The organism is Micromonospora arborensis (assembly GCF_003205615.1).
Taxonomy (GTDB): Bacteria; Actinomycetota; Actinomycetes; order Mycobacteriales; family Micromonosporaceae; genus Micromonospora; species Micromonospora arborensis.
In genome coordinates, this window is sequence record NZ_PYBV01000053.1 from 1 (window position 1) to 42,423 (window position 42,423).

A 42,423-nucleotide genomic window follows, 5' to 3' on the forward strand; every position below is an offset into this window, starting at 1 on the left:
GCTACGCCACCAACTGACCCACACCAGCACGACCAGGGTTGACCAACCAGCACCGACCAGACGGCTGACCAGCCCAGCAACGACCGAAGGGCCGGACCCCACCACGGGGCCCGGCCCTTCGGCATGCCTGAGTCAGTGCCCGTTGCCCGCGCGGATCGAATCGACGTCGGGGGCTACCTCAGCCGCCTGACCGCCCGGGGCCACCTGACCGTCGGGGACCACCTGACCGTCGGGGGCCACCTGACCGTCGGGGGCCACCTCGGCCGCCTGCACGCCGTCGGCGGCCTCGACGCGGTGCGCGCGTCGGCGCAGCCACCAGGTGCTGCCAAGGCCGGCGAGCACCGCCAGGATCAGCCCGGCCCAGGAGATGTCCTTGAGCCAGTGCTCGGCCGCCCGGCCCACGGTGAACAGCAGGTACGTCGTGCCGAAGGCCCAGACCAGCCCGCCTGCCGCGTTGGCCAGCAGGAATCGGCGGTAGGGCACGTGCAGTGCTCCGGCGAGCGGCCCGGCGAGGATCCGCAGCAGTGCGACGAACCGGCCGAAGAAGACCGCCCAGACGCCGTACCGGGCGAAGCTCTGCTCGGCACGGGCGAGCTGCGGCGGGCCGAGGTGCTTCGGGAACCGCCTGCCCAGCCGGGCGAGCAGCGGACGACCGCCGCGGCGGCCAACGGCGTACCCGATGGAGTCGCCGACGATGGCGCCGACCGCAGCGGCGGTGGCGACCCACTCCGGTTCCACTACGCCGGTGGCGGCGAGCAGGGCGGAGCTGACCAGGACGATCTCACCGGGCAGGGGGATGCCCATGCTCTCCACGCCGATCACCCCGCCGACGAGCAGGTAGACCGCGATCGGCGGCAGCGACACCAGCCAGTGCTGGACGTCGAACATCGGTTGACCCCTTTCCCGGCGGGCCCCGGCGGGCCTGTGCGGGCCTTGATGGGCCTCGAACCCTACCGGTGGCGGGCCGGACCCCAGGCGCCGCCGGACCCCAGGCGCCGCCGGACCCCAGGCGCCGCCGGTCGCAGGTGCCGCTGGCGTTCAGCGTAGGAGCGCGCACACCGCGCAAGCCGTCCTAGGAGGCTAGGGGTGAGGCGGGGCCGGGAGCCGGCACTCGGGTTGCGCAACTAGCAAGACGGACGTACGGTTTTGTTGAGAGCGGAATCGGCGGTAAGTGTCACCTAACCTCGGCGGCACCCCAACCGGTGCGACAGACTGCTCAGGACTACTCACGGTCGCTGGTATGAAGGAGTACGACGTGGCGAGCCTCGACACCTTCGGTGCGAAGACCCAGCTACGCGTCGGAGACGCGAGCTACGAGATTTTCAAGATCGACAAGGTGGAGGGCTACGCCCGACTGCCGTACAGCCTGAAGATCCTGCTGGAGAACCTGCTGCGGACCGAGGACGGCGCGAACATCACCGCCGACCACATCCGCCAGCTCGGCGGGTGGGACCCCACCGCCGCCCCCAGCGTCGAGATCCAGTTCACCCCGGCGCGGGTGCTCATGCAGGACTTCACCGGTGTGCCCTGCGTGGTCGACCTGGCCACCATGCGCGAGGCCGTGCGCGACCTGGGCGGCGACGCCAGCAAGGTCAACCCCCTGGCCCCGGCCGAGCTGGTCATCGACCACTCGGTGATCGCCGACCTGTTCGGCCGCGAGGACGCGTTCGCCCGCAACGTCGAGCTGGAGTACGAGCGCAACAAGGAGCGCTACCAGTTCCTGCGCTGGGGTCAGACCGCGTTCAACGAGTTCAAGGTCGTCCCGCCGGGCACCGGCATCGTGCACCAGGTCAACATCGAGTACCTGGCTCGCACCATCATGGAGCGCAACGGCCAGGCCTACCCGGACACCGTGGTCGGCACCGACTCGCACACCACGATGGTCAACGGCCTGGGCGTGCTGGGCTGGGGCGTCGGCGGTATCGAGGCCGAGGCCGCGATGCTCGGCCAGCCGGTCAGCATGCTGATCCCCCGGGTGGTGGGCTTCAAGCTCTCCGGCGAGATGCCGGCCGGCACCACCGCCACCGACCTGGTGCTGACCATCACCGAGATGCTGCGCAAGCACGGCGTGGTCGGCAAGTTCGTCGAGTTCTACGGCCCCGGCGTGAGCGCCGTGCCGCTGGCCAACCGGGCCACCATCGGCAACATGTCCCCGGAGTACGGCTCCACCGTGGCGATCTTCCCGATCGACGCGGAGACGGTCCGCTACCTGGAGCTGACCGGCCGCGACGCCGCTCAGGTCGCGCTCGTCGAGGCGTACGCCAAGGAGCAGGGCCTGTGGCACGACCCGGAGGCCGAGCCGGCCTACTCGGAGCGCCTGGAGCTGGATCTGGGCACCATCGAGCCGTCGCTCGCCGGCCCGAAGCGCCCGCAGGACCGGGTGCCGCTGGGCAGCGCCAAGACGCTGTTCCGCTCCGCGTTGACCGACTACGTCGCCGACGACACCGTCGGTGAGCGCGACCTCAAGCCGAGCGTGGCGCGCGAGGAGTTGCCGCGCGGTGCCAACGGGCCGGCCGACGAGGCCAGCGCCGAGTCCTTCCCCGCCAGCGACCCGCCGGCCAACGAGTTCAGCGACCCGGCCGACGAGCCGCGCGACCTGGAGACCGCGGCGGCCGGTGCCGGTGGCCGGGCCAGCAACCCGATCCGGGTCACCGGTTCCGACGGCGTGGAGTACGAGCTGGACCACGGCGCCGTGGTGATCGCCGCGATCACCTCGTGCACCAACACGTCCAACCCGCAGGTGATGATCGGTGCCGCGCTGCTGGCCCGTAACGCGGTCGAGAAGGGCCTGCTCCGCAAGCCGTGGGTGAAGACCACCCTGGCGCCCGGCTCGAAGGTCGTCATGGACTACTACGAGCGGGCCGGTCTCACGCCGTACCTGAACAAGCTCGGCTTCAACCTGGTCGGCTACGGCTGCACCACCTGCATCGGCAACTCGGGCCCGCTGCCCGAGGAGGTGTCCGCTGCGGTCAACGAGCACGACCTGTCAGTGGTCTCGGTGCTTTCGGGCAACCGGAACTTCGAGGGCCGGATCAACCCGGACGTCAAGATGAACTACCTGGCGTCCCCGCCGCTGGTGGTCGCGTACGCCCTCGCCGGCACGATGGACATCGACCTGGCCAACGAGCCGATCGGTGAGGACACCGAGGGCAACCCGGTCTACCTGCGCGAGATCTGGCCGAACAGCGCCGAGATCCAGGACGTCATCGCCCAGGCGATCGGTGCCACCGGGTTCAGCGCGGCGTACGCCGACGTCTTCGCCGGCGACGAGCGGTGGCAGTCGCTGCCCACCCCGACCGGTGACACCTTCGCCTGGGAGAGCGACTCCACCTACGTGCGCAAGCCCCCGTACTTCGAGGGCATGCAGCAGGAGCCGAGCCCGGTCGTGGACATCGCCGACGCCCGGGTGCTGGCCAAGCTGGGTGACTCGGTGACCACCGACCACATCTCGCCGGCCGGCGCGATCAAGGCCGACTCCCCGGCCGGCACGTACCTCGCCGAGCACGGCGTGCCGCGCCACGAGTTCAACTCGTACGGTTCCCGCCGGGGCAACCACGAGGTCATGATCCGGGGCACCTTCGCCAACATCCGGCTGCGTAACCAGCTGGTGCCCGGGGTGGAGGGCGGTTTCACCGTCAACCACCTCACCGGCGAGCAGACCTCGATCTACGACGCCTCCGTTGCCTACCAGGAGGCCGGTATCCCGCTGGTCGTGCTGGCCGGCAAGGAGTACGGCTCCGGTTCGTCGCGGGACTGGGCGGCCAAGGGCACGATGCTGCTGGGCGTCCGGGCGGTCATCGCCGAGTCGTACGAGCGGATCCACCGCTCCAACCTGATCGGCATGGGCGTGCTGCCGCTGCAGTTCCCGGTGGACGTGACCGCCGAGTCGCTCGGCCTCACCGGCACGGAGTCGTTCACCATCACCGGGGTGACCGCGCTCAACGACGGCGAGACCCCGCGCACCGTGCACGTCAGCACCGACACCGGCGTGGAGTTCGACGCCGTGGTGCGGATCGACACTCCCGGTGAGGCGGACTACTACCGGCACGGCGGCATCCTGCAGTACGTGCTGCGCCGCATGATCGCCAACTGACGTACCGACGTCACCAGGCTCCTTCCCGCCCTCGGCGGGAGGGAGCCTGCGTCGTTCCCGGGTCGCTCCCCCTGCCGGACCACGCCACGGGCTAACCTCTTAGCTAAGGAGGTGCCACGGTGGCCGGTGAAGCTGCGGCGCAGTTCAACATCCACGATGCGAAGACGAACCTGTCACGCATCATCGAACGGGTCGAGCACGGCGAGGAGATCGTGATCAGCCGGGCTGGTACCCCGGTCGCCAAGGTCATTCCTCTTCGTCGTACGACACGCACCGGTCGCGGGTCTCTGCGCGGTGCGCTGGACCTCACCGGTGACTGGGATTCCGACGAGGTCAACGACGAGGTTGCTCGCGACTTCGGGTTGTCCGGATGAGGCTCTTGCTCGACACGCATGTGGTGCTCTGGTGGCTGACCGATGACCCGGTCCTCGCCACTGACATCAAGGACCGCATCGACACCGAACCCGACGTGTACCTGAGCCCGGTCACGCTGTGGGAGATCGCGATCAAACAGTCGCTGGGCAAGTTACCCGGCCCGACCGACCTCGCCGAACGGGTCCGTGACGCCGAACTGCGGGAACTCACGATCCGCCACGATCACGCCATCGCGGCTGGTCGGCTGCCGCTGATCCATCGGGATCCCTTCGACCGGATGCTGGTCGCGCAGGCCCTGCACGAAGGGCTGACCCTGGTCACCCGGGACGACCGCATCCAGAAGTACGACGTACCGATCCTGGTGGCGTGACTCATCCGCTCGCGGATGGGGTCAACCCGACGAAGTGAGCGCTCAGCGCAGCCGCAGCGCTACCGCGCGGGCCTCCTCGTCGGTGAGCGGCAGGAACCAGAGGAAACGACGGACGATGGCGATCGGATCGGGCCCGCCCGGCCGGCCGCGCAGGTCGCGGATCGCCCGGCGGGTGATCCGTGAGAACTCGGGGATCAGGGTCGCGCGGCGGGCGGCGTCCGTCGGGGTCGCTCGCGTCGCCGGGCAGGGCCAGTCCCGCCCGCAGGCGTCGCACGTCCACAGCGGGCCGTCGGCGGTGTGCGCGGCCGGCGGGCCGCACCGGGATCGCCAGCGTGCTTCGGGTACGACGTTCGCCGCGCGACCCGGGCCACGGTACGCAGGGTGCGGTGATCCGGTCGGGCCGGCGGTGATCGCCCGGGGCGAGGTCGGCCGGGGCCCCTCTTCGATACTGTCCACACACAGCACCCTGCCGAGGGTTGCCAAACAATTACACCGCGTAGAAGTATGACCTTCCGACGTCTGGAACGTTCTGGAGGGCATGGAGATGAATCGAGCCGTACAGGCGGCGATGGTCGAGAGAGGCTACACAGCGGACACTCTCGCTGCTCAGATTGGCGTCGATCCGAAAACGGCAGCGAAGTGGGCGAGCAGGGGACGAATCCCACAGACGCGTCATCGCGCGCGGGTCGCCGAGCTGCTCGGTCGGAACGTTGACGAGCTGTGGCCGGACGCGTTGAAGCGCAGAGCACCGGCCTGGTTCCGGCCCTGGGCCGAGATCGAGCGCGAGGCGCTGTCGCTGCGGTCATTTCAACTCGCGTGGATACCTGGACTCTTCCAGACGAAGGCGTACGCGCTGGCGACGCTGGTTGGTGAGGCGCTGACACCGGCCGAGGCCGACGATCTCGCCGAGGCACGGCTGAGCCGGCAGGCCGTCCTGCGCCGGGAACGCCCGCCCCTGCTCGTCGCGGTCCTCGACGAGGGCGTCCTCCGACGCACCCTCGACGGCGACCGGGCCATGATGCGCGAGCAGTGCGAACGGCTGGCCGAGCAGGCCGCGCTGCCGAACGTGTCGCTGTTCGTGGTGCCCGCCGACGTCGGCATGTATCCGGGCCTCGGTGGGCCGTTCACCGTGGCGGAGATGCCGGACGGGGCGCGGGTCGCGCACGTCGACAGTCAGGCGCAAGCGCAACTCATCGACAAGGCAGCCGACGTTGCTACCCTGGATCGACGGTGGGAACGCATTCGCGACGGAGCCCTGTCGCGTGCGCAGTCCCTCAATCTGATCAAGGAAGCGGCGGCATCATGGACCTGACCGGCGCTCGGTGGCGCAAGAGCACCAGGAGTGGCAACAACGGCGGCGACTGCGTCGAGGTGGCCGACAACCTCGCGGGTGTCATCGGCGTACGTGACTCCAAGGACCCGGCCGGTCCGGCGCTCGCCTTCGACCCGGCGGCCTGGGCCCGGTTCCTGGTGTTGGCCAAGCGCGGCTGACCCCCACTGTCCTACCGGGCGAGTTCGGCCGCCCGGTCGAGCAACGCGCGACGTTCGGCGGCCGAGCCGACCATCGCCGCAGCTTCCCGGAACAGGGTGGCGGCGCGCAGCCGGTCGCCCTGCCGGGCCACCAGATCGGCCTCCACCGCCACGGCGTGCGGGTTGCCGTCCAGCCCACCCCCGGCACGCGCCGCTTCGAGCAGCCCCAACCCGACGACCGGCCCGTACGCGTGGCCGTGCGCGACCGCACGGTTCAGCGCGATCACCGGCGAGGGCTGGATGCCGATCAGCGCGTCGTAGGCCCGTGCGATCGCCCGCCAGTCGGTGGAGTCGGCGGACGTGGCAGTGGCGTGGCAGGCGGCGATCCGGGCCTGCCACGCGTACGGGCCGTCGTGGCGTACCCGGTCGAGCGCGGCCAGGCCCTCGGCGATGGCGGCGCGGTCCCACCGGAGGCGATCCTGCCGCTGCAGGGTGAGCAGGTTGCCGGCGGCGTCGCGGCGGGCCTCGGCACGGGAGTGCTGGAACAGGAACAGCGCCAGCAGCGCGGCCACCTCGGACTGCTCCGGCATCAGCCGGTCGAGCAGCCGCGCCAGCCGGATCGCCTCGGCCGCGAAGGCCGGCTCGCCGTCGGGCACGTAGCCCCGGGTGAACAGCAGGTACAGCACGGCGAGGACGCCGGGCAGCCGCTCGGGCAGCGCCGGCCCGCTCGGCACCCGGTACGGGATGCCGGCCTGCGCGATGCGGGTCCGGGCACGGGTCAGCCGTCGGGTCATCGTCGACTCGCTGACCAGCAGGAGTCGAGCGATGTCACCGGTCGGCACACCGCACACGGTCCGCAGGGTCAGCGCCACCCGGGCCTCGATCGCCAGCGCCGGGTGGCAGCAGGTGAAGATCAGGCGCAGTCGGTCGTCGACCACGTCCTCCCCCGTCTCGGGCTCGGGCTGCCCGTCGGCCGGCGTGAGGAGCGCCAGGTCGCGCAGCTTGCGGCGCTCCACCGTGGCCCGACGCAGCACGTCGAGCGCCCGGTTACGGGCCACCGTCATGAGCCAGCCACCCGGGTTGGTCGGCACACCGTCGCCGGGCCAGCGTTCCAGGGCGACGGCCAGCGCCTCCTGGGCGCAGTCCTCGGCCAGCGCCCAGTCCCCGGTGACCCGGATCAGGGCCGCGACGATCCGGGGGTACGCCTCGACGCTGGCGGCCGCGACGGCATCCGCCGCGGCCGCGCCGGCCGACGCCTCGGTGTGCGGCGGCCGGCGCTGCGGTGTGGACACCGGTCAGGCGGACAGGTCCGCGAACGGGCGCAGTTCCAGCCGCCCGTGTCGGGCCATCGGGTGCGCCCGCGCCACCTCGATCGCCTCGTCCAGGTCGGCGCAGTCGAGCAGGTCGAAGCCCACGATCACCTCCGTGGTCTCCGCGAACGGCCCCTCGGAGACGAGCAGTTCGCCGCCGCGTACCCGGATCGTGGTGGCCGCGGTGCTCGGCGCCAACTGGTCACCGGTGAGGCGTCGACCGCGGGAGTCGTTCTCGGCCACCCACTTGTCGATGTCGGGTACGTCGGTCGGGTCGGTGTCCGGCTCGCTGTCGGTGCAGACGAACATCATGTACTTCATCTGGTCGCTCCCTGGTTTCTCGGGGTGTCGCCAGCATGACGATCGGCCGGTGCCGTTCCGGACACCCTCCCCCGAAAAACCTCTGTCAGTTTCCGTTGGCGGCGCGGCGGCGGGCTTCACGGGTCTTCATGGCGTGCTCCATCAGCGTGACGAGCACCTCCTTGCTGGACTCCCGCTGCCGGGCGTCGCAGAGCAGCACCGGCACCCCCGGGTCCAGGTTCAGCGCGGCCTGCACCTCGTCGAGCCGGTACTGCCGGGCACCCTCGAAGCAGTTCACCGCGACCACGAAGGGCGTGCCGCGGCCCTCGAAGTAGTCGATCGACGGGAAGCAGTCGGCGAGCCGGCGGGTGTCGGCCAGCACCACCGCGCCGATGGCGCCCAGCGCCAGCTCGTCCCAGACGAACCAGAACCGGTCCTGTCCGGGCGTGCCGAACAGGTACAGCACCAGGTCGTCGCTGATGGTGATCCGGCCGAAGTCCATGGCCACGGTGGTGGTGGTCTTGCTCTCCACCCCGGACAGGTCGTCGATGCCGACCCCGGACTCCGTCAGCACCTCCTCGGTGCGCAACGGCCGGGTCTCGCTGACCGCGCCGACCATGGTCGTCTTGCCCACGCCGAAGCCACCGGCGACCAGAATCTTGATCGCGGTGGGCAGTGGGGTCGCTCCCGCCGGCCGGTCAGAGTGCCCGTAGTCCATTGATTACCGCCTCGAAGATGCTGTTGTCGGGAAGACCGGCCGTGGTCTGCGGCTCGCGAACCTGCACCAGGCTGCGGGCCGCCAAATCACCGAGGAGCACCCGGATGGTGCCCACCGGCAGGTCGAGATGGGCGGCGATCTCGGCGACGGACTGTATGCGCTGGCACAGCCCGACGATCGCCAAATGCTCCGGACCGATGCCGATCTCCGGCGTGACCTCGGCTCGGGTCGCGGTGACCAGGGAGATCAGGTCGAACGTGCCGGTGACCGGGCGGGCCCGACCGCGCGTCACCGCGTACGGGCGCACCACCGGACCCGCATGGTCATCCACCCACTGTTGCTCTGCGGACTCCCCCTGGACCGTCATCGCCGCTACCTCTCGCCGGCCAGTTGGTCGGTACGGGACGGGGATGCGACGTACTTGCCGACGCGGGTGACCAGCATCGCCATCTCGTACGCGATCAGACCGACGTCGGCGTCCTCGGTGGCCAGCACCGCCAGGCAGGCGTTGCGGCCGGCTGCGGTGACGAACAGGAACGACGACTGCATCTCGATGATGGTCTGCTGCACCTGCCCGCCACCGAAACGCTTCCCGGCGCCTCGGGCCAGGCTCTGGATGCCAGCGGCCATCGCCGCGAGGTGCTCGCCGTCGTCCCTGCTCAGCCCCTGGGTAGAGGCCATCAACAGGCCGTCGGTGGAGAGCGCGACCGCATGCTCGGCCTGCTTCACCCGGCCTACCAGGTCATCCAGCAACCACGTCAGGTCGGCGCTCGAAGCCGTCTTCTGGGTCACTTCGTCGTCCTCTTCTCGCCCGGCTGTGCGCCGTGTTCGTCTGGGGCTTGACCGCCGCACCGCACGGAACCCGCGTCATCGGTGCTCGGTCAGGTCGCTTGTGGGTCCTCGTCGGCCGGCTCGGGAGGCGCGGTCGCCGGAGTTCCGGGAGCGCCGCCGAGCAGCCGAGCCGCGTCGGTGCGGCCGCGTCGGGTGCCCGTCTGGTAGGAGCTCATCATCCGGCGCACCTGATCCGGCGCGCGTGCCACATCCTCGTCGTCGGTCTCCGACACCGCCGGGTCGTCGCGCAGTTCGGGGACGATGTTCGCCTGTCGGACCCGGACGGGCAGGCCCGCACCGGTGCGCGCCGCCTCGGCTCGGGCGGGCCTCGGAGCGGCGTCGGCTGCCACGACCGGCGCGCTGTCGTCGTTCGCCGGTCGGTTGCGGTCGACCGCGGGCAGGCCGGTAGGCACCGTCGGGGCTTCCAGGGCCGGCTGGCCCGGACCACGCCGGGCCCGGGTGGGCAGCTCGGGTGCGGCGGTGGCCGGGGTTGCCCGCTGCCGGGTGGGCAGGACGGTCTCGGCCTCGCCGGTCGGTGCCGTCGGGGTGGCGGTGTCGGCCGACATAGGCGTCTCCGTGCTGACCGGTTCGGGTACGTCCCGTGCGGCGGTCGTCGGTGCGGCCAGTGCGAGCGGGGCGAGGACGGCCGGGCGGCCGGTGTCGACGGCGGGCCCCGACGGCAGCGGGATGGCCGAACCGGTCCGCATCGCCCCCGAGTCCTCCGGGCCGGCCGCGTTCTCGGTGACCAACTCCAGCGGGATCAGCACGACCGCGGTGGTGCCGCCGTACGCGGACTCCTTCAGCCGCACCCGCACGCCGTGCCGCTCGGTCAGCCGGCTCACCACGTAGAGGCCGAGGCGGGTGGCGTTGGCGAGGTTCAGCTCGGACTGGTCGACGATCCGGTGGTTCGCGGCGGCCAGGTCCTCCTCGCTCATGCCGAGGCCCCGGTCCTCGATCTCGATGGCGAACCCGTTGGACACCAACTGGCCGCGGACCTCGACGGTGGTGTGCGGCGGGGAGAACGACAGGCCGTTCTCGATCAGCTCGGCGAGCAGGTGGATGATGTCGCCGACCGCGCGGCCGGCGAGCGAGACCGGCCCGAGTGGCAGCACGTTGACCCGGGTGTAGTCCTCGACCTCGGCCACGGCGCCGCGCACCACGTCGACCATCGGGACGTTGCGCCGCCAGGCCCGGCCGGGGGTGGAGCCGGAGAGCACGATCAGGTTCTCCGCGTTGCGCCGCATCCGGGTGGCCAGGTGGTCGACCCGGAACAGGTCCTCCAGCTCCTCCGCGTCGTGTTCGCGGCGCTCCATCGTGTCCAGCAGGGTGAGCTGGCGGTGCACGAGCGCCTGCGTGCGCCGGGCCAGGCTGAGGAAGACCTCGCGGACGTTGCGGCGCAGCTCGGCCTGCTCGACGGCGGTACGGATCGCGGTCTCCTGGACCGCGTTGAAGGCCTTGCCGACCTGGCCGATCTCGTCGGTGCCGAATTCCAAGGGTGGCGCCTCGGCCGCCACGTCGACCTCTTCGCCACGACCGAGCCGCTCGACCACACTGGGCAGCCGCTCGTTGGCCAGGCGGAAGGCCGCGTCGCGCAACCGTTCCAACTGCCGCACCAGGGCGCGGGCGGTGGTGATGGACACGATGATCGAGGCGATGACGGCGAGCAGACCGAGGCCGGTGGCGAGCGCCAGCCGGACGACGACACCGACGGCGACCGGGGTGGACCGGTCGACCACGCCGTCGCCGCCGGCCAGCACGACCGCACTGATCTCGGTCAGCGCCGGGGTGGTGGTGTCGCTCCACTCCGTCGCGGTGACCGCCGGCCGGCCGGCACCGCTGCCCTGCATGACCTGGGTCTCCAGGGCGGTCAGCCGGTTGAAGGTGGTGCCCGCCGACATCGTCTCGTAGCGGCGTTGGTCGGCGGAGGGGAGCCGGACCAGCGCGGAGGCGGCGACGAACTGTCGGGCGCCGACGATCCGGGTGAAGTCCGCCCGTTCGGCCGGGGTGATCCGGCCGGCGGCCAGCACGCCGGCCAGCAGCGCGTCCTCCTGGGACAGCAGTTCGCGGGACCGATTCAGGCTGATCAGCGCGGAGGTGTCCTCGGCGACCTGCTCGTCGTCGAGGTTGCCGAGCGCGTCGTACACCCGAAAAATCGACTCGATGACCCCGGTGAAGGTGGCGCCCGTCTCGGCCCGGTCGATGCGCCGTTCGTCGACCGCCGTACGGATCTTGCTCAGGTCGGTCAGCCCGGTGTCGAGAGCCTTGATCCGCTGGTCGAGGGTGTCGCTGCCCAGCAAGTCCACCTGCCAGCTCTCGGTGGACTTCTGGAACGTCGCCGCCCACCGGTCGGTGCGCTTGCGCGTCTCGGTCAGAGCGGCGCGCTGGGAGTCGTCGGGTCGACCCAGATAGGTCAACGACTCCCGGCGCTCCACCTGCAACTGGATCAGCAGCGGCTCGGTGGGATCGAAGACCTTGGTGTCCAGCGCCTGCACACCGAGTAGGTTGACCCCCTCCCGGACGGTGACCCAGGCGGTGAAGCCCCAGAGCGCGACGAGCGAGACGAGTAGAGCAACGACCTTGGTACGCAGATTCGTACTGCGGGAACCCATTACACCGTCCCTGGCGCGGCCTGTGATTGATCGATCAGTCAAGATGCGTAGTGCACGCATCGACCCGGCGCACGCTAGCAGCGTCCGGGCCTGTGCTCAAGCGCTGCTGATCATGAGACCGCCGTGCGGGACGGGAGCAGGGACCGATCCGGGTTGTTGACCAGGTCGGATCTGGTCATTGCCAACTGCCGGGCGGCGAGAACCGCTGCTCGGACGATCAGCACCGGCGCGTAGAGATCCTTGTCATGCCACAAGGGAGGGTCGACGTGCTGATCGTCCACTTCGGAAAGGTGACGCAACCCACGGCCGATCGCCTCGGGTACGCCCGGCCGCACCGGTCGACGCACTCCCAGCAGCACGTGCAGGGCGTACGCCGTCTCCTCCATGGTGCCCGCCCAGCGCCCCCAGGCCCCGTCCGCCCGCTGGGTGGCGACCAACCAGTCGATGGCGCGGTCGACCGCCGATCCGCCGATCCCGGCCGGGGCGTACCGGTCGAGAGCCGCCACGACGCACGAGGTGGCGTAGTACGCGGACGCGTGCCAGCGGTCGGCCCAGGAGCCGTCGGGCTGCTGCTCGTCGCCCAGCCACCCGGCCAACGCGGCCGCACGGGCGCCGTAGCGGCTCGCGCCCGCCGCCGTGTGCCGGGCATGCCAGCCGAGCGCCTCGAGCACGTGCGCGTTCGTGGTGACCGACCGCCCGTCCTCCCCCTGCCAGGTGCAGAAGTGGGTGCCGAGGTCGAAGTGGAGCAGGCTCGCCGGGTCCACCGGGTGACCGAGGCGGGCGAGAGTGTAGAGGGTGACCGAGGTGGTGTCCGCGTCGGCCGGTAGCCCCGGCCCGGTCGGCACGCCCTGCGGCCCGAGCGCGGCGGACAACTCGGCGATGAGCTTCGGCGCGGGCCGGACCGGCACCCCCGCTCGGGCCAGACCGCTCAGCGCCCAGGCCCGCTCGAACACCGTGATCGGGGTACAGCAGGGCACCGGCCCGTCGAGAAGGCCGACAGCCGCCCGCAGGTAGGCCAGCGCCTCCGGGTCGGCGCCGGGCGTCGCCGGGTCGCCGATCCAGGCGGCGGTGGCCGCTGGCGAGGCTCCGACGGCCCCGGCGACCGGGACCACGCCGCGGTGCCGGCGCGCGACCGGCCCGAGCACCTCGAAGGCGTGCACCAGCTTCTGCGGCACCGGACGTCCGCTGCCCACCAGCGCGTGTACGGCGTCGAGCCGCCGTCGATCCACGCGGGGCAGGGCACGGAGCCCGTCGGCGAACCTCCGATCGCCCTGTGCGGCGAAGAACGCGAGGTGGTCGTCGATCCGCTCCACCAGGGCCGGCACGATGAGGTCGGCCGCCGGTGTGTCCGGGAGCGACGTGCCTCTGCCGAGCCATTCGGCGAGCACACCCAGCCCCCGGCTTGCCGCGGCGCCCAGCCCGGTCGGGGCGGCGGCCGGGGCGCCACGCAGTGTGCCGAGCAACGCCTCCACCGCGCTCACCGTCGGCACCACGGCGTAACCGCCGGCGCCACCCCAACCCCCGTCGGCACGCTGCGTGTCCAGCAGATACCGCAGCCGTCGGTCATGACCGGTGAGCCATGGCGCGTCGGCGACGACCCGGCCGGTCTCGTACACCGACGGGCTGACCCGGCCCGCCGGTTCGAGCATCATGGCGGCGAGCAACTCCCGGGCCGACGCGGCCACCGCCGACCCGTCCCGAGCACCGCCGGCTGGCGCGGGGGTCACGACACGCCCCAGAAATCGGTCGACCCGTAGAAGCCCGTGCTGAAGCCGATCTGCCGGGCGAGGTAGTCGGCCGGCACCGGGCAGGTGGTGCGTAACGGGTCGAGCAGTTCCCGGGCGGACGCCACCAGGTCGGTGATCCGGCGCTCGACGTCGGCCCGCTCCGGCACCAACATCAACGCGTTGAGGTCACCCCACCGCTTGTCACGTTCGTAGCTGGCCAGGTCGTTGACGAGCCGGATGATCCGTTGCACCTGGTCACTGGCCGCCACGAGCGCGTCGAGGTGGGCCAGCGTCGCGGGATCGTCGGAGTGGATCCAGTGCGCGACGTTGACCACCGTGCAGGCGAGGTTCGCCGCGTTGGCCAGATATTCGTCGAGGGTGGGCAGCACGGCGGTGTCGGCGGTCTGCTTCCAGTCCCACTCCCGCGCCATGGCGTCGAACATCGTCCGCAACTCGGTGCGCCACACCACCCCGTGGGTCGCGTACGCCGGCACGGCGGCGAGTTCGTCGCGCAACTCGGCGAGGAAGCGGCCGAGCGGGTCGTCCGCCGCCGGTGAGCCGCCCTCGGCCACCGCGAGGCAGCTCGCCGTCAACCTGTCGATCTCGTCACGGGTACGCGCCTCGTGGTCGACGAGCCAGTCGACCGCGAAGCCCCAGAGCACGGCCCGGTTCGTCACGCGCAACTGGTCGAGGTCGCACCAGGGTGCCCCGAACGCGATCGCCATCGCGACGTTGCCGAACAGCGCCGGGTCGAACGGCCGTGCCGGGAAGAGATCGGGGTACGCCGCAGCACGTTCGGCCAGGTCACGTTGGCCCTTGGCAGCGAGGGCACAGATCCGGCCCTGCTCGGCGGCCAGCGTCATCTGGTCGCCACCGGTTGCCGGCAGCGACGCGAGCCCAGCGGTCATGCCGAGACACTCCGTACCGGTCGCAGGATCACTTCGACACGCTCTTGGGGCCGTAGCGCTGCCGCCACCTTGACTCCGGGCACCGATTGCCGTTGCAGGCTGAACCGGAAGCGGCTCAGCACGGTGGCCACGATCAGCATCGCCTCCAGGTAGAAGAGGTGCATGCCGATGCACTGGTGCGGGCCGCCGCCGAACGGGAAGTGCGCGTACCGGTGCCGGTTGCGGACCTGATCGGGGTCGAAGCGGTCGGGGTCGAAGACCTCGGGCCGGTCCCAGAACGCGGACATCCGGTGGGTGATCAGCGGGCTGACCACGAGGGTGGCACCAGCCTCGATCCGGACGCCACCGATCACGTCGGTTTCCACCGCACTACGCGGGAAGAGCCAGCCGATCGGATAGAGCCGCAGCAGTTCGTCGAGCACCTGCCGGGTGTAGCGCAGCTCGCGTAGGTGCTCGCGTCGGACCGGCGCGTCGCCGACCACTCGGTCGATCTCCTCGTACAGTCGCTCGGCGATCTGCTCGTCCTGAGCGATGTGCGGCCAGAGCCAGGTCAGTACGCTGATCGTGGTTTCGGTGGTGGTGGCGACCATGGAGACGGTGTCGTCCCGGACCTGCCGCTCCTCGATCCGGCCACCTGTCTCCGTGCGGCCCCGCCACAGGGTGGCGATGATGTCGTCCCCATCGGTTTCGGCCGTCTCCCGGGTGGCTCGGATGATCGGGAGCAGGGTGTCGTCAATGAGTTGAACGGCCTTACGGAATGTCCGGTCGCCCGGCATCGGCATGGCCAACGGTGCCCACGGCACCATCAGCCGCGGCATCACCGACGAGGCGATCGCGTCCTGCGCCTTCATGATGCGCATCGCCTGCGGCACCGAGATCTTGTCGGCGAAGAAGACCCGCATGATCGCCGAGCAGACGATCTGGGCCTGCACGGTGCCCATGTCGACGGGTTGGCCGGTGCGGGCCGGCTCGTCCAGGTCGTCGACCGCATCCTCGATCGCCTCGGCCAGCCGGTCCACCAGCGAGTCGACGCGTCGAGCGGTGAACAACGGCTGAAGCACCTGGCGGCTGTTCTTCCAGTGTTCGCCGTCGCCGAGGATGCCGTCACCGAACAACCGCTTCAGCGGACGCCACTGGAGAGCGTCACCGCCGCGGACGTAGTTGTCGGACTTGTCGCGCAGAACCTGCTGTAGGTGCTCCGGCCGGGTGACCAGGTAGAGCCGGGACACACCCAGACTGAGCTTCACCACCTCGCCCTGCGACCGCTCGCCCATGTCGACAAGGGCGCGGGCCGGATCACGGAACAGGTTGGGCACCACGTGGCGCAGCGGGACCGAGCCCGCTCGTCGTGGCTGAACCGGCGCTGTCTGAGGTGCTACCACGGGAGCTGACACTTCCTTGTGGATACTCGGCGTCGCGGAACGACTCTGCGGAGTTAGGACTTTTGTGGGAGCATGCCACCGCCCGGTCGCCTCCCTCTAGACGCATGACGTGAAATTTTCACACGCAAGGATTGCGCCGCCGGAGGATTGGGACGTCGGGAAGCGCGCGTTCCACAGATCCCGCAGCTAGCGACGGCCATGAACGTCAACTGGCATCCGTGATATTCGATAGTGATGAACATCACTCATCAGCCGTCGGTGGGGTCCGCCCAGGGGTTTGCCGCGGCTCGGCCCGGGACCGCGTCGGGCGCCACCTGGGCCACGCGCACCGCCCGGCGGAACGACCGAATCCGGGCGATGCCCGCCCCCCTGTGCCAGGCTCTTGTCATGGACGACAAGACCATCCTGAACCGGATCACCGAACTGGTCGACGAGGAACACAAGCTGCGGGCGGATGCCCAGGCCCACGAGTCGGGCACCGAGGGCGAGGCCAGCGAGCGGCTGCGCGCCCTGGAGGAGTCCCTCGACCAGTGTTGGGACCTCCTGCGCCGCAGGCGGGCCGCCCGGGACACCCACGGCGACCCGGACGCACAGGGCGAGCGCCCCAAGCCCGAGGTGGAGCGCTACCTGCAGTAACCGGCGTGGCGGGTCGGGCGGTCCGGCCGCCCGACCCGCTCCGGTCAGCGGATGCCCGCCTCGCGGAGCAGCTCCCCGGTCAACGTCCCCGGATCGACCTGCTCGGCGGGCAGACCCCGGGCCACGAACCAGGTACCGACCACCCGCACGTCGCGGGCCAGGAACTCCGGCCCCTGCGGGTTCGCCACCACGTCGACCACCTGCGGCAGGTCGATCACGACCAGCCGGCCCCGGTGCACGAGCAGGTTGTACGGCGACAGGTCCCCGTGGGCATAGCCGGCCCGGGCCAGCACTCGCAGCGCCTCCACCAACTGGGCCCACAGGTCGCGCAGCTCGGCCGCGCCGGGTCGTAGCTGGGCGAGTCGGGGCGCCGCCTCCCCCGACTCGGCGTCACCGACGAACTCCAGCATCAGCTCGGTGCCCCGCAACTGCACCGGGTACGGCACGGCGATCCGGTCGTAACCGGCGCTGATCTCCCAGAGTCGCGCCAGGGCGTCGAACTCGGCCGCCGCCCACTGCCCGGCGATCATCTGCCGGCCGAACGCCGTCCGACCGGCCATCGCCCGGTTCTCCCGGGAACGGCGCACCCGGCGGCCCTCCAGGTAGCCGGCGTCGCGGTGGAACAACCGGTGTTCGGGGTCGCGGTAGCGCTTGACCGCCAGCAGGCAGGAGCGGTCGCTGCCGGGCACGGCCCGGCGGACCAGGTGGACGTCCGCCTCCTTGCCGGTCTTCAGCACACCCAACTCGGTGTCCTTGGCTGCCAACTCGGTGACCAGCCAGTCCGGGTGGGGCTGCGGCCCGTGGACGGCGTCGTCCCAGGACGACCAGCGTTCGCCGGTGTCCGGGTCAGGAACGCTGTCCGGGTCTGCGAGCGGCTCGGTGGGCCGCCCGCGCTTCAGAAACTGCGGTTCGTCGTCGTCGAAGCGGCTCTTGCCGCGGCTCCGGCGCTCCAGCGCCGGAAGGTCGTGATCGCGCACTGTGGTGAGGTTCCCTTGATCGAGGCTGAGAAAGGCGGCTGGAAGCGACCTGCGAAGACGGCCATGACCGACCTCCTCTCCTCGACCGGGCCCACGCCCGGAACGCACGATGCGCCGACAATGCTCGCCGCCGGGCGGCAGCCGGTCAACCGATTTATCGAAACGCCGTCCGCGCGGCGTCGGGACCGTGGCGAGCGAGTGAACCCCTCAGCGCTCGAGCACGGTGGCGACCGCGGCGATCAGCCCGTCCACGGTGCGGCTCGGCGCGAACCGGACGTCGGACCAGGTGCGCCCGCGGTGCAGCCAGACGCTGGGCAACCCGACCGCGGCGGCGCCGCCGATGTCCGCCTCCGGGCTGTCGCCGACCACCCAGGCGCCACGCAGCGGCATCCGGACCCGCTGCGCGGCGAGCGCGAAGATCCGTGGGTTGGGTTTGCTGACTCCGGCCTCCTCGGAGATCACCCAGTCCGCGACGTACTGGTCCAGGCCGGTGCGGCGGATCTTGGCGTCCTCGACGCGTACGGTGCCGTTGCAGACCACCACCGGCACCCAGCCGGCGTCGTCGGCGATCCGCAGCGCGCAGGCGGTGAGCGGGTCGAGCCGGGTCTGCGCCACCACCCCGTCGTGCAGCTCCTCCACCAGGTCGATCGAGGGGATGCGCAGCTCGTAGCGGTCCCGGATGGCGTCGGCGAGATCCCAGCGGTCGGTCAACCCGTCGGCGTCGATCGAGATCAGCCAGTCGATGTCGGTGGGGGGCGCGCCGATGCCGTCCAGGAAGCGCTCACCCCAGCGGCGGAACGGCCCGGCCCGATCCAGCAGGGTGTTGTCCAGGTCCAGCAGGAGCAGTGGCACTCGGGCACCCTACGGGACCGACGTGTCCGCCAACAGATCCCGCGGGTACCGACCTGACGACGAGGTCAGCCAGACATCGAGATCCGAGGGCCGCCCTGGTCCCCCAGTCGATCGGCGAGCATCGAGTGGGCCGCCCGGGTGGCCGCGAGCACGGCCGGGTCCAGCGTCGCCACCAGCACCGCCGTGCCGTCGTCGGCTCCCCGGGCCAGCACCCGCCCCTGCGGGTCGTAGACCGCCGCGCCGCCGTTGAACCGCCACGGGTCGACGCCACCGACCGCGTTGGAGAAGACCACGAACATCGTGTTGTCCAGGGCCCGCGCGGCGTAGTAAAGGTCCCGACGGTGCTCGGAGCCGGCCAGGTATCCGCTGGGGCACAGGTATCCGTGCGCACCGTCGAGGGCGGCGGCCCGGCCGTGCTCCGGGAAACAGCCGTCGTAACAGATGCCGAGCCCGAGCCGCCAGTCGTCCACGAGCAGCGTGGCGCCCCGATCGCCGGCGCTGAACAGCTCACGTTCGTCGCCCCACAACTGCTGCTTGTCGTAGCCGACCCGGACCGCGCCGGCCCGGTCGACCACCAGCGCGGCGATGGTCCGCCGACCGTCCGGGTGTCGGGCGGCGGCGCCGACAAGCACGGTGACGCCGGCTTCGCGGGCCGCGGCCCGCAGCGGGTCGAGCCGGGGATCCGCGACCATCCCGGCGGGGTCGGCCGCGACGTCCGTGCCGGCCGGGTCGGCGGCCAGGGTCGGCGGGTGGTACGCGCAGAGGAACAGCTCCGGCAGGACGGCCACCCGGGCACCCCGCTCACCAGCCTGACGGACCAGGTCGGCCGCGCGGACCGCGTTTGCGGCGACGTCGCCCGGCGTGGGGGTGGCCTGAACGGTGGCCACGGTCAGCGGGGCGGTGGGAACGGTGTGGGGCAGGGTCACCGGGCGATGGTAGTCGGCGACGTACCAAGCCGTACGTACGGTTTGCGTGACCCGAGGTGACCTGCAACGATCGACGCGTGCCCAGAGTAAGCCAGGACCAGCTCGACGCGCGCCGGCAGGAGATCCTCGCCGCCGCGCGGGCGTGTTTCGCCCGGCTCGGCTACGAGGGGGCGACCGTACGCCGCCTCGAGGAGGCCACCGGCCTGTCCCGCGGCGCCATCTTCCACCACTTCCGCGACAAGGACTCGCTCTTCCTCGCCGTCGCCGAGGACGACGCCGCGGCGATGGTCGAGACGGTGGCCCGCAACGGTCTGGTGCAGGTGATGCGCGACCTGCTCGCCCGCGCCGTCTCGCCGGACACCACCGGCTGGCTGGGCAGCCAACTGGAGGTCTCCCGCCGCCTGCGCACCGACCCGGCGTTCGCCCAGCGCTGGGCGGAGCGGTCCGCCGCGATCGCCGAGGCGACCCGCGACCGGTTGGCCCGCCAACGCGACGCCGGGGTGCTGCGCGAGGACGTACCGATCGACGTGCTGGCCCAGTTCCTGGAGCTTGCCTACGACGGCCTGGTGCTGCACCTGGCGATGGGCCGACCGGCCGGTGACCTGGGCCCGGTGCTCGACCTGGTGGAGGAGGCGGTCCGCCGCCGCTGACCGCGCGGGACACCGGTCGGTCGACCGTGGCGAGGCTGCTCCACAATGGGGCCGCCGATCCCTCCGGTGACAGGAGCAGTCGATGATCGTGAACGCCGCGTCCGGCGACACCTGGGGCATCTCCGGCCCGACCTTCCTCCGGTACTACCTCGTGGCGGCCGCAGTGGTCGTGGCGATCGGGGTGTACTACCGGATCCGCCTGCTGGCCGTCTCGGGGCACACCACACTCGACCCGCTCGGGCCACAGCAGGTCGCCTACCTCAACGGTGGGCCCCAACTCGCCGTGCACGCCGCACTCGGCGGGCTGCGGGGCAGCGGCGCGATCGCCGTGCGCCCGGACCACCGGTTGACCACCGTCGGTGCCGCACCGACCGGGCTCACCCCACTGGACCAGGCCATCCACTGGGCCGCCCACCAGCACGCTCGGGTCCGGGAGCTGCCACAGGACTCCCGCGTACGCACCGCGCTCGACCAGCTTCGCAACGGCCTGGAGCAGCGCGGTCTGCTGACGAACGACACCCAGCGCGAGCGCGCCCGCTTCTGGCACAAGATCATGCTGGCCCTGCTGGGCCTCGGCGGGCTCCGGCTGTTCTCCGGCCTCTCCAACGATCGCCCGGTGGGCTACCTGCTGCTCACCTTTGTCGCGCTGCTGGGCGCCACGCTGCTGCTGGGCCGGGTACCCGTACGCACCCGGGCCGGTCGCACCGCGCTGCGTGCCGTCCGCCGCCAGCACACCCACCTCGCCCCGGCCTCCGCGCCCGCCTACGCCACCTACGGAGCGGCCGGCGCGGCGATGGGCGTGGCCCTGTTCGGCACCGCCTCGCTCTGGGCACTCGACCCGGGCTTCGCCGACCAGGCTGAGATCCAGCGCCAGGCCATCTCCAGCAGCGGCGGTTGGAGCGGCGGCTCCGACGGATCGTCCGGTGGCGGAGGCGACAGCTCCGGTGGAGACGGCGGCAGTTCCTGCGGCGGAGGTGGCGGCTGCGGCGGCGGCGGGGGGTGCGGCGGATGACCGGTCCGTCCGGAGTCGGCATCGGCTGGCGGCCGGAAATCGCCGGCTTCGTGGCCGAGCTGCCCGGGCTGCGCTTCGTCGAGGTGGTGGCCGAGGCGGTGCCCGCCACCGGGCCACTCCCACCAGGCCTGGCGCAGCTACGCGAGCGCGCGGTGACGGTCGTACCGCACGGGGTGCGGCTCTCCCTCGGCGGCGCCGAGCCGGTCGACCCGGCGCGGGTCGCCCACCTGGCCACCGTGGCGCAACGCGTCGACGCACCGCTGGTCAGCGAACACATCGCGTTCGTCCGGGCCGGCGGCCTGGAGGCCGGGCACCTGCTACCGCTGCCGCGCAGTCGGCAGGCGGTCGACGCGGTCTGCGCCAACGTGGCGCGGGCACAGGCCGAGTTGCCGGTGCCGCTCGCGCTGGAACCGATCGCGGCGTTGGTCGACTGGCCCGACGACGAGTTGGACGAGGCGGACTTCCTCACCGAGATCCTCGACCGGACCGGGGCACTGCTGCTGTTGGACGTCGCCAACGTGCACGCCAACGCCCGCAACCGGGGCGCCGACCCGCTCGCGTTGCTGGACCGTCTGCCGCTGGAGCGGGTCGCGTACGCCCACGTGGCCGGCGGCGCCGAGCACGGCGGCTTCTATCACGACACCCACACCGACCCGGTGCCGACGGCGGTGCTGGACCTGGTCGGCGCGCTCTGCGCCCGGCAGCGACCACCCGCGCTGCTGCTGGAACGCGACGGCCACTACCCGCCGGCGGCCGAGCTGCGCGCCGAGCTGGACGCCCTGGCGACGGCCGCGGGCTTCCCGGCCGTGACATGACCGACGCCCGCGACGGCACGCAGCCACCCGGCGATCTCACTGGGCTCGCCGAGCGGCAGGCGGCGCTGGTCGCGACGCTGGTCGCCGGCGGGCCGCCACCGCCGGGGTTCGCACCGGCCCAGTTGGCCGCCACCCGGGCGGCCCTGCTTCGCAAACGTGCCGGCGAGGTGGCGCGGCACTGGCCACTGCTCGCCGCCGGCCTCGGCGCCGGGTGGACGACGACCTTCGCCGGCTGGGCCGCCCGACGACCTACCGCCGGGTCGCTACGCGACGGTTGGGACCTTGCCCGCGCGCTGCACGACCGGCACGCGCTGCCCCCGGCGGCAGCCGAGGAGCTGGCCGTCCGGGAGGCACGCCTGCGTTACGACGGGCTTTCGGCGCCGCGTCCCCGCCGGTTGCCGGCGGTGGGCCGCGCCGGCGGCGCCGTCGCGGCGCAGATCGCCGGCCGGGTACGCCTGCTGCGCCCCGCTCCGCGTCCATCGACGGTGCCCCCCGTTGGTGACGACGGCCCACCGGATACGGCAGGATCGGCGTCATGGATCTCGGACTGACCGACCGCGTGTACGTCCTCACTGGCGCTTCCCGAGGCCTGGGCTACGCGACCGCGCAGTGCCTGGTCGCTGACGGGGCGCGGGTGGTGCTCTCGGCCCGGGATCCGGACGCCGTGGCCGCCGCCGTGCAACGGCTCGGCGGCCCGGAGCACGCCGTCGGGCTGACCGCCGACCTGGCCGATCCGGAGACCCCGGGGCAGCTCGTCGCCGCCGCCCGGCAGCACTTCGGTCGACTCGACGGCGCACTGATCTCGGTCGGCGGGCCACCGGCCGGCAACGCCGCGGCGATCACCGACGAGCAGTGGCGGCTCTCCTTCGAGACCGTCTTCCTGGGCACGATCCGCGCCGTCCGCACGATCGCCGGCGCGCTGCCCGAAGGCGGTGCGATCGGGCTGGTGCTCTCCACCTCGGCCAGAGGCCCGGTGCCCGGCCTCGGCATCTCCAACGGTCTACGACCCGGCCTGGTCGGAGCCGCCAAGGACATCGCCGACGACTACGGCCCCCGTGGTGTCCGGGTGGTCGGCCTGCTGCCCGGCCGGATCCTGACCGACCGCAACCGGGAGCTCTTCGCGGCGACCGGCGACCCGGAACGCGCCCGCGCCGAGGCAGAGGCCGGCATTCCGCTGCGCCGCATCGGCGACCCGGCCGAGTTCGGCCGGGTGGCCGCGTTCGTGCTCTCCCCCGCCGCGAGCTACCTGACCGGTCTCACCCTGCCGGTCGACGGCGGCGCGCTGCGCGGACTGTGACACCCGACCCGGCCAGGAATGCCCGCGCGACGACGCCCGGCCCGGCCCGGCGCACCCGTGCGGTGAGGTCCGACCCGATCCGGCCGGCCCGTGCTGCTGGTGACCATCCGCGGCCGACCCCGGCGGAGTTGGTCGCGGCCGCGGACCGCACCATTCCCGACGTCCTCGCGCCGGGGTTGGCGGTGCTCTTCGTGGGCATCAACCCGGGGCTCTGGTCGGCGGCGACCGGCTGGCACTTCGCGCGGCCCGGCAACCGGTTCTGGCCCGCGCTGCACCAGGGCGGGTTCACTCCCCGGCTGCTGCACCCGAGCGAGCAGGGTGAGCTGCCCGCCCTCGGGCTCGGCATCACCAACATGGCCGCCCGGGCCAGCGCCCGCGCGGACGAGCTGAGCAGCGAGGAACTACTCGATGGCGCCGCGATCCTGACCGCCAAGGTGGCCCGGTACCGCCCGCGCTGGGTGGCGGTGGTGGGGGTGACCGCGTACCGGATCGGTTTTCGCCGGCCGAAGGCCACCTTCGGGCCGCAACCGGAGGCGCTGGCCGGCGCCCGGCTGTGGGTGCTGCCCAACCCGAGCGGCCTGAACGCGCACTTCACCCCGCGCACACTGGGCCTCGCGTTCGCCGAGTTGCGGGCGGTGGCGAGCTGACCGGCGAGCCCCGACAGGCTTGTCCCGCGGCACCGGCGTACCTACCCTGATCCGCGAACCGGCCCCGGCACTGGAGCGACCATGACGGATGCACCCGCAGGCACCACCGAGGATCGAGCCTACGAGAGCCGTCGCGCCCAGCCGTCCACCGGGCCGATCCGATCGCTCGTCGCCGTCCAGTTGTACGTCGTGGCGGCCTACCTCGCCGCGGCCGTCATCCCCTACCTGTGGGCACCCCGGTCATACCCGCCGACCTGGACGTGGATCGTGCCGGGTTGGCTGCTCGGCGTCCCCGGTTTCTTCATCACCCTGCTCGGGCCGGTGCCCGGCATCCTGCTCGCGGCCGTCGGAGTCGGTGCGCTGATGACGGCACGGCGCGGCTGCCCGGCGAAGCTGTACCGCTGGTGCGTCGCCACCACCGCTCTCGCCGCGGCGTACGGATTGTTCGCCTGCACACCGTTGGCCCGCACGATCGCCGCCTTCGTGGCCGACTGATCCGAGGCAGCCCGCTGCCGGCCGTCAGTTGGCGGCGGCCGGCGGCAGCACCTCGTCCGCGTGGTAGGTGCCCAGCGGCATGACCACCGGCTCGGGGCCGGTCGCGTCGACGAACGGGGTGGGCGAGTCGGCGACCGCGAACTGGGTCCGGTACAGCTCGGCGTAGAGCCCACCGATGGCCACCAGCTCGTCGTGCCGCCCCCGCTCGACGATCCGCCCGCCGTCGAGGACCAGGATCTGGTCGGCGTCGCGCACGGTGGACAGCCGGTGTGCGATCACCAGGGCGGTTCGCCCGGCCAGCGCCACCGACAGCGCCCGTTGCACCGCCGCCTCGCTCTCCGAATCCAGGTGTGCGGTCGCCTCGTCGAGGATCACGATCGACGGTGCCTTGAGCAGCAGCCGGGCAATCGCGATGCGCTGCTTCTCGCCACCGGAGAACCGGTAGCCACGCTCTCCGACGGTGGTGTCCAGCCCGTCGGGCAGCGCACGGACCAGGTCGGCCACCTGTGCGCCGGCCAACGCGGCCCAGATCTCGTCGTCGGTGGCGTCCGGCTTGGCGTAACGCAGGTTCTCGGCGATCGTCTCGTGGAACAGGTGCGAATCCTGGGTCACCACCCCGATCTCGTCACGCAGCGACGCGAGCGTCGCGTCGCGTACGTCCACGCCACCGACCAGCACCTGCCCTTCGGTGACGTCGTAGATCCGGGAGATGAGCATCGACAGCGTCGACTTGCCGGCACCGGACGGACCGACCAGCGCCACCATCTGCCCGGGCTCCACGCTGAACGAGACCCCCTTGAGCACCGGTTCGTTGACCGTCCGGTCGAGTGTGGCGACCTCCTCCAGAGAGGCGAGGGAGATCTCCGCGGCGCTCGGGTAGCGGAAACGCACGTCGCGGAAGTCGACCCGGCCGGCGCCCCGGGGCACCGACACCGCGTCGGGCTTCTCCACGATGCCCGGCTTGAGGTCGAGCACCTCGAAGACCCGGTCGAAGGAGACCAGCGCGCTCATCACGTCCACCCGGACGTTGGAGAGCGCGGTCAGCGGACCGTAGAGGCGGGTGAGCAGCAGCGCGAGTGTCACCACGGTGCCCGCGCTGACGCCGCCGGTCACGGCGAGCCAGCCACCGAGGCCGTAGGTGAGCGCCTGCGCCAGGGAGGCGACCAGCAGCATCGCCACGAAGAACGTGCGGGAGTACATCGCGGACTGGATGCCGATGTCGCGGACCCGCTCGGCCCGGACGGCGAACCTCTGGGCCTCGATCTCGGGCTGGCCGAAGAGCTTCACCAGCAGCGCACCGGCCACCCCGAACCGCTCGGTCATGGTCGTGTTCATCTTGGCGTCGAGGTTGTACGACTCGCGGGTGATGTCGGCCAGCCGCCGACCGACCCGGCGGGCCGGAATGATGAAGATCGGCAACAGCACCAGCGAGAGCGCGGTGATCTGCCAGGAGAGGGTGAACATCACCGCCGCGGTCAGCACCAGTTGGATGACGTTGCTGACCACACCGGACAGGGTCGAGGTGAACGCCCGCTGGGCGCCGAGCACGTCGTTGTTGAGCCTGCTGACCAGGGCACCGGTCTGGGTACGCGTGAAGAACTGCAGCGGCATCCGCTGCACGTGGTCGTAGACCCGGGTGCGCAGGTTGAAGATGATGCCCTCGCCGATCCGGGCGGAATACCACCTCTGCGCCAGCGAGAGCAGTGCGTCGGCGACCGCCAGCGCGGCGATGAACAGGGCCAGCCGCACCACGAGTCGGCCGGCCTCGGCGCCTCCCCGGTTGATCGCGTTGATCACGTCGCCGGCGAGCACCGGTGTGGCCACGCCGATGATGGCGGCCAGGACGACGGTCGCCAGGAAGACGACGATGTCGCGCCGGTAGGGCTGGGCGAAGGCCACGATCCGTCGCGCGACCCCGCGCTTCAGGCGGTGGGTGGAGACCTCGTCGCTGTTGCGCATCGACCGGAGCATGCTCCACCCGGCCATGCCTCCGCCGGACATCGGGTTGGACACCGCTCACCTCCGGGTCATCGGGCAGACTGCACCGTCAGGTCAATTCTCCCGACGACTGTGACAACCTCGGTCGTAACCCGGATCTTCCCGTACGGTCCTTACCTATTCTCCCCGGCCAGCCAGGTCGCGCAGCCGGCGGGTCTGCGCCTCCCGCTCGGCGCGCTGCTGATCGGCGTGCGAGCGTCCCGTGGCGCCCGCGAGCAACGCCTTGATCTCCACCACGGCGTCGCGAGCCCCCGCGAGCAGACCGGCGGTCAGGTCCCGGACCGCGCCATCCAGTTCGGTTGGTGGCACGACCAGGGTCGCCAACCCGATCCGGTCCGCCTCGGCGGCGTCCAACCGGCGGCCGGTCGCGCAGATCTCCAACGCCCGCGCGTAGCCGACCAACTCGACGAGGCGCTTCGTGCCGGCCAGATCGGGCACCAGGCCCAGGGTCACCTCAGCCATCGACAGCTTCGCGTCCGCAGAGAGCACTCGCAGGTCACAGGCGAGCGCGAGCTGGAAGCCAGCACCGATCGCGTGGCCCTGCACGGCCGCGACGGAGATGACGTCCGGCCGGTGCAGCCAGGTGAAGCCAGCCTGGAACTCCGCGATGCGCTCGGCGCACTCCTGCTCGGGCAGGGTGGCCAGCTCCGCGAAGGAGCCGGGGCCGGAAGCACCAGCCACCGCGAGGTCGAGACCGGCGGAGAACGCACGCCCCGCACCCCGGACCACCACCACCCGCACGTCGCCGGGCAGATCGCGGGAGAAGTCGCTCATCGCCCGCCACATGGCGGGCGTCTGAGCATTGAGCACGTCGGGCCGGCACAACGTCACAGTGGCAACCGGCCCGTCGCAGCTCAGCCGAACCCCGGTCGCCTCGGCGGTCACCGGGCGACCTGGGGTGTGGCGCTGGTGGACGACGCTGGGGGGCGGGTCACGCCTTCTTGCGGCGCCGGGCACCGCCGCGCTGACGCAGCTGCACCCCTGACTCGGTGAGCACTCGGTGGATGAACCCGTAGGAACGGCCGGTCGAGGCCGCCAACGCGCGGATGCTCTCCCCCGAGGTGTACCGCTTTACCAGGTCCTTGGCGAGCGTCTGACGCTCGGCTCCGACGATCCGGCGACCTTTCTCAGTGCTGGTGGCTGTGCCAGTGGCTGCCATGCTGTGTCCTCACGTCCCAGACTGTGCGGTTCGGATACGGTCCCACCTATTAGACCGCCTCGAACGATCATGCGCCAGATATCAACTCTTCGCCAACCGACACGCTATGCAATGTCAGCTTCCCGATAGAGTGAGCCTGGCGATCGGCCCCGGCGCTGCGTCCGGGCGTACCACCGCCGGGTGCTGGCGGCTGCCGTCGGCCCGTAACCTTCGGTCGTGATCGACCTGTTCGGCAGCGCGGCCGCAGCGGCCGTGGTCTTCGCCGCCACCGACATCGACGACATCGTCCTGCTGACGCTGTTCTTCGTCGCGGCCCGCACCACCGGCCGACCCCGCACCTGGCAGATCGTCGCCGGCCAGTACCTCGGCATCGGTGCCCTCGCGCTGGCCAGCGCGGTGGTCGCCGCCGGGCTGCTGGTGGTGCCGGACCCGTGGACGGGGCTACTCGGCCTGCTGCCGATCGCGCTGGGCGTACGCGCGCTCCGGCGCACCGACGACGACGATTCGCCAACGGTCGTCACCGGGATGCTCGGCGTCGCCGGGGTGACGATCGCGAACGGCGCCGACAACGTGGCCGTCTACGTCCCCGTCTTCCGTGCCCTCGGCGTGGCCGACAGCGCGGTGTTCCTCCTGGTCTTCGTGCTGCTCATCGCGCTGTGGTGTGCCGTCGGGGCCTGGCTGGGCGGGCACCGGAGGGTGGTCCGGCTGGTCGAGCGCGCCGGTCACTGGTTGGTGCCGACGATCTTCATCGCCATCGGATTGGTGATCCTGGTGAGCTCCGGCGTGCTCGGCCGGCTGGTCGACCTGTTCGGCTAAGCAGGGGCGAGCCGACCCCGACGGACGCCGGCGAACCGCCGAGCAGCCGTCCGGAAGTGATCAGGCCAGCTCGACCAATTCGAGAAGGTCGTCGCTCCAGGCATCCTCGTCGCCGTCGGGCAGCAGGATGGCGCGGTCCGGCTTGAGCGCCAGCACCGCGCCCGGGTCGTGGGTGACCAGGACGATCGCGCCCGGGTAGTTGGCGATGGCGTCGAGGACCTGCTCACGGCTGACCGGGTCGAGGTTGTTCGTCGGCTCGTCGAGCAGCAGCACGTTCGCTCCGGAGCAGACCAGGGTGGACAGTGCCAGCCGGGTCTTCTCGCCACCGGAGAGCACACCCGCCGGCTTGTTCACGTCGTCACCGGAGAAGAGGAACGCGCCGAGGATCTTGCGCAGGTCGGTGTCGGACTGCTCCACGGCTGCGGCGCGCATGTTCTCCAGCACGGTCCGCTCCACGTCCAGCGTCTCGTGCTCCTGGGCGTAGTAGCCCAGCCGCAGGCCGTGACCCGCGTGCACCTCGCCGGTGTCCGGAGTGAGCAGCCCGCCGAGCATCCGCAGCAGGGTCGTCTTGCCGGCGCCGTTGAGCCCGAGGATGGCCACCCGGGAGCCCCGGTCCACCGCGACGTTGACGTCGGTGAAGATCTCCAGCGAGCCGTACGACTTGGACAGGCCGGTCGCGGTCAGCGGCGTCTTGCCACACGGCGCGGGGTTGGGGAACCGCACCTTGGCCACCCGGTCGGCGACCCGGACCTCCTCCAGGCCGGAAATCAGCTTCTCGGCGCGGCGGGCCATGTTCTGCGCGGCCACGGTCTTGGTCGCCTTGGCCCGCATCTTGTCGGCCTGCGCCATCAACGCGCCGGCCTTCTTCTCCGCGTTGGCCCGCTCCCGGCGGCGGCGCCGCTCGTCGGTCTCGCGCGCCTCCAGGTACGCCTTCCAGCCCAGGTTGTACACGTCGACCACGGACCGGGTGGCGTCGAGGAACCAGACCTTGTTGACCACCGACTCCAGCAGTGCGCCGTCGTGGGAGATCACGATCAGGCCGCCCTTGTGGTTGGCGAGGAAGCCGCGCAGCCAGGTGATCGAGTCGGCGTCGAGGTGGTTGGTCGGCTCGTCGAGCAGCAGGATGCCGCCGCCGTTCTCGCCCGCGTCGCGGAACAGGATCCGGGCCAGTTCGATGCGCCGACGCTGACCGCCGGAGAGGGTGCCGATGGTCTGCGCGAGCGCCCGGTCCGGTAGGCCGAGATTGGCGCAGATCCGGGCGGCCTCAGCCTCGGCGGCGTACCCGCCCAGGGCGGCGAACTGGTCCTCCAGCGCGCCGTACCGACGAACCAGCTTCTCGTTGGCGTCCTCGGCGAGCCGGGCCTCGATCTCCTGCATCTGCGCCATCAGCACGTCCAGGCCCCGGGCCGAGAGCACCCGGTCGCGGCCGGTCACCTCGAGGTCGCCGGTGCGCGGGTCCTGCGGGAGGTAGCCGATGGCGCTGCGCTGGTCGATCTGGCCGGAGTATGGCTGCCCCTCGCCGGCGAGCACCTTCAGCGTGGTGGTCTTGCCGGCACCGTTGCGACCGACCAGGCCGATCCGGTCACCGGGCTGCACGCGCAGGGTGGTGTCGGACAGCAGGATCCGGGAACCGGCACGCAGTTCCAGGCCGGTGGCAGTGATCATGTTTTCGGGCTCGCTCTCGGGGTCTGGAAGGCTGACTCGGGGCACGCGAAACGGCCGGCGGGCCCTAGGGGCCCGACGGCGCGGGGCGGTTCAGCCTTCGCAGCGCAGCACCCGACAAGTGTACCGGGCGCCGCCGAGTGGGCCGCCCGGATTACCAATCAAGATCATCGGGTACCGGAACCGCTGTCCGGACCCCGTCCGGCACTAACGCAACGAAACGACACATAGACGACATTTATCGGCATACGGCGATCGGGGTCACCATGGAACTCAACGAGCGGGCCGAAATCGACACCTCACAGGTCAACGACGTGGGTCGAGGTGGTGGATCTGGCGGCGGACTCGGCATCCCGATCCCCGGTGGCGGCGGTCGGGGCGGCATCGTCGGCATCGTGGTGGCCGTGCTCGTCGCGCTGCTCGGCGGTGGCTTCGGCCTCAACGCCATGACCAACGGCGACGACACGGGCCAGGCCGGCGGCACCGACCTGAAGGAGGTGTGCGCGACCAGCAACCCCCAGCACCTCGAAGATCTGCGCTGCCGCAACGCGCTCTACGTCAACAGCATCCAGGCCTACTGGCAGGAGGCGTACCCGGAGTTGGGCAACGGCAAGTACGAGCCGACCGTCACCGACTTCTTCCAGGCCGCCGTGAACACCGGCTGCGGCCAGGCCGACTCGGGTGTCGGCCCGTTCTACTGCCCGGCCGACCGGAAGGTGTACATCGACCTGAGCTTCTACGACGAGCTGGCCTCCCGGTTCGGCGCCAAGGGCGAGTTCGCCCAGCCCTACGTGCTCGCCCACGAGTACGGTCACCACATCCAGAACCTGCTCGGCACCAACGAGAAGGCCGGTCAGGGCGACCAGAGTGGTCCCCGCTCCGCCTCGGTACGGCTGGAGTTGCAGGCCGACTGCTACGCCGGCGCCTGGGCGAAGCACGCCACCGAGAGCAAGGACAAGACCGGCCAGGAGCCGCTGTTCAAGTCGATCACCGCGAGCGACATCAGCGAAGCGGTGCAGGCCGCCGAGGCGATCGGTGACGACAGCATCCAGGAACGCTCCGGTGGGCAGGTCAACCCCGACCAGTTCACCCACGGCACCTCCGCGCAGCGGCAACGCTGGTTCCAGCAGGGCTACGACCGTGGAGACCCGAAGACCTGCGACACCTTCGGCACCGACCAGCTCTGACCACACCGGCACGCCGGCACGAGCGCCCCGACGGGCACCAGGGACCGTCGGGGCGTCTCTGTCTGTCGTGCTCAGGCACCAGGCGCGGTGCCACTGCGCGCGCCGGGGATCCGGGTGCCCCCGACGCCGTGCGCCTGCTCAGGTCGACCCGTCAGCCGAGCCGCGAGACCTGGTAGTGACCGATGAGCCAGGTGCCGTCGACGCGCCGCACGAGCACGCCGAGGTGGACGGTCAGCGCCGGCCGGTCGGTGAAGCCGAACTCCACCTCCAGATAGCCGAGGACCACGTCGGCGGCGAGGCGTCGGGTCTCCCGGATGGCGTACGTGGCGGTCAGGCCGAGCGGCTGCGCGGCGTAGTACGCGGCGACGCCGTCACGGCCGACGGTGTACGGGTGCAGACCCTGGAAGATCGCATCGTCGGTGAAGAGCGACGCGACGCGATCCGGCTCGTGGGCGTCGACCGCGGACCGCCACTGGTCGAGGACGGTACGCAGGATCTGAGCCTCGGTACTGGACATGATGATCTCCCTGGTCAGGTCGGTGGAGCTGGCCGGCGGCGATCGCGGCTCGGGCTATCGGGGCGGCTGACCGGGGTCGTTCGGGTGCGGTGTCAACGGAGTGACGGTCTCGCGCCGCCAGGCGCGCAGCGGCATCGACGCGAGAGCCGCTTCCAGGTGATCCGCGTCGTCGGCGCGGAAGAGCCCCCACGTACGCCACTCCCCCGGTGCCAGCGGCGGCCGCCACAGGCGCAGGAGGCTGCCCTGCGCCGTCAGCTCGGCCGAGCGCGCTGCCTCACGCCTGCGCATGTCGGCGACCTCGTCCTCGGATGTGCCGTCCGGCACCGTCGTCACCATGTCGACAAGAAACTCCACCCGCTCATACTCCATTCGTCAGGTACGACGATGCGCCAACTTCCCCTTCCGGGTCACTGTCGACACCGCGCTGGGCTGCCGTACGGCCAGTTCCGGCGCGTCGAAGCGGCGCCTCACCTCCGGCCCGCCGGGGTCGGGCAGGTGGGTGGTCAGGGGGCCCAGTCACAGAGGTCGGCTGCTGCCCGGGACGGGATCGCGGACCAGGACGTGGACCGCCCGGGCCGCAGCCACCGCGGCGACCAGCACGGCGTGCCGCGGCTCCGGCACATCGAGCAGCCGTTTGGCCCGTAGAGCCGCGAGCGGGGCCAGTCGTCGGTCGGCGAGAATGCCGTCCACCGTACGCCGGTCACCGCCAGCCACCACGGCGTCAAGGGTGTTGGCCTGCGGCAGCAGCAGCCGTATCGCCAGCTCGACCGCGTCACCGAGAGCCGCCTTCGCCTGGTTGTCGCGCCGGCGGGCGAAGCGGTGCTGGGACCAGCCGCCCGCGGCGGTACGCCCCTGCACGTAACTGCTGTCCACCTTGGAGACCACCAGGTCAGCCCCTGCGGCCACCCCGAACGCCACTGCGCTCTTACGGGCCAGCAGCAGCCCGATCCGACGCGGCGCGGCGGCGGCGGCAACGAACCCCGCCAGCTCCCCATCGACGGGCGCACCGGGCGGGGCGTGCAGCTCCGCGGTGGCGTCGTCAGGGGCGGTCAGCAGCAGCCCGTACCCCTCGAGGGTCACCACGGGCGGACCGTGCCGTTCGGCGAAGCCGTCGACCCAACGCCCGAGACGGTGCGGATCGACCTCCACCCAGCGGCCACCACCGGCAGCGGGTCGGCTGGACATCCCCCGAACCTACGGCACCCGGGCACCCCGACCCAGTCCCACCCCCGGACCCCTCCGCCGCAGTGATCATGAGGTTGGCAGCACCTGGGTTCGACCGGTCAGAGCAGGGCCAGGGCCAGAGCGGCGATCAGGGTGCTGGAAGCCAGGGCGGTGACGAGGCGGCCTCGGGGGCTGGTGAGTGCCCGACCGACCAGCGTGCCGCCGCCGGCGATGAGAAGCTGCCAGCTCGCCGAGGCCACGAAGGCACCGACCACGAACAGTGCGGTGGTCGACCACGTCGAGTCCGCCGCGTCACCCCGCCCCAGCACCAGGGCGGTGAAGTAGACCACCGTCGCCGGATTGAGCAGGGTCAGCGCGAGGATGCCCACGAAGGCGCGCAGCGGGGTGTCCAAGCCGCGTCGGGGCCGCGCACCGGTCACCGGCCGGGGCCGCAGCGCGCGCCACGCACCGTGCGCGGCGAGCGCGAGCAGCACCGCCGCGGCCGTCACCCGCAGTGGCCCGGACACCGGTTCGACGATGCCAACCACCGCTGCGCCGCCGACGGCGGCGACCGCCGCGTACAGGCCGTCGGCGGTGGCGACGCCAAGTGCTCCGGCCGCGCCGACCCGGAACGAGGTACGGGCACTGAGCCCCAGGACGAGCACCGCGATCGCGCCGACCGGGATGGCGACGCCGTAGCCGGCGACGAGACCGGCGAGGAACGCGCCGCTCACGACGACGGGTGCCGGATCGAAGCGACCCCGGGCACGGCGCGCTGTCGACGCACGGCGGTGGCCGCACGGACAGGAACCTGCTTCGGGTACGCCTCAATCACCCCGTCATCCTGGCCGTCGAGGCCGCACCCTCGCCACCAGTTTTCCCCCGCCCCGCGCCCGCTCCGCGCCCGCTCCGCGCCCGCCCTGCGCCCGCTCCGTCGCCATGATCGACACCAGTTCGCCGAGGTGGGGGCATCCGGACAGCGCGACACCCCCACATCGGCGACCTCGTGTCGATCACGCCCGCCTCAACCGCCGCGCGGGCCCCGCCCGACTCGATCACCCCAACTGGCCTGACGGGCCTGCCACACCCCCGCGCCCCACGCATTGCCCCGCACCCCACACCCACGCCCCGCCCCGCGCCCGGCGCGCGCCGCGGCCCACGCCTCACGCCCCGCCCCGCGCGCGTCGCGGCCCACGCCTCATGCCCCACGCCCCACGCCCCACGCCCCACGCCCCACGCCCCACGCCCCACGCCCCACGCCCCACGCCCCACGCCAAGATCGTGCTCGATCAAGGAAGTAGTGGTCTCACTGACTTGTCGATGCCACTCGATCCTGGATCGAGCACGATCTTGGGGCACGGGGCACGGGGCACGGGGCACGGGGCACGGGGCACGGGGCACGGTCAGGCGCGGCGGTCGAGGCGCGGAAAGCATCGAGGCGCGGAAAGCATCGAGGCGTGAAAAGCATCGAGCGCGACGCCCCGGTTGGGGTGTCGCGCTCGACGGGCAGAGCCGACCAGGTCGACTCAGACGTTGAAGCCGAGGGAACGGAGCTGGTCCCGACCCTCATCGGTGATCTTGTCCGGGCCCCACGGCGGAAGCCACACCCAGTTGATCCGGATGTCGTTGACGAGGCCGCCGCCGGGACCGGTGGTGAGCGCCTGTCGGGTCTGGTCCTCGATGACGTCGGTCAGCGGACAGGCCGCCGAGGTGAGCGTCATGTCCAGGGTGGCGACGTTCTCGTCGTCGACGTGCACGCCGTACACCAGGCCCAGGTCGACCACGTTGATGCCGAGCTCGGGGTCGACGACGTCCTTCATCGCCTCCTCGATGTCGGCGATCATGGCCTTGCTGACGCCGCCGGCCGGGGTGGCGGCCTCGGGCGTCGCGACGCCGTCGGGCGTCACACCCTCGGGCGCCACGGCGTCGGTCTGCGCCACGACGGCGTCACCGGCCTCCGGCGTTGCTGCGGTAGCCGTGTTCTCGCTGCTCATGACGTTCCTCCGCTTCGCTTCATGACGCCACGAGGCACCATCGCGCTGCAACAATGATTCGCTCGCTGACGCTCGCTCATGCCTTTACCTCCGGGCTCACGCCCACACCGGCGCGTGCCGCGGCGTCCTTGAACGCCATCCACGGCAGCAGCGCGCACTTGACCCGGGCGGGGTAGCGGGCCACACCCGCGAAAGCCACCCCGTCACCGAGCACGTCCTCGTCCGGCGTGACCTGGCCACGTCCGGACATCAACTCCACGAACGCCTCGTGCACCTCGAACGCTTCCCCGGCGTTCCGACCGCGCAGCAGTTCGTGCAGCACGCTCGCCGAGGCCTGGCTGATCGAGCAGCCCATCCCGTCGTACGAGATGTCGTGCAGCACCGTGCCGTCGGTGGCCACCCGGACGGTGACCTCGTCACCGCAGGTCGGGTTGACGTGGTGCGCCTCCGCGACCTGGTCACCCGAGTCGTCGGCATCACGCAGGCCACGCCCGTGTGGGCGCTTGTAGTGGTCCAGGATGATCTCCTGGTAGAGCTGGTCGAGTTGCACCATCAGTCGAACACCTTCCGCACCTGCTCCAGACCGCCCACCAGAGCGTCGATCTCCTCGGTGGTCGTGTAGAGGTAGAACGAGGCCCGGGTCATCGCCGGCACGCCGAACCGGCTGCACACCGGCTTGGCACAGTGGTGACCCACCCGCACCTGCACCCCGAGCGAGTCGAGCACCTGGCCCACGTCGTGCGGGTGCACGTCACCCAGCGCGAACGAGATGGTGCCGCCCCGGCCGACCGGCACGGCCGGGCCGAAGATCCGCAGGTCCGGCACCGTCGCGAAGGCGTCCAGCGCGTACGCCGTCAGCTCCTTCTCGTGCCACTGGATGGCCCGCATCCCGACGCCGTTCAGGTAGTCGACCGCCGCGCCGAGCGCGACCGCCTCGGCGATCGGAGGGGTGCCGGCCTCGAACCGGGCCGGTGGCGCGGCGAACGTCGAGCGGGCCATGGTGACCGTCTCGATCATCGAGCCGCCGCCGAAGACCGGAGGCATGGCCGCCAGCAGCTCGCCCCGGCCCCAGAGCACACCGATACCGGTCGGGCCGAGCATCTTGTGACCGGTGAAGACGATGTAGTCGGCGTCCAGGTCGACCACGTCCATCGGCAGGTGCGGCACCGACTGCGAGCAGTCCAGCAGCAGCAGGGCCCCCACCTCGCGGACCCGCGCGGTGATGCGCGAGGTGGCGTTGACCGTGCCGAGGATGTTCGACACGTGCACCAGCGAGACGATCTTCGTTCGTTCGGTGACCAGGTCGTCCAGGCCCGACTCGTCCAGCCGGCCCTGATCGGTGACGGGGAACCAGCGCAGGGTCGCGCCGGTCCGTTCGCAGAGCAGCTGCCACGGGACGATGTTGGAGTGGTGCTCCATCTCGGAGATCACCACCTCGTCGCCGGGGCCCAGCCGGAACCGGGGGTCACCGTCCGGGCGCAGGGAGGCGTTGGAGAACGCGTACGCCACGATGTTGATCGCCTCGGTGGAGTTCTTCGTGAACACCACCTCGTCCGGGCTCGGCGCGTTGATGAACGCGGCGACCTTGGCCCGCGCCCCCTCGTACGCCTCGGTGGCCTCGGTGCCCAGCGTGTGCACGGAACGCGACACGTTGGCGTTGTGCCGCGCGTAGTGCTCGTCGAGCACGTCGAGCACCTGTCGAGGTTTGTGCGAGGTGTTGGCGCTGTCGAGGTAGACCAGCGGGTGCCCGTTGATCTCCCGGGACAGGATCGGGAAGTCGGCGCGCACCCGGACGACGTCGAAACGCGGCACGTCGTCGTACTGTGGCATGCCGGCTGGGATCGCGATGCTGGTCATCTCGGCAGCGCCTCTCTCGCTCAGGCCTTGGCCGTGCCGGCCCCGGCGGCGTACCGCTCGTAGCCCTCGGCCTCAAGCTTGTCGGCCAGCTCCGGGCCGCCCTGCTCGACGATCCGGCCGGCCACGAAGACGTGCACGAAGTCCGGCTTGATGTAGCGCAGGATCCGGGTGTAGTGGGTGATCAGCAGCACGCCGGTGTCCCCGGTGTCCCGAACCCGGTTGACGCCCTCGCTGACCACGCGCAGCGCGTCCACGTCGAGGCCGGAGTCGGTCTCGTCGAGGATCGCGATCTTCGGCTTGAGCAACTCCAGTTGGACGATCTCGTGCCGCTTCTTCTCACCGCCGGAGAAGCCCTCGTTGACGTTGCGCTGGGCGAACGCCGGGTCCATCTGCAGGCGCTCCATGGCGCCGCGCAGCTCGCCGCCCCAGGTGCGCAGCTTCGGCGCTTCCCCGTCGATGGCGGTCTTCGCGGTGCGCAGGAAGTTGGCCACCGAGACGCCGGGCACCTCGACCGGGTACTGCATGGCCAGGAAGAGGCCGGCGCGGGCGCGCTCGTCGACCGTCATGGCCAGCACGTCCTCGCCGTCGAGGGTCACCGTGCCGCCGGTGATCTCGTACTTGGGGTGACCGGCGATCGAGTACGCCAGGGTGGACTTGCCGGAGCCGTTCGGGCCCATGATCGCGTGGGTCTCACCGGACTTCACGGTCAGGTCGACGCCGGCCAGGATCGGCTTGAGCTCACCCTCGGGCAGCTTGACCGACACCTTCAGGTCGCGGATCTCCAGGGTGCTCATTATCGGGTCACTCCATTACTCGGCGTCAGGCTGAGGTAGATGTCGCCGTCGCGGACTTCGACGGGGTAGACGGGTACGGGTTCGGTGGCGGGCAGGCCGCTCGGTTCGCCGGTGCGCAGGTCGAAGCGCGAGCCGTGCAACCAGCACTCCAGCGTGCAGCCGTCGACCTCGCCCTCGGAGAGGGCGACCGAGGCGTGCGAGCACTCGTCGTAGGCGGCGTAGAAGTTGCCGTCCTCGCCGTGCACCAGGGCGATCGGGGTGCCGTCGACGTCCGCGCTGATCGCGGTGCCCTTCGGCACGTCCTCGGTGGAGCAGATGCGGATCATCAGGCGCCGGCCTTGGCGAGCCGGGCCTCGATCGCGTCGCCGAGGCGCTCGCGCAGCGACTCCACCGGGATCTTGTTGATCAGCTCGGCGAAGAAGCCGCGGACCACCAGGCGGCGGGCTTCGCTCTCCGGGATACCGCGCGCCATCAGGTAGAACAGCTGCTCGTCGTCGAAGCGGCCGGTCGCGCTGGCGTGACCGGCGCCGGCGATCTCGCCGGTCTCGATCTCCAGATTGGGTACGGAGTCCGCCCGCGCGCCGTCGGTGAGGAGCAGGTTCCGGTTGATCTCGTACGTGTCGGTGCCGGTCGCCTCGGCCCGGATCAGCACGTCACCCACCCAGACGGTGTGCGCGCTCTCGCCCTGCAGAGCACCCCGGTAGCCGACGTAGCTGCGGCAGTCCGGAACGGTGTGGTCGACCAACTGCCGGTGCTCCAGGTGCTGACCGGAGTCAGCGAAGTAGACGCCGTACAGCTCGGCCTCGCCACCCCGGCCGGTGTACTCCACGCTGGTGAACTGCCGGACCAGGTCGCCACCCAGGGAGACCTGGATGTGGATGACCTTGGCGTCCCGGCCCAGCTTGATCTTCAGGTGCTGGGCCTGGACCGCGTCGTCGGCCCAGTCGGCGACCGTGACCAGCGTCAGCTTCGCGCCGTCGGCCACGGCGACCTCGACGTTGTCCGCCAGGGTGCCGCTGCCGACGTGCTGCAGGACGATGACCGACTCGGACAGCGCGCCGACCTCGATGAACGTGTGCGCGAAGGCCACCACGTCGGAGGGGCCGCCCTGCACCGTGATGATCGCCGGCTCGGCGACCACCGCTTCCCGGGCAACCTGCACCAGCGTGCCAAGGTCGGCCTCGCCGTAGGCGCGGGCGCTGACCCGGTCCACCGGGATCAGCACACTGCCCCGGCGCGGGTCGTCCTTCGCCAGGCTGCCGACCGTGACCCCGGCGGGCAGTTGACCGTGGTCGTAGGCCGGCCAGTGTGCCGACTCGTCGGTGACGGCGCCGTCGAGCAGGCCGCGGAGGCGCTTGAGCGGGGTGAAGCGCCACTCCTCCTCCAGGCCGGTGAGGGCCGGGAAGTCAGCGACGTCGTACGAGCGCAGCGCCTGCGACTTGGTGCTGGGCGGCGCGGAAGCCTGGGTAGTCATTTCTTCCTTGGTCTGTCTGTTCCGTGACGACGAGGTTGGGTCCTGGTGTGGCGGGCCAGCGTTCCCGGCCCGCCACACGGGAGCGGCGGCGTCAGCCGACCGCGCCCTCCATCTGCAGCTCGATCAGACGGTTGAGCTCCAGGGCGTACTCCATCGGGAGCTCCTTGGCGATCGGCTCGATGAAGCCGCGCACGATCATGGCCATCGCCTCGTCCTCGCTCAGGCCCCGGCTCATCAGGTAGAAGAGCTGGTCGTCACTGATCTTGGAGACGGTCGCCTCGTGCCCCATCGACACGTCGTCCTCACGGATGTCGACGTACGGGTAGGTGTCCGAGCGGGAGATGGTGTCGACCAGCAGCGCGTCGCACTTGACCGTGCTGCGGCTGTGGTGCGAGCCCTCCAGCACCTGCACCAGACCCCGGTACGAGGTGCGGCCGCCGCCCCGGGCGATCGACTTCGACACGATGGTCGAGGAGGTGTGCGGTGCGGCGTGCACCATCTTGGCGCCGGCGTCCTGGTGCTGACCCTCGCCGGCCATCGCCACCGAGAGCACCTCGCCCTTGGCGTGCTCACCGGTCATGTAGACCGCCGGGTACTTCATGGTCACCTTGGAGCCGATGTTGCCGTCGACCCACTCCATGGTCGCGCCCTCGTGGCAGACGGCGCGCTTGGTGACCAGGTTGTAGACGTTGTTCGACCAGTTTTGGATGGTCGTGTAGCGGCAGCGCGCGTTCTTCTTGACGATGATCTCCACGACCGCGCTGTGCAGCGAGTCGGAGGAGTAGAGCGGCGCGGTGCAGCCCTCGACGTAGTGCACGTACGCACCCTCGTCGACGATGATCAGCGTCCGCTCGAACTGGCCCATGTTCTCCGTGTTGATCCGGAAGTAGGCCTGCAGCGGGATCTCCACGTGCACACCCTTCGGCACGTAGATGAACGAGCCACCGGACCACACGGAGGTGTTCAGGGCGGCGAACTTGTTGTCGCCCACCGGGATCACCGTGCCGAAGTACTCCTTGAAGACGTCCTCGTGCTCGCGCAGCGCCGTGTCGGTGTCCAGGAAGAGGACACCCTGCTCCTCAAGGTCCTCGCGGATCTTGTGGTAGACGACCTCGGACTCGTACTGCGCCGCGACACCGGCGACCAGTCGCTGCTTCTCCGCCTCGGGGATGCCCAGCCGGTCGTAGGTGTTCTTGATGTCCTCGGGCAGGTCCTCCCAGCTGGTGGCCTGCTTCTCGGTCGACCGCACGAAGTACTTGATGTTGTCGAAGTCGATCCCGGTGAGGTCCGCGCCCCAGGCCGGCATCGGCTTACGGCCGAACAGCCGCAGACCCTTCAGCCGCAGGTCGAGCATCCACTCCGGCTCGTTCTTCTTGGCCGAGATGTCCCGCACCACAGCCTCGTTGATGCCGCGCTGGGCGACCGCCCCGGCGGCGTCCGGGTCGGACCAGCCGTACTCGTACCGACCCAGGGCGGCGAGCTGCTCTTCCTGGGTCAGGGGCTGGACGATCTGCTCGGTCATCTATCTGTCCTCACAGTGGTGACGGGATTACCGGATTGAGCACGCCCCGGCTGACTCGGAATGTGCGTGGTGCACACCCCGTCGCCGTGCGCGATGGTGGCCAGGCGCTGCACGTGGGTGCCGACCAGACGGGAGATGACCGCCGTCTCGGCCTCGCACAGCTGAGGGAACTCGGCGGCCACGTGCGCCACCGGGCAATGATGCTGGCAGAGCTGACCGCCGGAGGCGATCGTGGTCGCGTTGGCAGCGTAACCCTCGGCGGTGAGCGCCGCGGCGAGTGCCTCGGCTCGTGCGAGGGGGTCGTCGCCGGCGTCCTCCATGGCCGCCCGACAGCGCGATTCCAGGGCGGACACCTGCTCGGTGGCGAACGCCTCGACCGCGTCCGAGCCGCCGCTGCGGGCGATCCACCGCAACGCGGCGGTGGCCATGTTGTCGTAGTGATGGGTGCCACAGCGAACCCGGCCGGCCTCGGTCAGCATGAACACCTTGGCCGGGCGCCCCCGACCGCGGCTGCCCTGCACGGACTGCTCGCGTGCGTAGACGTCACCCTCGGCGAGCATCGCGTCGAGGTGCCGGCGGATCGCCGCCGGGCTGAGCCCGAGCGCCGCACCGAGCTGCGCGGCGGTGGTGGCCCCCCGCTCCAGCAGCAGCTGGGTGACCCGGTCGCGGGTGGAGATCTCGGCCGCCGTGGCGGCACCGAGCGCCGCCGACGTGGTCACGACGGGCGCGGACGCGGACGCGCCGACGGCCGGACCGGCCGTCGACTGGTGCCCGGAGAGCGCCGCCGCGTTTTTCACAACGCCAACGTTACGTAATTACCCGGAGGGCCGCAAACCCGGGCCCCGGTGATCCGAACCACCGAGCCGACGGAGTCGGACGAACCTCGATCACTACGGTGCGTAGGATTTGCGCCGTGAACCGAATCGTCCGTCCGGTCTCCGGCACCCTGCTGCGCCGTCTCGCGCTCGCCTCGATCATCGCGAACGTGGGCGTCGTCGTCACCGGCGGGGCCGTCCGCCTGACCGCTTCGGGCCTCGGTTGCCCCACCTGGCCCCGGTGCACCGACGATTCGTACGTCACCTCGTCCGAGTTGGGCGTGCACGGGGTGATCGAATTCGGCAACCGGATGTTGGGCTTCGCCGTGGGCCTGATCGCTCTGGCCACCGTGCTGGCGGTGCTGACGCACCGGCCGCGCCGACCTGGGCTGCTGGCGCTGTCCGTCGCGGTCTTCCTGGGCGTCCCCGCACAGGGGGTGATCGGTGGCATCACCGTGCTCACCCACCTCAACCCGTGGGTGGTCGGACTGCACTTCCTCGCCTCGATGGCCGTGATCGCCGCCGCGTACGCCCTCTGGCGGCGCATCGGCGACCCCGACGGCCCGACCGTGGCCGTGGTGCCCGCACCGCTGCGCGCGCTGGCTCGGATCACCACCGGCGTCGCCATCGCGGTGCTGGTCATCGGCACCTGGGTCACCGGCAGCGGCCCGCACGCCGGTGACCACGGCGCGGCCCGCAATGGCCTGGACCCGGAGTCGATCTCGCAGGTGCACGCGGACGGCGTCTTCCTGCTGATCGGCCTCTCAGTGGCGTTGATCTTCGCGTTCCGCGCCGTCGGTGCGCGGCGAGCGACCCGTGCCGCGATCGTCCTGGTCGCCGTGGAGCTGGGCCAGGGGGTGATCGGCTTCGTGCAGTACTTCACCCATGTGCCGGCGTTCCTGGTCGGCACACACATGCTCGGCTCCTGCCTGGTACTGCTGGCCACTCTGTCGGTGCTGTGGTCGACCCGCGAGCGCCACCCGGTCGCCCCGGCGCCCGAGACCGCCCCGGCCGACGACGCCGCACCCGTCCCGGTCACCGCCTGACGCCCCACGCCCCACGCC

The 42,423-nt window shown here is 71.3% G+C and carries 46 protein-coding genes; 16 read left to right on the forward strand and 30 right to left on the reverse strand.

Annotated elements, in window-relative coordinates:
* Positions 1-132: 132 nt before the first annotated feature.
* A complete protein-coding gene (locus C7C45_RS30160) occupies positions 133-888 on the reverse strand; it encodes a DedA family protein (RefSeq protein ID WP_244200648.1) in 756 nt (251 codons plus the stop codon).
* 352 nt (positions 889-1,240) lie between these two features.
* Here C7C45_RS30160 and C7C45_RS30165 point away from each other — a divergent pair, with 352 nt between their 5' ends.
* The 3 genes from C7C45_RS30165 to C7C45_RS30175 all read left to right on the forward strand — a co-directional run bounded on the left by C7C45_RS30165 (position 1,241) and on the right by C7C45_RS30175 (position 4,838).
* Positions 1,241-4,093, forward strand: coding sequence for an aconitate hydratase (locus tag C7C45_RS30165; protein WP_110567820.1), 2,853 nt, complete (start codon positions 1,241-1,243; stop codon positions 4,091-4,093).
* A 119-nt stretch (positions 4,094-4,212) separates the two neighbouring features.
* Complete coding sequence (locus tag C7C45_RS30170; protein ID WP_110567822.1) at positions 4,213-4,467, forward strand: type II toxin-antitoxin system Phd/YefM family antitoxin; 255 nt, start codon at positions 4,213-4,215, stop codon at positions 4,465-4,467.
* Entirely contained in the window at positions 4,464-4,838 is a 375-nt protein-coding gene (locus C7C45_RS30175) for a type II toxin-antitoxin system VapC family toxin (RefSeq protein ID WP_110567824.1), read from the forward strand. Before C7C45_RS30170 ends, C7C45_RS30175 begins: the two co-directional genes overlap by 4 nt.
* A gap of 42 nt (positions 4,839-4,880) precedes the next feature.
* Here C7C45_RS30175 and C7C45_RS35295 read toward each other — a convergent pair whose 3' ends face one another.
* Positions 4,881-5,294 carry a hypothetical protein gene (locus tag C7C45_RS35295; protein WP_244200649.1) on the reverse strand — a complete coding sequence of 138 codons (414 nt, stop codon included), beginning with the start codon at positions 5,292-5,294 and terminating at the stop codon, positions 4,881-4,883.
* Between the two features lie 88 nt (positions 5,295-5,382).
* On the opposite strand from C7C45_RS35295, the gene C7C45_RS30185 reads away from it, so the two are divergent.
* Positions 5,383-6,150 carry a Scr1 family TA system antitoxin-like transcriptional regulator gene (locus C7C45_RS30185; protein WP_110567879.1) on the forward strand — a complete coding sequence of 256 codons (768 nt, stop codon included), beginning with the start codon at positions 5,383-5,385 and terminating at the stop codon, positions 6,148-6,150.
* Positions 6,141-6,329 carry a DUF397 domain-containing protein gene (locus C7C45_RS30190; RefSeq protein WP_110567826.1) on the forward strand — a complete coding sequence of 63 codons (189 nt, stop codon included), beginning with the start codon at positions 6,141-6,143 and terminating at the stop codon, positions 6,327-6,329. The genes C7C45_RS30185 and C7C45_RS30190 overlap by 10 nt, the downstream gene beginning before the upstream one ends.
* Before the next feature lie 11 nt (positions 6,330-6,340).
* Here the strand turns inward: C7C45_RS30190 and C7C45_RS30195 are convergent, their stop codons facing one another.
* The 9 genes from C7C45_RS30195 to C7C45_RS30235 form a co-directional block, all read right to left on the reverse strand.
* Positions 6,341-7,600: an RNA polymerase sigma factor gene (locus C7C45_RS30195; protein WP_110567827.1), complete on the reverse strand. Its 1,260-nt coding sequence runs from the start codon at positions 7,598-7,600 to the stop codon at positions 6,341-6,343.
* Between the two features lie 3 nt (positions 7,601-7,603).
* Positions 7,604-7,939, reverse strand: a complete 336-nt coding sequence (locus tag C7C45_RS30200; RefSeq protein ID WP_110567829.1) for a YciI family protein — start codon at positions 7,937-7,939, stop codon at positions 7,604-7,606.
* Between the two features lie 85 nt (positions 7,940-8,024).
* On the reverse strand, positions 8,025-8,636 hold the full coding sequence (locus C7C45_RS30205; RefSeq protein WP_110567831.1) for a GTP-binding protein: 612 nt from the start codon (positions 8,634-8,636) through the stop codon (positions 8,025-8,027).
* On the reverse strand, positions 8,617-9,003 hold the full coding sequence (locus C7C45_RS30210) for a DUF742 domain-containing protein (protein ID WP_110567834.1): 387 nt from the start codon (positions 9,001-9,003) through the stop codon (positions 8,617-8,619). The genes C7C45_RS30205 and C7C45_RS30210 overlap by 20 nt, the downstream gene beginning before the upstream one ends.
* Before the next feature lie 5 nt (positions 9,004-9,008).
* Entirely contained in the window at positions 9,009-9,428 is a 420-nt protein-coding gene (locus C7C45_RS30215; protein WP_110567836.1) for a roadblock/LC7 domain-containing protein, read from the reverse strand.
* 89 nt (positions 9,429-9,517) lie between these two features.
* Positions 9,518-12,076: a sensor histidine kinase gene (locus tag C7C45_RS30220; RefSeq protein WP_110567838.1), complete on the reverse strand. Its 2,559-nt coding sequence runs from the start codon at positions 12,074-12,076 to the stop codon at positions 9,518-9,520.
* 110 nt (positions 12,077-12,186) lie between these two features.
* Positions 12,187-13,803: a prenyltransferase/squalene oxidase repeat-containing protein gene (locus C7C45_RS30225; protein WP_244200650.1), complete on the reverse strand. Its 1,617-nt coding sequence runs from the start codon at positions 13,801-13,803 to the stop codon at positions 12,187-12,189.
* Positions 13,800-14,711 (reverse strand): terpene synthase family protein, encoded by a 912-nt coding sequence (locus C7C45_RS30230; RefSeq protein WP_110567840.1) that lies wholly within the window; start codon positions 14,709-14,711, stop codon positions 13,800-13,802. The genes C7C45_RS30225 and C7C45_RS30230 overlap by 4 nt, the downstream gene beginning before the upstream one ends.
* The gene (locus C7C45_RS30235) at positions 14,708-15,985 is read right to left on the reverse strand and encodes a cytochrome P450 (RefSeq protein ID WP_110567883.1); all 1,278 of its coding nucleotides are present in this window, start codon (positions 15,983-15,985) and stop codon (positions 14,708-14,710) included. The genes C7C45_RS30230 and C7C45_RS30235 overlap by 4 nt, the downstream gene beginning before the upstream one ends.
* Positions 15,986-16,480: 495 nt before the next feature.
* Between C7C45_RS30235 and C7C45_RS30240 the strand changes: the two genes are divergently transcribed.
* Complete coding sequence (locus tag C7C45_RS30240) at positions 16,481-16,729, forward strand: DUF2630 family protein (RefSeq protein ID WP_110567885.1); 249 nt, start codon at positions 16,481-16,483, stop codon at positions 16,727-16,729.
* Positions 16,730-16,773: 44 nt separating this feature from the next.
* On the opposite strand, the gene C7C45_RS30245 is transcribed toward C7C45_RS30240, so the two are convergent.
* The 3 genes from C7C45_RS30245 to C7C45_RS30255 form a co-directional block, all read right to left on the reverse strand.
* On the reverse strand, positions 16,774-17,706 hold the full coding sequence (locus tag C7C45_RS30245; RefSeq protein ID WP_110567842.1) for a serine protein kinase RIO: 933 nt from the start codon (positions 17,704-17,706) through the stop codon (positions 16,774-16,776).
* A 207-nt stretch (positions 17,707-17,913) separates the two neighbouring features.
* A complete protein-coding gene (locus C7C45_RS30250) occupies positions 17,914-18,558 on the reverse strand; it encodes an HAD family hydrolase (RefSeq protein WP_110567844.1) in 645 nt (214 codons plus the stop codon).
* A gap of 65 nt (positions 18,559-18,623) precedes the next feature.
* Positions 18,624-19,484, reverse strand: a complete 861-nt coding sequence (locus tag C7C45_RS30255; protein ID WP_244200651.1) for a carbon-nitrogen hydrolase family protein — start codon at positions 19,482-19,484, stop codon at positions 18,624-18,626.
* A gap of 77 nt (positions 19,485-19,561) precedes the next feature.
* Here C7C45_RS30255 and C7C45_RS30260 point away from each other — a divergent pair, with 77 nt between their 5' ends.
* From C7C45_RS30260 to C7C45_RS30290, 7 genes are all read left to right on the forward strand, one after another.
* The gene (locus tag C7C45_RS30260) at positions 19,562-20,134 is read left to right on the forward strand and encodes a TetR/AcrR family transcriptional regulator (protein WP_110567846.1); all 573 of its coding nucleotides are present in this window, start codon (positions 19,562-19,564) and stop codon (positions 20,132-20,134) included.
* An 82-nt stretch (positions 20,135-20,216) separates the two neighbouring features.
* Complete coding sequence (locus tag C7C45_RS30265; protein WP_110567848.1) at positions 20,217-21,146, forward strand: TIGR04222 domain-containing membrane protein; 930 nt, start codon at positions 20,217-20,219, stop codon at positions 21,144-21,146.
* Positions 21,143-21,961 carry an MbnB/TglH/ChrH family RiPP precursor modification enzyme gene (locus tag C7C45_RS30270; protein WP_110567889.1) on the forward strand — a complete coding sequence of 273 codons (819 nt, stop codon included), beginning with the start codon at positions 21,143-21,145 and terminating at the stop codon, positions 21,959-21,961. Before C7C45_RS30265 ends, C7C45_RS30270 begins: the two co-directional genes overlap by 4 nt.
* Complete coding sequence (locus C7C45_RS30275; protein ID WP_244200652.1) at positions 21,958-22,512, forward strand: SCO6045 C-terminal-like domain-containing protein; 555 nt, start codon at positions 21,958-21,960, stop codon at positions 22,510-22,512. Before C7C45_RS30270 ends, C7C45_RS30275 begins: the two co-directional genes overlap by 4 nt.
* Complete coding sequence (locus tag C7C45_RS30280) at positions 22,497-23,258, forward strand: SDR family oxidoreductase (RefSeq protein WP_110567850.1); 762 nt, start codon at positions 22,497-22,499, stop codon at positions 23,256-23,258. The genes C7C45_RS30275 and C7C45_RS30280 overlap by 16 nt, the downstream gene beginning before the upstream one ends.
* 62 nt (positions 23,259-23,320) lie before the next feature.
* Positions 23,321-23,905 carry a G/U mismatch-specific DNA glycosylase gene (mug, locus tag C7C45_RS30285; RefSeq protein WP_244200653.1) on the forward strand — a complete coding sequence of 195 codons (585 nt, stop codon included), beginning with the start codon at positions 23,321-23,323 and terminating at the stop codon, positions 23,903-23,905.
* 81 nt (positions 23,906-23,986) lie between these two features.
* Entirely contained in the window at positions 23,987-24,400 is a 414-nt protein-coding gene (locus C7C45_RS30290) for a hypothetical protein (RefSeq protein ID WP_110567852.1), read from the forward strand.
* 24 nt (positions 24,401-24,424) lie between these two features.
* On the opposite strand, the gene C7C45_RS30295 is transcribed toward C7C45_RS30290, so the two are convergent.
* The 3 genes from C7C45_RS30295 to C7C45_RS30305 form a co-directional block, all read right to left on the reverse strand.
* A complete protein-coding gene (locus C7C45_RS30295; RefSeq protein ID WP_110567893.1) occupies positions 24,425-26,401 on the reverse strand; it encodes an ABC transporter ATP-binding protein in 1,977 nt (658 codons plus the stop codon).
* 114 nt (positions 26,402-26,515) lie between these two features.
* Positions 26,516-27,283: an enoyl-CoA hydratase/isomerase family protein gene (locus C7C45_RS30300; RefSeq protein WP_110567854.1), complete on the reverse strand. Its 768-nt coding sequence runs from the start codon at positions 27,281-27,283 to the stop codon at positions 26,516-26,518.
* 46 nt (positions 27,284-27,329) lie between these two features.
* Entirely contained in the window at positions 27,330-27,557 is a 228-nt protein-coding gene (locus C7C45_RS30305; RefSeq protein ID WP_007462679.1) for a helix-turn-helix domain-containing protein, read from the reverse strand.
* A gap of 216 nt (positions 27,558-27,773) precedes the next feature.
* Here C7C45_RS30305 and C7C45_RS30310 point away from each other — a divergent pair, with 216 nt between their 5' ends.
* Positions 27,774-28,373: a cadmium resistance transporter gene (locus tag C7C45_RS30310; protein ID WP_110567856.1), complete on the forward strand. Its 600-nt coding sequence runs from the start codon at positions 27,774-27,776 to the stop codon at positions 28,371-28,373.
* Between the two features lie 60 nt (positions 28,374-28,433).
* On the opposite strand, the gene C7C45_RS30315 is transcribed toward C7C45_RS30310, so the two are convergent.
* Entirely contained in the window at positions 28,434-30,038 is a 1,605-nt protein-coding gene (locus C7C45_RS30315) for an ABC-F family ATP-binding cassette domain-containing protein (RefSeq protein WP_110567858.1), read from the reverse strand.
* Between the two features lie 263 nt (positions 30,039-30,301).
* Between C7C45_RS30315 and ypfJ the strand changes: the two genes are divergently transcribed.
* Positions 30,302-31,222, forward strand: a complete 921-nt coding sequence (gene ypfJ, locus C7C45_RS30320; RefSeq protein WP_110567860.1) for a KPN_02809 family neutral zinc metallopeptidase — start codon at positions 30,302-30,304, stop codon at positions 31,220-31,222.
* A gap of 151 nt (positions 31,223-31,373) precedes the next feature.
* On the opposite strand, the gene C7C45_RS30325 is transcribed toward ypfJ, so the two are convergent.
* The 12 genes from C7C45_RS30325 to C7C45_RS30380 all read right to left on the reverse strand — a co-directional run bounded on the left by C7C45_RS30325 (position 31,374) and on the right by C7C45_RS30380 (position 41,341).
* Positions 31,374-31,739: a YybH family protein gene (locus C7C45_RS30325; protein ID WP_110567862.1), complete on the reverse strand. Its 366-nt coding sequence runs from the start codon at positions 31,737-31,739 to the stop codon at positions 31,374-31,376.
* Between the two features lie 54 nt (positions 31,740-31,793).
* On the reverse strand, positions 31,794-32,108 hold the full coding sequence (locus C7C45_RS30330; protein WP_244200654.1) for a muconolactone Delta-isomerase family protein: 315 nt from the start codon (positions 32,106-32,108) through the stop codon (positions 31,794-31,796).
* A 147-nt stretch (positions 32,109-32,255) separates the two neighbouring features.
* Positions 32,256-32,924, reverse strand: coding sequence for an acVLRF1 family peptidyl-tRNA hydrolase (locus C7C45_RS30335; protein ID WP_110567864.1), 669 nt, complete (start codon positions 32,922-32,924; stop codon positions 32,256-32,258).
* Positions 32,925-33,022: 98 nt separating this feature from the next.
* Positions 33,023-33,637: a LysE family transporter gene (locus tag C7C45_RS30340; RefSeq protein WP_110567866.1), complete on the reverse strand. Its 615-nt coding sequence runs from the start codon at positions 33,635-33,637 to the stop codon at positions 33,023-33,025.
* A 792-nt stretch (positions 33,638-34,429) separates the two neighbouring features.
* A complete protein-coding gene (locus tag C7C45_RS30345; protein ID WP_110567867.1) occupies positions 34,430-34,897 on the reverse strand; it encodes a metal-sulfur cluster assembly factor in 468 nt (155 codons plus the stop codon).
* A 76-nt stretch (positions 34,898-34,973) separates the two neighbouring features.
* Positions 34,974-35,447, reverse strand: coding sequence for a Fe-S cluster assembly sulfur transfer protein SufU (gene sufU, locus C7C45_RS30350; RefSeq protein WP_110567897.1), 474 nt, complete (start codon positions 35,445-35,447; stop codon positions 34,974-34,976).
* Positions 35,448-35,449: 2 nt separating this feature from the next.
* The gene (locus tag C7C45_RS30355; protein WP_110567870.1) at positions 35,450-36,754 is read right to left on the reverse strand and encodes a cysteine desulfurase; all 1,305 of its coding nucleotides are present in this window, start codon (positions 36,752-36,754) and stop codon (positions 35,450-35,452) included.
* Between the two features lie 20 nt (positions 36,755-36,774).
* A complete protein-coding gene (gene sufC / locus C7C45_RS30360; RefSeq protein WP_007462702.1) occupies positions 36,775-37,548 on the reverse strand; it encodes a Fe-S cluster assembly ATPase SufC in 774 nt (257 codons plus the stop codon).
* Entirely contained in the window at positions 37,548-37,874 is a 327-nt protein-coding gene (locus C7C45_RS30365) for a non-heme iron oxygenase ferredoxin subunit (protein WP_110567872.1), read from the reverse strand. The genes sufC and C7C45_RS30365 overlap by 1 nt, the downstream gene beginning before the upstream one ends.
* Positions 37,874-39,022, reverse strand: coding sequence for a Fe-S cluster assembly protein SufD (sufD, locus tag C7C45_RS30370; RefSeq protein ID WP_110567874.1), 1,149 nt, complete (start codon positions 39,020-39,022; stop codon positions 37,874-37,876). The genes C7C45_RS30365 and sufD overlap by 1 nt, the downstream gene beginning before the upstream one ends.
* Before the next feature lie 91 nt (positions 39,023-39,113).
* On the reverse strand, positions 39,114-40,544 hold the full coding sequence (sufB, locus tag C7C45_RS30375) for a Fe-S cluster assembly protein SufB (protein ID WP_030337321.1): 1,431 nt from the start codon (positions 40,542-40,544) through the stop codon (positions 39,114-39,116).
* Positions 40,541-41,341: a helix-turn-helix transcriptional regulator gene (locus C7C45_RS30380; protein ID WP_425271186.1), complete on the reverse strand. Its 801-nt coding sequence runs from the start codon at positions 41,339-41,341 to the stop codon at positions 40,541-40,543. The genes sufB and C7C45_RS30380 overlap by 4 nt, the downstream gene beginning before the upstream one ends.
* A gap of 98 nt (positions 41,342-41,439) precedes the next feature.
* On the opposite strand from C7C45_RS30380, the gene C7C45_RS30385 reads away from it, so the two are divergent.
* On the forward strand, positions 41,440-42,405 hold the full coding sequence (locus C7C45_RS30385) for a COX15/CtaA family protein (RefSeq protein WP_167454876.1): 966 nt from the start codon (positions 41,440-41,442) through the stop codon (positions 42,403-42,405).
* The last annotated feature ends 18 nt before the right edge of the window (positions 42,406-42,423 follow it).

Bases quoted from the DNA above. Each gene is read 5' to 3' on its own strand.
- C7C45_RS30160 (WP_244200648.1), bottom strand. From the start codon at position 888: ATGTTCGACGTCCAGCACTGGCTGGTGTCGCTGCCGCCGATCGCGGTC.
- C7C45_RS30165 (WP_110567820.1), top strand. From the start codon at position 1,241: ATGAAGGAGTACGACGTGGCGAGCCTCGACACCTTCGGTGCGAAGACC.
- C7C45_RS30175 (WP_110567824.1), top strand. From the start codon at position 4,464: ATGAGGCTCTTGCTCGACACGCATGTGGTGCTCTGGTGGCTGACCGAT.
- C7C45_RS30185 (WP_110567879.1), top strand. From the start codon at position 5,383: ATGAATCGAGCCGTACAGGCGGCGATGGTCGAGAGAGGCTACACAGCG.
- C7C45_RS30190 (WP_110567826.1), top strand. From the start codon at position 6,141: ATGGACCTGACCGGCGCTCGGTGGCGCAAGAGCACCAGGAGTGGCAAC.
- C7C45_RS30200 (WP_110567829.1), bottom strand. From the start codon at position 7,939: ATGAAGTACATGATGTTCGTCTGCACCGACAGCGAGCCGGACACCGAC.
- C7C45_RS30205 (WP_110567831.1), bottom strand. From the start codon at position 8,636: ATGGACTACGGGCACTCTGACCGGCCGGCGGGAGCGACCCCACTGCCC.
- C7C45_RS30210 (WP_110567834.1), bottom strand. From the start codon at position 9,003: ATGACGGTCCAGGGGGAGTCCGCAGAGCAACAGTGGGTGGATGACCAT.
- C7C45_RS30220 (WP_110567838.1), bottom strand. From the start codon at position 12,076: ATGGGTTCCCGCAGTACGAATCTGCGTACCAAGGTCGTTGCTCTACTC.
- C7C45_RS30230 (WP_110567840.1), bottom strand. From the start codon at position 14,711: ATGACCGCTGGGCTCGCGTCGCTGCCGGCAACCGGTGGCGACCAGATG.
- C7C45_RS30235 (WP_110567883.1), bottom strand. From the start codon at position 15,985: ATGGGCGAGCGGTCGCAGGGCGAGGTGGTGAAGCTCAGTCTGGGTGTG.
- C7C45_RS30240 (WP_110567885.1), top strand. From the start codon at position 16,481: ATGGACGACAAGACCATCCTGAACCGGATCACCGAACTGGTCGACGAG.
- C7C45_RS30265 (WP_110567848.1), top strand. From the start codon at position 20,217: ATGATCGTGAACGCCGCGTCCGGCGACACCTGGGGCATCTCCGGCCCG.
- C7C45_RS30270 (WP_110567889.1), top strand. From the start codon at position 21,143: ATGACCGGTCCGTCCGGAGTCGGCATCGGCTGGCGGCCGGAAATCGCC.
- C7C45_RS30275 (WP_244200652.1), top strand. From the start codon at position 21,958: ATGACCGACGCCCGCGACGGCACGCAGCCACCCGGCGATCTCACTGGG.
- C7C45_RS30280 (WP_110567850.1), top strand. From the start codon at position 22,497: ATGGATCTCGGACTGACCGACCGCGTGTACGTCCTCACTGGCGCTTCC.
- C7C45_RS30290 (WP_110567852.1), top strand. From the start codon at position 23,987: ATGACGGATGCACCCGCAGGCACCACCGAGGATCGAGCCTACGAGAGC.
- C7C45_RS30295 (WP_110567893.1), bottom strand. From the start codon at position 26,401: ATGTCCGGCGGAGGCATGGCCGGGTGGAGCATGCTCCGGTCGATGCGC.
- C7C45_RS30305 (WP_007462679.1), bottom strand. From the start codon at position 27,557: ATGGCAGCCACTGGCACAGCCACCAGCACTGAGAAAGGTCGCCGGATC.
- C7C45_RS30315 (WP_110567858.1), bottom strand. From the start codon at position 30,038: ATGATCACTGCCACCGGCCTGGAACTGCGTGCCGGTTCCCGGATCCTG.
- ypfJ (WP_110567860.1), top strand. From the start codon at position 30,302: ATGGAACTCAACGAGCGGGCCGAAATCGACACCTCACAGGTCAACGAC.
- C7C45_RS30325 (WP_110567862.1), bottom strand. From the start codon at position 31,739: ATGTCCAGTACCGAGGCTCAGATCCTGCGTACCGTCCTCGACCAGTGG.
- C7C45_RS30330 (WP_244200654.1), bottom strand. From the start codon at position 32,108: ATGGAGTATGAGCGGGTGGAGTTTCTTGTCGACATGGTGACGACGGTG.
- C7C45_RS30335 (WP_110567864.1), bottom strand. From the start codon at position 32,924: ATGTCCAGCCGACCCGCTGCCGGTGGTGGCCGCTGGGTGGAGGTCGAT.
- C7C45_RS30345 (WP_110567867.1), bottom strand. From the start codon at position 34,897: ATGAGCAGCGAGAACACGGCTACCGCAGCAACGCCGGAGGCCGGTGAC.
- C7C45_RS30355 (WP_110567870.1), bottom strand. From the start codon at position 36,754: ATGACCAGCATCGCGATCCCAGCCGGCATGCCACAGTACGACGACGTG.
- sufC (WP_007462702.1), bottom strand. From the start codon at position 37,548: ATGAGCACCCTGGAGATCCGCGACCTGAAGGTGTCGGTCAAGCTGCCC.
- C7C45_RS30365 (WP_110567872.1), bottom strand. From the start codon at position 37,874: ATGATCCGCATCTGCTCCACCGAGGACGTGCCGAAGGGCACCGCGATC.
- sufD (WP_110567874.1), bottom strand. From the start codon at position 39,022: ATGACTACCCAGGCTTCCGCGCCGCCCAGCACCAAGTCGCAGGCGCTG.
- sufB (WP_030337321.1), bottom strand. From the start codon at position 40,544: ATGACCGAGCAGATCGTCCAGCCCCTGACCCAGGAAGAGCAGCTCGCC.